The organism is Vibrio sp. DNB22_10_4, from assembly GCF_052879755.1.
This window is the reverse complement of sequence record NZ_JBNNXW010000001.1, coordinates 1,038,088-1,095,758: the sequence shown is the minus strand read 5'-3', so window position 1 is coordinate 1,095,758 and position 57,671 is coordinate 1,038,088. Positions and strand designations below refer to the sequence as shown.

Here is a 57,671-nt window from a genome sequence, read left to right as displayed (position 1 = left end):
ATTGTTTGCTGCTTCACTACAACATTTTCAACCCAATCAGGTAATGGCTGCGATGAATAGCCTTTACCGCAATCTACACTGAGTGATTGCAGAAACAGCTTATTGATATGCGATCTTATGCTTTTACTTGGCTGCTGTTGCCACTCTTCAACTAACGATTGAAACATAGATTCCAGATCATTATTGAGCAAATGCTTATGCGCTTGAGAAATGGTTGAGGTTCCCTCAAACCAATCGGCACCAACAGATGTTGATGCCGACAGTAACGCTATGATTGCAAGTTTACGTGCGTTAACCATTAGCCCTTCATTTTGTAGCCAACACCGCGAAGTGTTTCAATTTCCAATCCTGGAAGTTTTTGACGAAGCTGAAGTACGTGTGTATCAACAGTACGTGTCGTTGGGAAGTGATTGTAACCCCATACGTGATCAAGCAGTTCATCACGAGTAAACACACGACCTAAGTTGCTAGCTAAGAACAACAGCAAATCGAACTCAGTACGGGTCAGCGTAATAAGATCACCTTTGTAATTTACTTCACGAGTAGCTTTGTCGATAACAAGGCTATCTGTCACTACTTTAGAGGCATCTTCAGCATCCGCTTCTGGAGCACGAAGCTGAGCACGAATACGTGCAAAAAGCTCTGCTTCAGCGAATGGTTTTGTGAGGTAGTCGTTTGCACCCGCATCAAGACCGGTTACTTTATCTTTCACGGTCACTAATGCAGTGAGCAAAATAACTGGAACATCTTTGGTTTGCTTCCAACCAGCTAGGTGCTGTACCGAATCACCATCAGGAAGCTGTCTGTCGAGAATTACCAAGTCTGCTTGTTCCCAATACTGTTCGACCTGAGAAATAAGCTCGGCGTGCAGGACGTTGTAACCCGCTAGTTCCAAACTTACCAATAGGCCATCAGCTAGATTCTTGTCGTCTTCAACAAGTAGCAGTGTCTGTTTCACAAGGTATCTCCAATATAAAAGTTGTTGGTGGGCCAACTAGGGACATTTTACCGCCCATTCGGCCAACCATGGATTCTACTATTGTAAGTCCTAGCCCTAATCCGGCCTTACTTACAAATGGCTTACGAAGCTCTCGCCAGTCCTTAGCTGTTAACTGTCCGTTGTCTATCACTTCAATTTTGAGTGAGTTCGATGACGTCACGACATTGACGCTCACAGGTGCAACACCATATTTAATTGCGTTGCGAATCAAGTTATCGATGCAGGTTCCAAGCCAATAGATGTTAATCTTAGCGGCTACATCTTGATTAATAGTCAATTTTACGTCAGCTTCAAACTCTTCTTCTGCTTTATAGCTTAGCCAATCCTGAACAGAAGGCAGCCATTCAGTCGCTAACGGCTTATTATCGGACTGCAAATAGTCTTTACTGGCCTCCGCCAATTGTCGCAGTCGGCGAGTATCTTCACAAAGACGTCGAAACTCATCATATACAGTTTCTGGTAAGTGCTCAAATTCTCGACGAAAACCTTCAACAGTTAAAGATAGACTCGCGATTGGGGTACGTAACTCATGAGTCAATATTTGCAGAACCAACATACGACTTTTCATCTCTTGTCGTTTAGAGTTCCAACGATATATCGACCAACCGATGACCAGCAAGATATTGGCAATGATCAGTACGATCATACTGATTCTTAGTACATCAGAATGATCTTCTACTTCCCAACACAAGTTGCCTCGTTGTACAAAACAAGTATTTGTCTGTGAAGCTAATTTAAAGTTCAATCCAGCTTGCTTGGCATTCTCGCGCCACATTGCCGAGTCAAACAAATAGTAACTATCCCCTCGCCTTAGCCAAAGTTCTGAGTTCTCGACAAACATAGATGAGCCACGAATTAGAGAGATCACCGTTGCTTCATCCATAATTTGCAAGCGCCCTAACAGAGAGCCTGGCGGTGCAAGTTCACGCTCCTTAATGTGCATGTACTTTTGCAGCACGTCTTTTTTATCCGGATACTTGATGATATACCGCGCCGCATAAGTACCTCCCCCGGGGTGAATCAAACCACTTCGAGCAAACCATTTAGTCGAAAGCTGACGTCCGCCACACATAGCCCGAGTGTATACTAAAGGCTCCGTAATCAATGGGCTTAGTGGCAAAGTGCCGCTGCAGTTTTCTGCTAAACGATATAACTGCTGTATTTCTTTCAGAGGATACTTCGTCGTTTGCGGTAACATAGACACCGGCGTAAGTAGCTGCGTCGGGTAATCGGCTTGAATGACTCGAACATCGTATGAAGCGGTCGCTTGTTCATAATCGAAAAACTCTACGAACTTATCGATTCGTTCAGGCAAAGACTCAGCCATTACCGTGTGGGAATAACTCAGAGGCAGTGACAGCAATAAGGTGTAAAGTAAGTTCTTCAAAAGACGCGTCTTGTAGATCGTTTGTTGGCATGGATTTTTACACATTATCGACAAGAAGAAAGCTAAGTGCACGCAATTATTTTGTTAATTCACTGTTTGTTGATGTAAATGTGTACAAAAAAAGCCAGCAATCGCTGGCTTTTGAGAGTTAAGAGCTTGTATTGACTTATATCGTCTTAAAGCGCTTTTGAAATCGCATCGACACTGTCTTTCGCATCGCCAAATAGCATCGACGTGTTTTCTTTGAAGAACAGTGGGTTTTGAACGCCTGCATAACCGGTGTTCATCGAACGTTTAAATACAATAACGTTTTGCGCGTTCCAAACTTCAAGTACTGGCATACCAGCAATTGGGCTGTTTGGATCCTCAAGTGCCGCCGGGTTGACCGTATCGTTCGCACCGATAACAAGAACAGTATCAGTTTCGCCAAAGTCATCATTGAGCTCGTCCATTTCAAGCACGATGTCATAAGGTACTTTTGCTTCTGCTAGTAGTACGTTCATGTGACCTGGTAGACGACCCGCTACTGGGTGAATACCGAAGCGAACTTCAATACCTTGTGCACGAAGCTTTTCAGTAATCTCATGGACTGGGTACTGAGCTTGCGCAACCGCCATGCCGTATCCAGGGGTAATGATGACAGACTTACTGTTTTTCAGCATCTCTGCCACTTCTTCAGCTGTTGTCTCGCGGTGTTCGCCTTGCTCTTCATCACTAGAAATGACGATTTCTTGACCAAAGCCGCCAGCAATAACACTGACGAATGAGCGGTTCATCGCTTTACACATGATGTAAGAAAGAATGGCACCTGATGAGCCTACCAATGCACCCGTTACAATTAGAAGGTCGTTCGACAACATGAAACCTGCCGCTGCCGCCGCCCAACCAGAGTATGAGTTCAGCATTGAAACCACAACTGGCATATCGGCACCACCGATAGACGCAACCAAGTGGTAACCAAACACAAGAGCAATCGCCGTCATCACTAATAACGCGAACATGCTGCCATCAGCTTTCACGAAGTAGATCATTAGCAGTGTTGAAACAACGACAGCTGCGAGATTCCACTTGTGCTTATGAGGGATATTCAGTGGCGACGATGAAATTACACCGCGTAGTTTTCCGAAAGCAACAATAGAACCAGTAAAGGTCACTGCACCGATGAACACACCTAAGAACACTTCTACTAGGTGAATAACGTGGTGAGCGTGAACTTCAGCTGCTGCCAATGTTTCTACATTTGGAATTGCAGGTGGATCGATATAGCTGTTGTAACCAACAAGCACAGCTGCCAAACCCACAAAACTGTGAAGAATCGCAACCAGTTCTGGCATTTCAGTCATTTCTACTTTCTTAGCGTAGAAAATACCAATCGCAGCACCGATCACCATTGCAACAATGATCCATGCAAAGCCTTGCGCATCTGGGCTGAAGATCGTCGCAATCAGTGCGATCGTCATACCCGCGATACCGTAGTAGTTACCGTTGCGAGCTGACTCTTGCTTAGACAGTCCCGCCAAACTCATGATAAAAAATAGTGCAGCTACAATGTAGGCTGCTTGTACTAATCCTGCAGACATTGTGACTCCTTATTTATCTTTACGGAACATTTCAAGCATGCGCTTGGTGACGGTGAAACCACCGAAAATGTTGATACTGGCAATCAATACAGCGATGAACGCCAAGAAAGAGACAACGCCATTGCCTTGACCTATCTGTAGCAGTGCACCAACTACGATAATGCCCGAGATCGCATTTGTAACTGACATCAGCGGTGTATGTAGAGCGTGAGTTACGTTCCATACAACGTAGTAACCGACAACACAAGCCAGTACAAATACCGTAAAGTGAGATAGGAATGCTGCAGGTGCAACGGATGCAATCCAACCAAATACACCTAGTGCCGCCACAAGTCCAGCCAGTTTTTTAACCGGAGAAGTCGGCTCTTCTACTTTTTCAGCTGGTTTTGGTGCTTGCGCTTTTGGCGCTTCAGGTTGTGCTGAAACTTGAATAGGTGGCGCAGGCCATGTGACCTCGCCTTCTTTCACGACAGTAACACCACGAAGAACGACATCTTCAAAGTTGATGTCGATGTTGCCATCTTTTTCTTTGCAGAGCAGTTTTAGAAGGTTAACAAGGTTTGTCGCGTAAAGCTGAGAAGACTGAGTAGGTAGACGACCAACCATGTCGGTGTAACCGATCACTTTTACACCGTTGTCAGTAGTAATCACTTGATCTGCGACTGTGTATTCACAGTTACCGCCGTTGGCTGCAGCGAGGTCAACGATAACGCTACCCGGTTTCATGGCGTCAACCATTTCTTTAGTGACAAGTTTTGGAGCTGGACGGCCAGGAATAAGTGCCGTTGTGATGATGATATCGACGTCTTTAGCTTGCTCCATATAAAGCTCGGCAGCTTTTTTATTGAAGTCATCAGACATCTCTTTGGCGTAACCATCGCCAGAGCCCGTATTTTCTTGGTAGTCAACTTCTAGGAACTCAGCGCCCATTGACTCAACTTGCTCTTTTACTTCTGGTCGAACGTCAAACGAGCGAACAATCGCACCTAAGCTACCTGCAGCACCGATTGCTGCAAGACCCGCCACACCGGCACCGGCTACGAATACTTTAGCAGGTGGTACTTTGCCTGCCGCAGTAATTTGACCTGTGAAGAATCGGCCAAACTCGTGTGCTGCTTCAACAACGGCACGATAACCTGCAATGTTCGCCATAGAACTTAGTGCATCAAGAGCTTGAGCACGAGAAATACGCGGTACCGCATCCATAGCCATAACGTTAATGTTTTTGCTAGAGAGCTTTTCCATTAACTCTGGATTTTGTGCTGGCCAAACAAAACTAATCAGGCTCGCGCCTTCTTTAAGTGATTCAATCTCTTCATCATTTGGCGCATTTACTTTCAGAACTAAGTCTGACTGCCAAACTTCTTGTGATGAGATAATCGTTGCTCCAGCAGCTTCATAAACTGCGTCGTCGAAGCTTGCAAGCACACCCGCTTGCGATTCCACTGAGACATCAAATCCCAGCTTTAAAAGCTGCTCGACCGATTTCGGCGTTGCAGCGACTCGCGTTTCTCCCGCGAGGGTTTCTCTTGGCACACCTATCAACAAAACTGACTCCTTGTGTATCAACTTGTGAATACTTTTCTTACCAAACAGAAGTCAAAGGGGTGCTTGGAGCATTTTGGCACGCCAATTTGCATAGCCATTCCTTAACTATTGGCAGAAGTATTGTTCTTTTTTAACCAACTGGGTTCGTAACATCAAGCTATTTGTAACTAAAAGACATAATTTCATTACATATAACGGAAAGTAATGACTTTTAAACAAACCTATCTAGTAAAAAAACCACACGAAAACCCCAAATTAGAGGTCATACCAGTGCAATATTACCTATACTTGGGAAATTTTCGTGTAAGTAGGTCATATTATGACAATATTTGCTGCAAACAGATGACCAACGTCAATTAAATCAATCAACTGAAACTGGTCTTTCCAGAACAAAAATGCATCAAAAATAGGGGTTAGAAAATCTTCTCACCCATTTGGTCTATGAACATTTGCGCTTTCTTAAGCATGAGTTCATTGGCGTCACCCTCGGTTCCGAGTACATCAGAGCGAATGAATCTGTGTTCTTTGACTTCGTCGTCAAATGTCTTAGTGATTCGACCAGCAATACGATATTGGCCATTTTCTGCAATGGCTTCTTGGTAAATGAGGAACCCTTTGTACTCAACAGGTTCGACTTGCTTTGGCTCTGGCGATTTACCGCCACCAAACAATTTTGAAAACAGTCCCACAGGCTTTCCTTAACGGCAAGTTATCTTATAAAAGCTCATGTTCGCTATTTTCCATTTTAGGGTCAACTTGAATCTCGCAAAGTTGTCGAGCTAATGCCGAATTGAATTGATTATTCCCGTAGCGATTCTATGGTTTCTAATGACATGAAATTTCTAAACATTTAATTGCAAACCGTATTTTTATAAACATTGCGGGAAAGGATCAGGTTTTGGACTTCTAAATGACAAAATACTTGGCAAAACATTAAATTACCGTATGCTAAAGCACTGTATAATAATCTCTATTGAAGTACCTGAGTTCTTATTTAATGGCGACCTCTTTTACCAGTTCAAACCTATTTCGTCTCTTCATGCCCGTGTTGATGATGATTGGTGTATTGGCTGGTGTAAATCACATCATTGACGCTACTCAAGCTAACTCCGGCTTCGTCACCAACCTCCCTTATATCTTGTTTGCTACGGCAATCGCGCTTAGCCACACTTTTAAGCAGTCTCGAATGGCAATGGTGGCCCTATCAATGCTACTTGCTTACTTAGTCGTGCAAGTTCGTCTGCAAAGTCCACTAAGTTCTGGCACTACATTACTCGAGTTGTCATTGTTGAGTTTGTTGCTCCCAGTTTCTTGCTGTCTCGTTTATCTGTTTTCTGACACTGGTGTAATTAGCCGCGGCATGGCGATCTTTGGTGTTACGATTATGAGCTTCGTTGGCTGGACCGCACTAATACTGTCTCATTTTGCTGGCGGTGGATTTCTAGGGTTTGAAAGTGACTTGCTGATGGCGTTTCCTCAAATCTCACGGCTACCATTGGTTTTAGTGCTTTTTACTGTAGCGATAGTCGGGGCGACTGGTATATTTCTGCTTAACTACAACCGCCCTATTGACGCTGCAGTCTTCGCCTCAATATTTATGGCAGGCGGCACGTTCATCTTCTTTCATATCCCTTACATTTCGAGCACGCTATTTTCGTTATCAGGTGTATTGATCATTATTTACGTCATTTCCGCTAGTCATCAAATGGCGTTCAACGATCGATTGACAAACATACCAGGCCGACGCGCACTCGAAATGGACATGAAGCATTTGGGAAGAAAGTTCACCATCGCTATGCTCGATGTTGATCACTTTAAATCATTCAATGATACTTACGGTCACGATACTGGTGATGACGTACTTAAACTGGTCGCATCACGCATGACTGGTGTTGGTGGTAATGCAAAAGTATACCGTTATGGTGGTGAGGAGTTCACTATCTTGTTCAAAGGTAAAACTGCAAAAGATAGTAAACCCTACTTGGATGAACTGCGTGAGCAAATTCAAGACTATCAGATGGTTATTCGAGACGAGACCAAGCGCCCTGCCAATACAAAACAAGGCGTGAAAAAGCGCGGAACTAAAAATGATCAGTCAACGGTGAGTGTCACTGTTAGTATTGGTGCAGCCGACAGCAAGACGACTCGCAAACCTGAAGACGTGCTTAAAAAGGCGGATAAAGCGCTTTACAGCGCTAAAGAGAAAGGCCGAAACCAAGTACAGTGCGCGCGATAACCACATTGTTCTCAATCAAAGACGTTACTCCTGGTTAAAGAACAGTACTATACTGCCCCCTTTCAAGTCACTACCGTAATTGACGCTGAGTCCAATTCCAACATTGTCGACCATCGGAATGTGAAATGGCGGCGTTAGCAACCAACCCACCGTCCCTTCATAGTAATGACTCGAGCCTAATATCCCTATTGTGTCACCGCCGATATCGACTCTTCGTATACTGGTATAAACCGTTTGAATCGAGCGACCCCAGTCAGTCACATCATAAAAGAGCTTCGCCTCATTTGACCAATACCATCCTTCCGGCGTGCCAACATCTCCATCATTTGCTTGTCCCCAACCATAACCAGAAAAGTAGTTAAAGTTAGATCTAAATTTCACCTCACCCCAGTCTTTATCTTTGGTGTAATTGAATCCGACTTTTGGTTGAATCGATGTCGACCAAGCCGTTGTATTCACAAGCTTTCCATCAATAAAAGGCTGAAACAACTTGGAAAATGGGGATTGAAAATCGTAATTACTATTGAGGTATTGAAGATGGATACCGACGCCAGTTTCAAATGTCCAGTTTGGTGTAAAGTTGATTTCTTGCTCATAACCACTAAAGACACCGAGGACATATTTTCTGTGGCTATCTGGCCCATCTATAATTTGATCTTCAATCCTAAGCGCAGAAAAGCGTATGACAGCACGTTGTTGGAACATCTTATCGTCGGAAAGATCGAAAGTAAGAGGCAATGCTGATACAGCAATATTCTTGCGCTTGTCGAGTGCGTCTTGGGAACCAATATTTTCGTTGTCGATATTAAATACGGTATTGGGATCAAAGTCTTTAAACCCGAGCGTCAAAGCTTCACTGTCCGTAAGAATAATTGCGGCAGCAAAGTCCTCTTCGAAGATGTCCCTAAACTCCGGGTCAGCCTGAGCTGAAAAGTGACAAATTATCGCTGCAGCCACAAAGCTTTGAGAGACTTTTAACAAAACAACCTCATAAATGAACCACTAAAAACCTGACTAACTGGCTTATTAATTTACTTACTTGAATCGAGCCTAAGGCTAAGAATAGCAAAAGCATCACCCGATAAAGTAACGCTTTGTCATGACGGTAGCTAAAATTCGTCTTAACCAATCACTTTGAATAAGTGCTTAGTCGTTGTTTTAACAACCATTGATAGGATAAGAGATATTATGAAGTCGTACTAATGATATCGCTCTCTAGCTGCAATACGTAGCGATTACGACCACTTCGTTTCGCTTGATAGAGCAGCTTGTCGGCTCTTTCATACAGCTCATTAATGGATTCAGTCCCTGTTGGGATAGCACTATAAACACCAAGTGACAGCGTCACTCTATCTGCAGTTTGAGAGTACTCGTGTGGAATGTTCAACGATACTATCCCGTCTTTTACTCGTGCTGCATTTCCTTCTGCTTCGGCTATATCACTTCGACTGAGCAATATAACGAACTCCTCCCCACCATAACGCCCTACATACTCACCAGAACGGATGAACATGACGTCTAAAAACTGAGCAATATTAATTAAACACTGGTCGCCTTCGGTATGTCCGTAGTTATCGTTGAACGCTTTGAAATGATCGACATCCATTAGAATCACAGAAAGCGGCATTTGATGTCGGCCGTGCCACTGGATCAGCTCGGTCAATTTTTGATCCATATAACGGCGATTAAACAGTTTGGTTAGGCCATCTTCATTTGCTTGATGCTGAAGCGCTCGGTTCGCTTCTTCCAACTGAGAACTGGCTTGTTTTAACTCACGTCTCATGTGAGCAATACGCTGCATAGCAATCAATTTTGATTGCAACACAATCTTGTTGACGGGTTTTACAAGATAATCGTCACCACCCGCATCGATCGCTTTAGCGATCATTTCCGGCTCATCGTGACTACTTAGGAAAATGATAGGGATCCAATCGGCTTTGTAGCGTTGACGTATCTCTGAGGCGACTTCAAACCCGTCCATTTCAGGCATTGAGATATCTAGGAGCACCAACTCAGGGTCAAACGTCGGATAAAGCGCGAGAGCCTCTCGCCCACTCGCTGCAACCTCAACCTCATGCCCCAGTTGTTTGAGGCGTATCTGCAACTGCATTCTTTCCAACTGAGCGTCATCAACGAGGAGTATTTTCATCGAAGATTCTATGGACATCATAAGCATCCTTGTCTTTGTATTACGCCGATGTATTGTTAATATAAACCACATATTAGGACAATATTCAAACAGTCCCACAAAAATCGCAATAATAACAGCTTGTTTAGGCCGAAAACGTAGTTTTGGCTGGGCATTATCTAATGAGTTGGATTATTATTGTCTTTTAGGAAGGTAATCGCAGGATTATCGATAAACGTTATACAGAGAAAGCTGCATGTCTGACACACAAAATACTGAAACCCCAATCGTAGACCTAGAAACGATATCCGCTGAGCTTAAGCAGGTTATCCTATTTGACGAGGTGCCAGAAGAGCTTTACAACATGGTAGTATCGATTCACGAAGTAACTGAAGAAGCGGTTCGTGAAGCATGGGATTCACTGCCAGCCAGTGCTCAAAACATCCTAGACAACTTTGAACAGTTCCACGCGTTGATCTCGGTCAGCCAAGCTTTCGCTGGTGTAAGCGCTCTTGAAGAGTTTACAACAATGGAACTTCCAGCAGATATGAGCGACGAAGACAAAGAATCTTACAAAGCTGAGCTTCTTGATAAAGTACTGCAAAACTGCATCAAAGACATGGTTAAGCAAATCAAGAAAGCGCGTCGTGACGCGATTCTAAAGCGTGACTTCAAAGAAGTATTCGTGAAGTAATCGCTATAGAAGATCAAAAAGCCACATTGTCATGTGGCTTTTTTTATAGGTGGGGTTCAAGCGCGACGTCTTTTTGCGCGACACTCACACCTTTAATTTGAGCGTACACCGATTGGCCTACGTTCAATTGCAGGTCATCCACTGCCCACTGGGTAACCGTCGCAACAAGTTCACAGCGACCTCCTAAAGACAATACCACTTCAACACTTTGTCTTGGGGTTCCTTTTCCGCCCTGAGCAATGGTTTTGATGGTACAAGGTAAAATATTTCGAATGGACGTATTTATCGCTCGGCTTAGTGCAATTGAAACGTCGTTAGCTCTAACTCGCAATCGCACCGTTTCACCGACGGCCGCTTCCGTTCGCTGCACCCATAAGTAGTGATCGTTCGTTAACGCCACTTTCGTCAGGCCATACGTATCATTTTGAGCGACCACCTCACCTTTAAATAGTGCGCTTTTGTCAGAAAACGATTGCCACGATTGCATGATTTTCGTACCCCATACATGCTCAATCAAACCGGATTCGACAATGCAACCCTCATCAATAATGACCAGGTGCTGTGCCAGTCGCAAAATCTCATTAAGGCTATGTGTCACGTATAGAATCGGGATATCAACACGACTCGACAGTGCTTCTAGAAAAGGCATTAACTCGCGCTTTCTCGGATTATCAAGTGACGCTAATGGTTCATCCATGAGCAATACCTTAGGCTTTCTCAGTAGTGCGCGTCCGATAGCAACTCGCTGTTTCTCCCCTCCAGACAACGAACTTGGATAGCGATTCAAAAGCGGCTCAATAGCAAGCAGCTCTACGATTTCACTAAAATGCCCTGCATCAGCTTTAGTGACCCCGTAACGCAGATTACGCTCTACAGACAAATGAGGGAATAAACGTGCGTCTTGGAATACATAGCCTATTTCTCGCTTTTCTATCGCAAGGTCAATACCCTGGCTGGAATCAAATATCGTTCGACCATTAAAGCGAATATGCCCTGAATCTGGTTGGACTAACCCACTAATAAGGTTTATTAACGTGGTCTTACCCGCGCCAGAGCGCCCAAAGACGGCACTGATACCACTCGAAGGCAATGAAGCTTTTAGATGGAATGCTTGCTCACCAAATTTTTTGGTTACATCGATATCTAACCTTGTCATTGTGTCACTCCTAAGCGGCGTGCCACCCAGCGGTTAAGCGATTCAGAAAAATAGAGTGACGCTAGCGATATCACAATAGAGATGATACACAGTCTCATCGCTGCGTCTTCAGCGCCTGGGGTTTCTAGAAAACTGTACATGGCTAAAGGGATCGTTTGAGTTTCACCGGGAATATTCGATACAAAACTGATCGTTGCGCCAAACTCACCAAGGCTTCGAGCGAACGACAGCATGGTACCGCTAATAATTCCCGGAATAACAAGCGGTAGCGTGATGGTGAAAAACACCTTTCTCGGTGATGCGCCTAGCGTTCTAGCGGCCTGTTCTAGCTTGTGATCGACACTATCCATCGACAAGCGAATGGAACGAACCATCAAGGGCAGCGCAACGATAATGCAGGCTAATACTGCACCTCGCCAGCTAAAACTAAAACTAACTCCAGTTAGCTGATAAATAAACTGGCCTATGACCCCTTGCTTTCCCATGGAAACCAAAAGCAAATAACCCACGACAACCGGCGGCAGAACTAAGGGCAAATGAATCACGCTGTCTAAAACACTTTTACCAATGAAATGCTTTTTGCTTAGTAGCCACGCGAAAAATACGCCAATTGGAATCAACCAGAGAATGGCGACACCGGCCACTTTCACACTGAGTTGTATCGCTTCAACTTCATAGTCAGTCAGCATATTAAAGATTTGCTTCCTTATCTGTGATAAATCCATGTTGTCTTAATATGGTTTGCCCTTGTTCTGAAGCGACAAACTCAGCAAACTGCTTGGTCTGCATGTCATGGTTGAGTGTCACTAAAGGATAGTCGATAGCATCGTGACTCGAAGCCGGAAATTCAGCCAGTTTAGTGACGCCGTCACTAGCCATTAAATCCGAACTGTATACGATACCTAAAGGTGCCTCTTTCCTATCCACGAGTGCCAGAACCTGCCTTACATTGTTCACCGGCGCTAATTGACTACGCACAGTTGACCACAGCTTTAACGATTCCAATGCCTGTTTCGCGTAAATACCCGCTGGTACTGCGTTAACTTGTCCGATTGCTATTCGGTCATCATTAAGGTATCGCTGCCAATCACTTTGGTTTGAAATATCAAATGACCTTACTTCACCCTTTAATTTGCTAGTGATTAGAACCAACTTATTTCTGGCGATATGTTGAATATCATCTGAGCTGATCACCTTTTGGGACACGAGATAATCAACCCAGCGCGCGTTGGCAGAAATGAACACATCCGCTGGCGCCTCTCTTTGAATCTGTCTCGCCAATGAAGATGAGCCCGCGTACACTGCCCTTACTTCAATGCCATACTCATGTTCAAACGTTTGAGCGAGTTCATTGACTGCATTGGTCATAGAGCTTGCAGCAAATACGGTGAGTGGTTTAGCCATTGCAGGTTGAACCATTGCAATCTGTGACAGCGTAACTAAAAGCAGAGTAATTACAGTGCGCATTAAAGGCGTTTCCTCTTCAGAACTCTTTATCTTTTTGCCCTGATAATTCAAGATCAGGCCACAGTTTTACAAGGTCTAGATGCTGTTCAATCGCATCCGCGATTCTATCGATGGCCGACTCTTTCTCATCGTTGATCGCAAACGACTCAATATCCGCTCCGTTCACCCAGCGGCAGACCAACTGAGTCACTTCCGGAGAATCAAAGAAACCATGTACGTAGGTGCCAAACACTTGATTGTCACTGCTGACCGCTCCATCAAGCTGCTTATCATCAAAGCTAACCGGCTGCTTGTCGCCAACAGTTGATCGGCCTGCATGAATTTCATAGCCAGAGAAAGTTGCAGAGCGATTTTCAAGAGTAAGGGTTCCATTAACGTTGGTAAGCTGCTTCTCACTTTCCAATACAGTGTCGAGTTGAAGCAGGTTCAAGCCATCACTACTTCCAGCTGAGCCTTCTATTCCTTTTGGATCTGCAATAGTATGGCCAAGCATTTGATAACCTCCGCAGATCCCCATCACTTTGCCGCCAAAACGCAAATGCTTGTAGATATCTTTATCCCACCCCTGCTCTCGAAGATAAGCAAGATCATCGCGCACAGATTTAGTCCCAGGCAATACAATTAAATCAGCGTTATCTAAACGTTCACCTTTACCTACATATCTAAAATCGATATCAGGATGCAGACGAAGTGCATCAAAGTCGGTGTGATTGCTGATGCGCGTTAATACAGGGACTGCGACACTGAGCTTTGTACTGGACTTAATATCATGTGAGGCATCTATGGCGTCTTCTGCTTCGATATTTAGGCCATGCAAAAAAGGTAATACACCGATAACGGGCTTACCCGTTTTTTCCTCTAGCCAATCTAAACCCGGTTCTAGTAATGATATATCACCACGAAAACGATTGATGACAAAACCCTTCACGCGCTGCTGCTCAGATTCCGATAATAAGGCCAGGGTGCCGTAAAGATGGGCGAAAACACCACCTCGGTCTATGTCTGCGACGATAATAACAGGAATATCTGCTTCTTCTGCGAACCCCATATTGGCGATGTCATTCGCTCTGAGGTTAATCTCTGCTGGGCTACCTGCGCCTTCAATAACCACGGAATCAAAACGGCTACTAAGCTTCTCAAACGAGTCAAGCACATAAGGCATAGCAAAGCGTTTGTAATCATGAAAACCCACTGCGTCCATATTCGCATGGGCTTTGCCTTGGATAATTATTTGCGCGCCAGTATCAGAGTTTGGCTTTATCAACACCGGATTCATATCAACGGTAGCCACTACATTCGCAGCTTGGGCTTGAACCGCCTGAGCGCGTCCAATTTCACCGCCATCTTCAGTAACTGCACTGTTTAATGCCATATTTTGTGGTTTAAATGGGGCAACCATTATCCCTTGGCGTGCTAGAACGCGGCATAACCCTGCCACTAATACACTTTTACCCGCATCGGATGTCGTGCCTTGAACCATAAGTGCTTGTGAAGTGCGGCGCATATCGTGCAAATTTCCTTAATCAATAGTTCGATTAGTTTACCTTTTTTACTCATCACGACCAACGCTTCACATTGAAACTTAACGAATTATTCGACACCCAATTGGCTAAAGCTTCGTCAATTATGCCTACAAGCTCTCGATATCGTTAAAATGGTCTGTATTTTGCAATTAGTTTTTTTATATACTTAGTCAATTCAAAATTCGAGATTATATCGATATCTTTTTATCATGGAGTCCTCATGCTAGGTAAAGCAAGTCGAGCTGCGCTGTTAACATTGGCAGTTGCCGCCCCTACGCTGGTTCAAGCGAACAATTTTAACTATAACTCTTTCGAAGTCCGCTTAGGTGCTAACCCAGGTACAGTAGGAGCTGAGTTTACGACCTTCTTTACGGAAAATACGCATATTATTGCTCGTGCAGACAGTCGCTTTGAAGGTGACTGGGATGTTGCCGGTGGTTTAGGCTTTAACGGCCCTATTGGTCAATTCGCCGATGTTTTCGGTCAACTTTTGGTGCACAATGTGAAAACCAAGGACGACGAAAAATTTGATAGCGAATTTATGTCTGAGTTCAATATCGGTTCACGCGTTTGGCTTCTTCAGAATGTTGAAGGTGTAGGTCAAGTCGGTATGCTAAATCGCCGTGATGATACCGTGTTTATTTGGAGTGTGGGCGCGCGTTTCCACTCTACTGACGCACTATCACTAGGTGCAGACATCAAAGATAGCGGTATTTACGGTCCTCAAGTACAGATGTCCGTAGAGTTTGGCTTCTAAACTCTACGATATTATCTATTCGCCACGCTGCGAAGAATTAAAAAGGGCTTTCCAAATATGGAAAGCCCTTTTGTTTTATTTAGTTGGTTTTGGCTGAACGTATTTACGGCTTACGTCTACAATTGCCACATCTCTAAAGAAACTTCTACCTAATAATACTGGGTATTTTAGGTGGGTTCTATCAGCAAGAGTAAATTCCGTCTTGCTAGTCATGTCACCAATTTTAATCACCGAAACGATGACTGGGCGCTTATCACTCTCTTCTGAGCTTGACTGCTTTACTTTTACCCAACGGTCAACTGGCATCGATACTTCTTTAGATTCCACACCATCGTGCTTCACTTTAAATTTAACCCAATCTTTACCATCACGCTCAAATGGGACAATATCAACGGCGCTAAGCGAAGAGGTTGTCGCACCAGTATCGACACGTGCCTTTGTCGTCACTTTCATATCCATAAGGCGAACATATTCTTGCTCACCTAAGATTAACTTGCCGTCGTCACTCTTAACTGGAGCTGGCTTTGGCTTCTCCGCTGGTTTGGTTTCTTTTACTGGCTCCTCCGGCTTTTCCGGTTTCGCTTCAGTCACCTTCTCTTCCGGTTTTACTTCTGGCTCAACCGGTTCAGCTTTTGGTGCTTCTGGCGTCGCTTCTGCTGCCGGTGGCTCAACCGGTGGCGGAGTTTGTGTCGGTGTTGTCGAACACGCAACCAAGCCACCAGATAACATTAACGGTAATATCGCTTTCCAAGGTTTCATTCATTCACCTTTATTATTTTTAGTAGTTTCTATTGTCGTCTTTATTTTTGACTAACAGCGGCTAATGCATCGGCAACATATGGCAATTGAGACTCAGAAAGTCCAGCGATGTTAATACGGCCATCGTCAACACCATAAATAGCATAGTCCGTGCGCAATCGTTGCATTTGCTCTGCTGTAAATCCTAGCACAGTAAACATGCCTTTGTGAGACATGATGAAGTCAAAATCAGTCGATGAGCCAGTTTGCTTCACTGCTTTACATAAGCCATCACGCAAAGATACAAGTCGTTGTTGCATCTCAGAAAGCTCTGTTGTCCACATAGTAGTTAAATGGTCATCTTTTAGAATCGTTTTAACCAGCGCCGCACCGTGGTCAGGTGGCATGGTGTATGTTGAACGCGCAAGCGTTAGCAGCTTACCTTTAGCATTATTCGCTTCAGCTGCGTTTTTTCCAATGACAATCGCTGCACCTGTACGCTCACGGTACAAGCCAAAGTTTTTGGAACAAGACGTAGTCAACAGCATCTCTTCCACATTTTCTGCCATGTGACGAAGACCCAATGCATCTTGCTCTAGCCCATCACCAAAACCTTGGTAAGCAACATCGACAAAAGGAACAAAACCGTTTTTAACGCTAAGCTCGGTGATGGCTTTCCAGTCGTCTAGCGCAATGTCCGCGCCTGTTGGATTGTGGCAACAACCATGCAGCAATACTACATCGCCCTGACCTGCTTGACTAAGATCGGTCAGCATCGCATCTCGATCCACTTGCTTTGTTGCTACATCGAAGTAACGATAAAACTTAACCTGCAAGCCAGCAGCTTCCATAACAGGCTTATGGTTTACATAGCTTGGGTTTGATAACCACACTGTTGTACCTGGAGCAGCTACATTCATTAGGTCACCCAGCATACGCAAGCCACCACTTGCACCAGGGGTTTGAATGACCGACATACGGTCGTAAATAGGTGTTTCACCAAAAACCACTTTCGCGATGCTTTGGTTGAATTCTTCACATCCGGCAAGGCCAACGTAGGCTTTAGTCTGTTGCTCTGAAGTCACAATGCGCTGAGCTTCGGCAATAGCCTTCATGATTGGAGTTTGACCGTCGCTATTTCTATATACACCAATGCCAAGATCGACTTTGTCGGTACGAGGATCATTTCGGTAAGCTACGGAAAGAGAAAGAATAGGATCGAGCACTGGCTCGGGTAACTGAGAGAACATGAAAGTCACAACCCTTTGAAATTCAAGCAATGGCCTTCACGTTATCATTAGATTAAAAATATTGAAATAGTTTTGTTATTGGTGAGGGCGATTCATTCTGTAAACCTAACTGTAAACCAGATTAACTCCTCTCAATATGTTGCATAAAAGATCATCAGTTCCAATGAAATTAAGTGCTCTGCGGCATTAAAAAAGGAGCCGAAGCTCCTTATTTTTGCATAACCAATGTTATAGATTTGTAAATCGGTGTATAACCTGGTTTGCACTTCCGCGCCATTCTAACTCTGGATCGGCGAGATCTTTCTCGAATTTGCCATCCACCAGCACATCGATAAGATCAACCACTTGCTTTTGTTCTGCACTCAGGTCTGCAAGCACATACCCAGTCCAAAGCCAAATATCCTTTCCTTCACACTCTGCTCGTACACGCTCCACCAGTTTAAGTACAGCGCTCACATTCGCAGGATGAAGTGGATCTCCCCCAGATAACGACAGACCGCGCTTTCTAATTCGACTGTCGTTTAAGTCTGCTATGATTTGGTCTTCAAGCTCTTGGGTAAACAAATGACCAGAATGCAATGACAGAGTCGACTGATTATAACAACCACGGCATTGATGCACACAACCAGAAACAAAGAGAGTACAACGCGTACCAGGTCCATTGACCACGTCGATTGGATGATACTGGTGATAATTCATGGGTTGTAACTCTCTTTACTGACTTCTTTGTTTAACGATTACAGGTGCTTAACGCGGCGTTTAACTTCTTCTTGTTTACCGAAGTTAAAAGGACGAGCATCCGGGCTACCTAGATAGCCACACACACGGCGTGTTACTGACACGCGGGTAGAGTCATGGTTACCACATTTAGGACACGTAAAGCCCTTACTTGTACAGTCAAACTCACCCATGTAGCCACATTCATAACACTCATCAATTGGTGTATTGGTACCGTAATATGGCACTCGGCTGTAACTGTAATCCCACACGTTCTCTAGCGCTTCGATGTTACGCTGCATATTCGGGAACTCGCCATAGCAGATAAAACCACCTGACGAAATTTCTGGATACGGCATCTCGAAATCGATCTTGTCGTACGGGTTTACCTTTTTCTGCACATCTAGGTGGAAGCTGTTGGTGTAGTAACCTTTGTCCGTTACGCCTTCAATCACACCAAATTCTTTAGTATCAATTTGGCAGAAGCGGCTACATAGGTTTTCACTAGGTGTGCCGTATAGGCTAAATGCGTAACCTGTTTCTTCAGCCCACTTGTTCACAACTTCTTTCATATGTTTGATGATATCCAGCGCCATATCGCGCATTTGATTGTCATCGTACATGTGAGTTTCTGTACCAAAAAGTGCAGTCATCGTCTCGTGGATACCAATGTAACCTAAAGAGATAGACGCGCGACCATTTTTGAAGATTGGAGCAATCGAGTCATCCGCTTTCAATCGAACGCCACAAGCGCCTTCCATATATAGAATAGGTGCAACGCGCGCTTTAACTTTTTCTAGACGACTAATGCGTGTTTCTAGTGCCTTGCGAGCCAGTAACAAACGGTCATTCAATAGCTCATAGAACTTATCAACGCTGCCCTTCGCTTTGATTGCGATACGTGGCAAGTTCAAGCTCACAACACCTAGGTTGTTACGACCTTCATGTTGCAGTTCGCCATTCTCTTCGTAAGTATTCAGGAAGCTGCGGCAACCCATCGGAGTTTTGAACGAACCTGTTACTTCAACCACTTTGTCGTAGTTTAAGATGTCTGGATACATTCGCTTAGATGCACACTCCAAAGCCAACTGCTTAACATCGTAGTTTGGATCCTCTGACTTGTGGTTCAATCCATCTTTAATTGCGAATACCAGTTTCGGGAACACCGCTGTTTTTGCGTTTTTACCAAGGCCCGCGATACGGTTCTTAAGGATCGAAGTTTGGATCAACTTCGATTCCCAGCTCGTACCTAGACCAAAGCCAAACGTAACAAAAGGAGTTTGACCATTCGCGGTATGAAGTGTGTTCACTTCGTACTCAAGAGATTGGAATGCGTCATAACACTCTTTCTCAGTGCGTGATTGAGCGAACGCTTCTGGTTGATGAATATCCCAGTCTTTCGCGATTTCAAAATGTTTGTCGTAGCTTGCTTTTACATAAGGCGCGAGTACTTCATCAATGCGGTTGATCGTAGTACCACCATAAATATGGCTCGCTACCTGCGCAATGATTTGTGCCGTTACCGCTGTCGCAGTTGAAATTGATTTCGGTGTATCAATTTCTGCATTACCCATCTTAAAGCCATGCGTCAGCATGCCTTTTAAATCGATAAGCATACAGTTAAACATAGGGAAGAAAGGTGCGTAATCTAGATCGTGATAGTGAATATCACCCTCATCGTGTGCCTGAACCACATCGCGTGGCAAGATGCGAGTTTTCGCATAGTGCTTAGCAACGATGCCTGCCAGCAGGTCACGTTGGGTTGGAATCACTTTACCGTCTTTGTTAGCGTTCTCATTAAGAAGATCGGCATTGCTCTCTTCAATAAGGCCTTCGATCTCTTTAGTCAGAGCGCTTTTCTTTTCGCGTGAAATATCACGGTCATGACGATACTCAATGTAAGAACGTGCTAGCCCTTTGTATGGACCTTGCATCAATTCGTTCTCTACGAGAGTTTGGATTTCCTGAATATCCACATGTTCGCAATCCTGCAGCTTGAGCTCGACCGCTAACGCTACATTTTTAGCATAGATTTCGAGTTCCTTATCTGCATGTTCCGCCGCACTTACCACAGCAGCTTCAATACGATCCTTTGTAAACGGAGCACGAGAGCCATCTCTCTTGATTACGATTGTTTTCACCCTTTCTCCTTACCCCTAGCATACTCACAGACTTATCCACAAACACACTATATAGGGTTGTTACTTTTTCTTCTGACACAATATATTGTGGTGTATTTAACGAGAAGCACCAACTGAAAGTATTGATTTAGATCAATAAAAACTGGGTAGTGAACAAGAAGAATTCGATCTAAATGAACTGGATCTCATACCGTGTAATTTCAAAATACGACACGAATTTTTAGTCAAAAACAGTTGCATTTCCGCCAAGGCTTACGGCACATTGCCTGAAAGAAGTTTTATAAATGGCAAGGACAATGATAAGAACAAACAGTTATAAATACTTAGTTACAACCTTACTTGTTGGAATATCTCTTTTTCCTACATTAAGTATTGCGAAAGACGAATCTCTAACTTTGATGACTTGGAATCTTGAGTGGTTAACTTCAACTCCATCTAAAAAATTTTCAACGAGTTATCGTTCCGAAGACGACTTTTCCGCGCTGAAGACACAGTTCATGGGAGTCAGCCCTGATATTCTCGCCTTTCAAGAAGTGGACAGCGTAGAGGCCATTTCTCGGGTTGTGGGATCCGATTACGAAATCTACCTCTCAGACCGGTCATTACCTAACAATAAGCGGCATCAGTTCTCTGGAATAAATCAATATACAGGCTTTGCCGTTCGTCATGGACATACCGTAAAAGACGTCGCTGACTTTCCCCTAAGTAAAGGAGGACGACTTCGATTTGCCTCTGCTATTGAATTAACGTTAGAAGATAGGGCTACGATTAAGCTTCTTTCTGTTCACCTTAAAGCCGGATGCAGTGGTAAATACACATCTCATCACTCGTGCAAGACACTCAAGCAGCAAGGCAGAGTTCTTAACAGTTGGCTTAAGCAGCTAGAATCTAGTGACGAGTCGTATGTATTACTTGGTGACTTCAACCACAACCTCGCTTATTCGGGCGACTGGCTCTGGACAATACTCACCAAAGATCTCAATACTGTGCCTAGGCTTACAACTAAGTCAACCAAAGCCGAGTGTAAAGTACGTTCTAATCGCACCCCCAACAAGACCCATCAGTTTCGGTCGTTAATCGACCATATTGTCGTCAGTCCCAACTTACGAAGCAGTCCGGCCAGACAAGACGTCATGCCGACCAAAAGTGTTCTCAACTACCAGATGAGCGATCATTGCCCTATTTCATTAACACTGTATAAATAGACAGCCCTTAGTAAAGATGGCTAAGCTTAGAAACACAAGAATTATCTGACTTTGTAATCATTGTTGTCGATGCCTCATCGCTTAAATAGGATTATTCCTTTAGACCAAGCTTTAACAACCATCTTCGTGGTGGGCAAAAACCTGTGAAACCACTTTGAATCAGGTTGAAACCGATGAACACCGTAAACCAGACAAAATAGTGACTGACGTAGATGGTAAGAAATAGCGAAATCAAAATCATTGTTCCTGCGAGAATTCGGATACCATTTTCCACTTTCATAATCAACTCCTTAATAAGTAATATCTAATGTAACATTTAAAAATAAAGCCCCGCACCCAAAGCGGAGCCTTCTAGTGAAGGGAGTGTTTTAGACCGTTGCTGTCACAATCCCACGCTTTAGCGCTACGTAATATAAAATTGGGATAACCAATAGCGTCAATACTGTCGATACGAAGATACCGAATATCAAACTGATCGCGAGTCCATTGAAGATAGAGTCATCTAGGATAAAGACAGCGCCAATCATCGCAGCCAGTGCGGTAAGCATAATTGGTTTGGCACGGACGATAGCCGATTCAATCACTGCCTCGCCCAATTCCATTCCATCTCTTAACTGATGATTAATAAAATCAACCAACAGTATCGAGTTTCGAACGATAATACCGGCGAGCGCTATCATGCCTATCATCGATGTCGCTGTGAACTGAGCTCCCAATAGCGCATGACCCGGCATCACCCCAATGATGGTCAATGGAATCGGCGCCATGATAATGAGTGGCACTAAGTACGATTTGAACTGCGCGACCACTAACAGATATATCAGTATCATGCCAACTGCATAGGCAATACCCATGTCGCGAAATGTCTCGTAAGTAATCGTCCATTCACCATCCCAGAAGATCTCGATTCCTTTAAGCCCCGATGGTTGGTCAACAAAGTACTGCTCGGCATCCAGTCCATTGTCCGCTAGGCTCGATGAAATATCGGCCATACCATAAAGAGGACTATCTAAATCGCCAGTCATATCACCGACAACCATGATCATTGGAACAAGGTTTTTATGAACGATGTAATTATCCATCGCTTGCTCTCGTACCTTAATCAAATCCGCAAGAATATACTGCGTACCCGAAGCAGAGTTTATCTTCATATTCATCACCTGATCCAAACGCACCTTGGCACTCTCTTTAGCTTGGATTTGAATTGGGATCGGATATTTGCTCTGCTCACTATGCAAATAGCTCACCGGCTTACCACCTACCGCCGTCGCGAGTGAATCGACTATCGATGAGTAAGCCACGCCCAAGCGAGAGGCTTTACTGCGATCAATCACTACCTGCCATTTTTGATGTGCTTCTGGTAAGTAGAGATCGACATCAACAATGTCATTCGTCTCACGGAAAATCTCTCTAAGTTTCAACGCGGCTTGTTCACGAACTTCCTGGGTCGGCCCGTAGACCTCTGCCAGAATTGGCGACCAAACTGGTGGGCCAGGTGGCACTTCAACTACCTTAACTTTGCCGCCAAATTTCTGTGCGATCTCTACAAGCTTTGGTCTCACTGCGACAGCGATCTCATGGCTTGAACGATCACGCTCTGACTTATCCACCAAGTTAACTTGGATATCCCCTTTTTCTGGTGCTTGGCGCATGAAGTAGTGACGCACTAAGCCATTAAAGTTAATCGGCGCTGCAGTACCTGCATAGATCTGGTAGTCACTGACTTCTTCGACGTCATTCAAAGCATCACTAAGCTCAAACAACACGCGCTGCGTGCGCTCTAGTGAGTTGCCTTCAGGCATATCCAATATCACTTGGAACTCAGATTTATTGTCAAACGGCAGCATTTTCATGACCACGAGTTGCTGAACCGGCAGCCACATTGACACGGAAATCGCCACCAATACGCCCACACCTAACAACATGCGATTGCGTTTTTGTACTCGACTCACGACAAACGGTGACATCACCTTTTTAAAGAAAACCGATTGTTTACTGCTGACTGCTTCTTCGTGGGCATTGCCCTCTTTAAGCAGAATGCGCGCTAACCAAGGCGTTAACACAAACGCGATAATCAGCGAGATCAACATCCCCATCGAGGCATTGATCGGGATTGGACTCATATACGGCCCCATTAACCCCGATACAAAGGCCATCGGTAACAAAGCTGCGATAACGGTTAATGTTGCCAATATAGTAGGACCACCTACCTCATCAACGGCGCCCGGAATCAGCTCTGCCAGTTTCTGTTTACCTTTCACCATATGACGGTGAATATTTTCTACCACCACAATGGCGTCATCGACCAAAATACCGATAGAGAAAATAAGCGCGAACAGAGAGACACGATTGAGAGTGAAGCCCCAAGCCCATGACGCAAACAGCGTCAGCAACAAAGTGATAATAACTGCGACACCAACAACGACCGCTTCGCGTACGCCCATGGCCACGAGAACCAACAGAACTACCGCGCCCGTAGCAAAAGCAAGTTTACCAATCAGCGTATTGGCTTTATCTGCTGCGGTCTGGCCGTAGTCGCGGGTGACATCTACTTGGATGGTATCCGGAATTAAAGTGCTTTCTAACTGACCTAAGCGTTCATCAACCGCTTTGGCGACATCCACTGCGTTCTCACCGCTTTTCTTCGCAATCGCAATAGTCACGGCTGGTTTAATGTCGCTCTTGTCACTTGTCCAAACAACTTGCGTTGGCGTATCTGTCCCTAAATTTATCTCGGCAATGTCTGCCAAATAAACAGGCTGACCATCATACAAACCAACCACTAACTGTTTCACTTCATCGACGTTAGTAAGGAACTCGCCGATTTGTAGAGGTATGGATTGGTTGTCTTGCGTCAAGCTCAGCATAGGTGATGCAGAATTAGCATCTGGCAACATCTGATTAAGCGAATCAATAGTGACGCCGTAACCTGACATTTTCGCTGGGTCGAGCCTAACATCAACAATCGTTGGCTGACGACCAACCGTGTAGATATCTCGCGTACCTGGAATGCGCTTTAGCTCGGTTTCAAGCCCGTGCGCAACACTGGTGATCTCTTGTAGCGTTGCCGAGTCCGATTTAGGTGATAAGGTCACGTTTACAATAGGCACATCTTCGATACCACGAGGCTTGATAATAGGCTGTCCGACGCCCATGTTCGCTGGCATCCAATCATTGTTGGAATAGAGCTTATTGTATATCTTAACGACGGCTTCGTTTCTTGGAATCCCGACTTCGAATATCGCAACAATCATTGCGCCGCCAGGTTGAGAGAACGAATATATTTTGTCGATGCCGTTGATCTCCGAGATAATTTGCTCAGCCGGATTGGTGACTAAACTCTCGACTTCTCTAGGTGAGGCACCTGGAAACGGAATATAAACATCAGCAAAAGTGACATCAATTTGCGGCTCTTCTTCTTTGGGCGTAACAGCAATCGCCATCAAACCGAGCAACAATGCAACTAAAGCCAATAAAGGCGTCATTGCCGATGACTGGAATGCGGCCGCGATGCGCCCCGAAATCCCCATCTTATCGTTTTCTGTATCGTGACTCATACTGCCCCCTACTTCTCAGCCAAGAAGCTGACTACATCGGTGACGATCTCATCACCCACTTCTAGACCACTAAGTACTTCAAGTTGACCGTTACGCGATTGACCAACACGCACAGGATTCATTGTGACTTTTTCACCTTCCAAACGATAAACAACACTCAACTCGCCACGGCGAATGACGGCTGATTCTGGAATTTCAATCGACGGTCTATCATCATAAGTAAAGGCGACCTTCACCCACTCTCCTGGCAGTAAATTTTGTGGCTGCTCAAGAAGCTCAAGACGAAGGCGGAAAGCACGAGATTTTTCATGAGCGTAATTGAACAGTTTCGCCTCATAAGGCTCAAGGATCTCTCCATTTAGAGTGGTTATAGAAAACTGACTGGCATCCTCTACCTTTTCGCGATAGCGCTGAGGGATTTCTGTTACCACTCGAAGCGGAGACAATGAAAAGCCAGTCATCAATTGGCTACCTGGTGCGACGGTTTCACCAAGTTCGACATGACGTTGAGTGACAACACCGGTATACGGAGCGCGTATGCTGGTGTAGCCCAATGATTCTTTGGCCTGCGCGACAGCCGCTTTCGCTTGCTTGACTTCGGCAACGGAAGAGCGCGCTTCAGCTTCTGCTGCATCTAAACGCTCTCGCGAAATTGCGCCCTTGGGAAACAGATCGCGATAGCGCTTCACTTGAGCCGTTGCTTTGATGTTTTGCGCATTGGCGCTGTTAAGCTGAGCCAACGCCGCATCCAGTGACGCAGATTGTTGCTCTGCGCTGATTTCCAGTAACACATCGCCTTGATTGACGATGTCATTCACATCAGCATTCACCGCCACTATTCTTCCGGATGTTTGTGCCGAGAGCGTACCGCGATTCACGGCTTCTACTGTTGCGTCTAACTCAACAACGGAATCAATGTTGTTTACTTCAATAATGGTGGTGTCATAAGCGCTTGCTGTTGCGCTGAATACTGCGCTAGCAATCACTGCCCACTTTAGAAAGCTGACTTTCATATTTACCTCATTATTATTAATTAGTTAAATCTAATATAAACACATTCATTAGCAATGTCTAATGTTTTTATTTAGATTTTGCTAAATTACAGTACTGATGATGACTTCTTATGTGACTGGTTGAATTATAGGCAATAAAAAAGCCCGGTTTTTCAACCGAGCTTTCAAATTCTAATCTTAATATCAGAAAGTTAACTAGACGCCTAATGAAAGGCTATGACTGTTTGGCCATATTGACTTGCTTGTTCTTACCCAACAATACATCACCAATGAACATTCCTACCAACATGGCAAAAACAAAACCAACAATCCCCAGATTGCCATTAGCGATAGAGGAAATGGCGGGGCCAGGACAAATACCTGCTATGCCCCAACCCAACCCAAATAGCGCTGACCCGCTTAGTAGTTGAACATCAAGTTTTTTGTTCTCAGACAGGCAAAACTGATCAGTACAAACTGGCTCAGCTTTACGACGAATAACAAGCCAATAGCTAGGCGCAAACACCAATAGCGCTCCACCCATAACAAAAGCTAGGTCTGGCGACCATTGTCCGAAAATATCTAGAAATGCCATCACATTGGCAGGATCGCTCATGCCAGAAACAATCATACCCGCGCCAAACAAAAAACCACTAATCAATGCAATCAATCGAAACATGGTCATCTCCTATAATACGTGCAGCATAATGGTAGTGGTTGCCATCGCGACCGCCATGAAAGTCATAGTCGCAGCGATTGAACGTTTAGAGAGACGCCCCATACCACAAATACCATGACCACTGGTACAACCGTTACCAAGCTTAGTGCCAATACCGACAAGCACGCCTGCCACCAGTACTAGCGGGGTAGAAACCACCATAGCCACTGGTGCTATGTTTAGCGCTTTAGCTGAAACAACGCCACCTAAAATCATTCCAAGTACGAACAATATACGCCAGCTTGTATCACCCTTACGGCCTTTATAGATACGACCTACAATACCGCTGATACCCGCAATTTTGCCATTGAACAACAGCAATAACGTGGCCGATACGCCTAAAAGCATGCCGCCGAGCAAAGATGCCCAAGGAAATGTAAACTCCATACTTACCTCTTGAATTTCAAACTTAAAATTGATTTAAGTTGCAAAATTCATCCGAAAAATTTTGCAAGTTAAACCAGCTACAGATAGAAAATTAAGTACGAGGCTTAATGGCAGTAAAGATTATGAAGCTGCTGAATCAGTCCCACCACACGTTCATCTTTAAGCGCATAATAAACGTGTTGCGATTCTTTGCGAGATGTCACCAAATCGGCCTTCTTTAACACCGATAAATGCTGTGAGAATGCAGATTGGCTTAAATTCGAATTGGCTTGTAGTTGCCCAGCTCCCTGTTCACCTTCAACTAATTGGCACAACACAAACAAGCGATCTGGATGAGCGAGCGTCTTGAGTACTTCCGCTACGTCCACTGCGCGTTCTTTCATTTGCAGTAAGTCCACTTTGTTACCTCTGTGTGTTGATATGATGTCGTCATTATCTACACACTCATTTATTTAGTCAATGCTTAATTAGCATTCCCATATTTAGATTAAAATACATTAGACAAAGCTAATTTTAGTCATTATAGTGGCTCTCATTCACGATTAACATGCATTTTGGATAAGCATCCAAGACAAGTAATGAGGTAAGGTATGACTAAGATCGTAATTGTAGGTGGTGTTGCTGGTGGTGCTTCTGCTGCTGCTCGTGCGCGACGTTTAAGCGAAGACGCTGAAATTATCATGTTAGAGCGCGGTCCTTTTGTGTCGTTCGCGAACTGTGGTCTTCCTTACCACATTGGTGGTGATATTAAAGACCGCTCTAAGCTACTTTTGCAAACTCCAGAGAGCTTTCTAGCGCGTTTTAATGTTGATGTGCGCGTGATGAATGAAGTCGTATCAATCAACCGTGCCGACAAGACTGTCACCATTAAAAACCTAATTGATGCCAGCGAATACACTGAGTCTTATGACTTTTTGCTACTAAGCCCAGGTGCTGCGCCATTCATTCCAGCGATCGCCGGTATTGATAACCCTCTAACCTACTCGCTGCGCAATATCCCAGATATGGATCGCATCATTCAAACCATCCAAACCAACAAACCAAAGCACGCAACGGTTGTGGGCGGAGGATTTATCGGTTTAGAAATGATGGAGGCGTTCCACCAGCTTGGTATTGAAACCACTCTTATCGAAATGGCCGATCAAGTTATGACGCCAGTAGACAAAGAAATGGCGGGTTTTGCACACGCAGAGATCAAACAGCGCGGTATTGACCTCCGTTTGGGCGTTGCTCTGGAGTCAGTTGAGTTTATTCCGGAAGAGGACAATACTGGCAAGCTTGCGCTTACCCTCAATAATGGCGACACATTGAGTACTGAGCTGCTCATCATGTCGATCGGCGTTCGCCCAGAAACGAAGCTAGCACAAGAGGCGGGCTTACAGTTAGGTGAACTTGGCGGCATCTACACTGATAGCAGCATGCAAACCAGTGACCCTGCTATCTTTGCTGTAGGCGATGCTATTGAAGATACAGATTTTGTCACGGGCAAATCAGGGTTTGTTCCACTAGCGGGACCTGCCAACCGTCAAGGCCGCATGGCTGCGGACAACATGCTTGGCCGTTCTGAAACCTATCAAGGCACTCAAGGTACGTCGATCGTTAAGATCTTCGATCTCGCAGTAGCTTCAGTAGGTAAGAACGAGAAGGTACTGAAACGTGAAGGTATCGCTTACGAAAAGGTTTACGTGCACACAGCTAGTCACGCCGGCTACTATCCTGGCGCAGAGATTGTATCTCTAAAAATGTTGTTTAGCCCTGAAACCGGCAAAATCTTAGGGGCGCAAGCCGCGGGTAAAGACGGTGCAGATAAGCGTATTGACGTACTGGCAGTCGCGCAGCGCGCAGGCATGACGGTTGAGCAGCTTCAACACCTAGAACTTACCTATGCGCCTCCATACGGAAGTGCTAAAGATGTCATTAACCAGGCTGCGTTTGTGGCGAATAACATCCTTAAAGGTGATGCAACGCCAATCCATTTCAATGAGATTGATAACCTAACGGAAGATCAAATCCTGTTGGACGTTCGCAACCCAGGCGAACTGGAAAACGTTGGGTTTATTGAAGGTGCTATTAACATCCCTGTTGACCAACTGCGTGGACGCATGAATGAGCTACCAAAAGACAAAGAGATCGTGATCTACTGTCAAGTAGGACTTCGTGGCAACGTTGCGTATCGTCAGCTTGTCAACAATGGTTTCAAAGCTCGAAACTTGATTGGTGGCTACCGCACCTACAAGTTTGCGCAAGCTTAATCGTCGGTCCAACATTGCTTAACTAGACGTAAAAAAGGAGCACCTCGGTGCTCCTTTTAAGTTTGTGTCAGTCTCACTCAATTAACCAAACAGCTTCTTCCAAATACTCGGATTGCGCTTGTCATGATATTCAAGACGGAGACTATCGACTTCACGCAAAGATTGCTTTGCGGCTTCTAGATTGCCCTTTTTAAGCTCCGCATCAACATTATCAATTGCTAGCGAAAGCTTTTTGAACCCCTCTAAGTAAAGATCCGCTTTTTCTGGTGGGTAATCGCCTTGTTTAGAATCTGCAATCAATTGATCAAGCTCAGCAATCGGGGTTTGCATCGCTTCCACAGACTGTGCTTCTGCAGCCTGTTTAAACGCGAGTTTCATCGCTTGCATGTTCTTTTTAAGGTCAACACCAGCTGATGCCATTGCTGACGTAGAGATAGCAATGCAGAGGGTCATCAGACTGAGAAGTTGAACTGGTTTAGCGAACGTTTTCGTTTTTATTAGCGCTGTCGTTGTCATTCTATATCCTTTTGAGAGCAAAAGACCCCAGCTTCCTGAGGTCTTAGCCATTGTACTCGAAGTTCCTGCAACAACGGGACAAAAAATTGCATCAAAACATGTAACATTTGCGCTACACCAATTTACTTAAAATTCGCTGAACTCAGCGATAGGCTCTCGACCTCTAAGAGCTAGGAAATCGAGAAATTGGCGCGCAGATGCTGTAATGATTTTCTCAACAGGCATTTCTACTTCTGTGAGCAATTGGCTAGTCAGTTCGAACTCACCAATTGTGTCATAAAAATGAGAGTCACTCCCGGTCGTAATATATCCGCCTGCCGATTTCACCGCTCTGGCAATCTCATAACAGCGGTCAACACTCCCGACTCGGCTATGCCCTTTCAGTGTTGAGTTATTAATTTCAATAGCAACATGATGCTCCGCGGCACACTTGGCAACGGCAGCAAAGTCAAAATCAAAGTTTGGGTTACCTAAATGACCTAAGGCATCGATGTTACCGCTTTTAATCACGTTAATGAGCGCTTCGGTGTGTTCTTCTTTGCTAGCCGGTTGAAACACGGGTTCATGAAAACTGCCAATAATCCAGTCGAGCGCCTTGTATGATGTCGGATTAACGTCAATCTCACCCTGAGTATTCAGAATGTTGGCTTCAATCCCGCGAATGATAGCGACACCAGAAAGAAACCTAGGAATCACTCGTTGGTTTGAGAAAAACCAAAAGTGCGGAGCGCCTGGCATGGACTCTGCGTGATCCGTGGTACATAGAATTTCCAATCCATTGGCCTTTGCTGCCTGAGCATTCTCGGTAATGGTGCTGTATGCATGACCGCTGGCGTAGGTATGCGTGTGCGTATCAACCACAAACTTCATTCTTCTCTCCTCGATAAACCGATACTTTGATTAAGTATCGGTCATTGATATTGCAGTTTTGTTCTAGATCCTTTTAAACTCAACGCTACTATTGACAACAATACGTAACTAGAAGAAATCGATGGAGCCGCGTCCGCTATTAGGATCTTTACTGCCCTTTTGATTCGATTTGCTTGAGTTTGATTTGTTCGACTTATTGGTTTTTTCTGACGATTGACCAGGCTTGTTGGACTTCGTCTTCTTGTTGTTTTGTTTGTCTTTTTGCGGCTTGTTTTGTTTCGATTGCGCAGCTTTTGGCTCAGGTTTTCTCTCTACCTTAACCTCTTCTGGCTCGCTAGCCGGCTGGTCACAAACAACAACGTAGTACTCTTGGTTAAATTCAAAGAAGTCACCATCGTACATTTTGCGGCGCTTGCGCGTTTCCAGTTCACCATTGACAGCAACATAACCTTCAGCAATAAAGTGTTTCGCTTCACCGCCACCACCCACTAAGTTAGCAACTTTAAACAGTTTATATAGTTCAATAGGATGGCTTGAGACTTCGATTCCGATGGCTTCAATTTCGATCTCTTCGCCTTCTTGATCGTCAAATTCTTCGGGCTCGTTTAGGTATTCTTGATTCATTGTCTTTATCGCTTGTGGCTTTTTTTGCATTGTACTGCCTTGGCTATCGACAAGCTATTAAAAAGCCTCACGATAGCGAGGCTTTTTATCTTTTACTGATACGTTACGTTTCTAGAACGCTTTTTACCAAGTTAAGTTCTCACTTGAGGCGTTCACCAGCTTTTTCACTGGATCATTGCCATCATAGGTCCATATCTCTACTAAAAATGCCCCTACGTGTTCTGCAGCATTAAAGTTAAGCTCCGCTTTACCGTTTCGTAGTGCTTGCGACGCTACTTTACTCTCGTAGTTAGGTTCTAACTCGCCCGATGACTTTTCAACAAACTCTGTATAGATCGAAACAAACGCTCTGCCATTTACATCTTTAGTGGCGTCGACTATCAATGAGTACGCTTCTATGGGTTGGTAGTCAAAATCATCAGGAATCGACAAATCTTCCATCGTTCTTTCTGTGACTACTACTGGCGTTGGCGCTGGTACTGGAGCCGGTGCAGGGTCTGGTGCCGTCGCCGGTGGTGTCGATACACTGCCACCTGAGTCGCTACCGCCACCGCCGCCTCCACAGCCTACTAACAGTCCAAGAGAAATTATTGAGGTTACAGTAAGTGCTTTCATGATATTTCTCCTATGGGATGTAGCATTTGTCAGGGGTTGCGAATTGCGATTCAAACCAGTTTTGCGCTTGCTCACCGCTCGATTCCGCGTACGTTGCATACTGTGGATATGCCGCTAATAGATCCGTGGTTTCCGTTGGCCATAACCACTCGTCGTTAACCATAATTGCCCAAGGCAAGTTTTCGGCTGTTTTGAAATAGGTGTTGGTAGAAGCATTACTGACATCTCGTCCAAGACCTGCGAATAAATCAGCGTCGAATTGCTCAGTTGGTTCGTAGTTTGGCAAGTGAACTTCCCATTTTCTTCCTGGCTGGAAGTACCCTGCCCCATGGTAGTAATCTGGAGTTGCAAAGATAAATGGGTCATATGGCATAGACATCATCGAAGAGGTATTAGTACCGTCTTTAATGTTTACATGAAGCGTAAAGTTGAGCTGCACATCTTCTGCGCCACATGACATCAATGTACGGTGGAAGTCACAACCATCGAGTTTGTACACTGTCGTATCTTCACTAATCACGAAAATGGCTTCGTTCGATATCTGTTCTAGACCGCTGGTCTCAGACTGAACGTCATTTTTGATTAAGCGTGTTGTATCAGTATCAATGTCACTTCGGTTAAGTCCTTTAAGACGAATCGCGAATCCATTGTGATATGACGCTCCTACCGCTCCTAGGTAACCGTCGATTTTAGATTTGACGACATTGCCATCACGAAGGATTTCTGTAATTCGGTAACTGACAACCACATCATTCATGTCGTAGTCCGCGGTATAAGGCCAGTTATCCTCAAAAGCAACGGTCACATAATCTGTTGCGTTAGGATAGTAGCGTACTGACAAGCCGTCACCCGTTACGGTTAATGGATGGTCTTCCACCTCACCCGATAGCGCGCCGCCAGCGTATCCTAACCCTTCCTGCTGACTAAAACGGAAACGACTCCAGGTCGTACCAATATAAGCCGCTGCATCGACGGTAAACACTAAGTTGTTGTTTCCCGCTTGTAGCTGCCTATCTGCAAATACCTGCTCTCCCTCATCCGCAAAGTCACCATCTTGGTTCCAATCAAACCATGCTGATAGGTAGCCTGTAGTGGAGGCATTGACCGCGATAATGCTATCGAGACCTGGTTCAATAGCGGTGACAAAACCCACACCATCTTCATCATCCAAACCAGTATCATCATCCGCTAAATTATTTACGCGACCATCTTGCTCTCCATCCGGCTCTGAATCACCAAGCCAAGTTACCCCATCACGTCCATGCCTTGGTCCATTGTCTGCCAATTTGGTTTGGTAGGTCGTTGGTGCATCACCAAAATCAACCTGTGAGTCTTCATCAATGATTGGGGCGTTGGCACAGCGAGCACCATCGTTTTGGTTTGAATTCGGTCCAAAAGCAAACAATTGTGCCGTCACGTTGCCGTTTTCAATATCAGACGCGTTATCTGGCGACAAGTCGATTCGAAAAATGTGGCCATCGGAATTACGTGATACATAGTAGTAGCCATTGACGTCAAAATAGCCAGCTCCAAAAGTCCCGGTCTCTCCAGTATCACCAATGTACGTCTCCTGTCCGGTTTCAACGTTAAAAGAGTAAAGCCCGCCTGAACCGTTATCGATACCATAAAGCTTGCCATCACTTGGATGAAAAGCGAAATCCGTTAGATTGACAACGCCTCGTGTTGTGACTCGCTCGACGCTCAGTACTGCGCTCGGATCACTGTTTAACGGTGTAAGATCCACCTTAAACAATCCTTTGTTCTTACGATATAGGTAGTAAACACTTTCATAAACATCGCCGACAAAAAAGGTATGATCCGTAGGTAGGCCAGAGGTGTTCAGTATTTCAGCCTGAAAATCACCGCCAAGTCGCACCAAACGTTTGTTTGTGGTGTCATAGCCGTAAATGTAGCGTCCATCGAAATCAAAACCGACACCATTAATGTTTGCGTTTAAGCCCGTATCGCTTTGCAACAAACTTGTTTGTCCGGTAAGTAGGTTAACGCCGTAAACTTGAACCGGCGTAGATTGAAAAAGATAGGCTTTACTTGGACAGTTATCAAAAGGTGCTGCTTGGACGCTTGTCGCCAGCAACGTTGCAGCAAGACTGCCTCCGATCCCTGTGAGTGTTTTGACTTTGTTTGCGAGTACCATGAGTTATTCCCTATGCTGATGGCTTAACTCTAGAGATACAAAACACGTGCCAAAACTTAAATTGTTTAATATCAGAAAGTTACACTACAGCTGATACATATTTTTAATATGAGAATCAATTTGAACTGCTCGATGAAGAATGTGGTACTTTCATGGTTTGATTTATCCACCGAAACGCAGACTTTAAAACTGGCACTAGACCACCAAACACAATCATTCCAATACCAAACATCTGCATAGTTGAAAATGAGGTGTCAAAAAGAGCAAATTGGAAAATGGCAGTAAAGATCAAGTTGGTGTAAATAAGTGGCGCGACCTGAGTATTGGTTTCAGCCGATTTGTAGGCTTGGTAGCGACAAACTTGTGTGTTAATGATCATCACAGTAAGTAGCAAAATAACCATCATCGTTTCGACACCTAGCCATTTAAAAGCCACCGTAACCAGTTCTGCCGACATCCCTAGCGACGAGTAATAGAAAATACCAACTGGGGTTAATAACATCCCTGCAAGTAAAAACGTCCAAGCGTTGTTCTCAACGCCCGACAACTCACCTTTGGATGCCCTATGTAGGCTGAGCTGCGATCCTGCATTAAACACACCTGCCATCAACCCTATGATGAGCTCTGTTTTTAAAGTAAAGCCTTCGGTATCCCCGGCAAGAAAGATCACGCCCAAAAAGGTAATAATTAGAGCCGCAATGGTCTGTATCGAAAGTGGAATTCGGAAAAGAAACTTTTCGAACAGTGCTATGAACAGCGGGCCGGTTCCGAACAACACCACACTTTCTAACAAAGACAGTTTCCCTAACGCATAGATAAAGCAAAACTGACAGGCGGCGATACATAAAGCTCGAATCATCAATACACGGTGCATTGATGTCGGCGGAATACGAAGACCACGGACTGTAAGAAAAGCAAACAATCCAATCGCAGGCATCCAAAACCGCAACAGCGTTACTTCAACAGCAGCAAACTGAGTGGCTAAGTATTGAGTCACGAGCCCTGTTACCGCTAAGCTAAGTGTTGAAAATAGCATATACATAATAGCTTTAGTGTTTTGACTGACTCTCACGTTATCCCCTACTGCTGTTTTCTAGTTTATTGGTATTGTAGTGAGGGGCGTCACTGAAAAATAGCGAGTTTTTGTTAACTATGCTGTAAGTAAAACTTACATAAATGGATCGAATGATGAAGCAACATGTCGCGTTAAAATCACTTTATTCGTTTGTCGCTGTCGCTGAATTAGGAAGTATGACGATGGCGGCTGAACGACTTTTTGTTAGTCATTCCGCTGTCAGTCAAGCCATCAAAAGCTTAGAGACCCAGCTAGATACTAAGCTGTTTCACCGACTAGGACGCACCGTATCACTCACTCGTGAGGGAAAAGCGTACTATCGAGAAGTCGCGCCTGCACTAGAAAAAATAGTACGAGCGAGTGAAACCTTGCTAAAGCGCAAGCACGATGAACGTTTAACCATTAACATGGTAAACTCCCTCGCGCTCCATTGGTGGATCCCTCGCGTCGAAAAACTACAGCAAGCAATTCCAAACCTTGATGCCAGAATTTCTAATCTAATAGGGCCGTTCGACTTAGAACGAGAAGGTGTGGATGTCGCGATCGTCCATGGCAAGATTGATGATTGGCAACAGTATTACTGTGAAAAGCTGGGTGATGACGAGTTAGTTATGGTCTGCAGCCCTAGCCTTTTAGAGACGCTACCTTCAGATGATTTAACAACACTTGTCAGCAATAACCCAATCATCTGGGTAACCAATGATCGGCGTAAACACGACTGGGAGGTTTGGAGCCAAGCCCATGCGCTTTCGATTCCAAGCTCGCCACGTTCACTCACGTTCAATGCATCAGTTCAAGCGATCCACGCCGCCATTCGTAGCTTAGGTCTATTAGTGACACATCGACTGTTTATCAAAGATGAAGTGGACAATCAGTTATTGGTAGAGGTGGGGAAAGCGGTCGTCAATCCACACCAAGAATACTACTTCACCTGCCCACCCGAAAAACTTAAGCTAGAGAGTACATTAGCACTGAGAGGATGGCTTAAATCAGAGTTCGCCACCAGCAAGCAATAAGACGTAGCTTTTAAACGCCCTATTGCCGCATCACACTATCGTTATACTTCTTGAGCTAGGTAGTATTGATTTTTCCCTGCTCTCTTGGCCTGATACATGGCTTGATCTGCTGCCGTAACGACTAGCGTCAGTGGTGTCTTAGACTCTTTCTTCCACGACACGACACCGATACTCGCTGACACATGACAATGTTGGCCATCGATAACAATGGGCGTTTTCAAAAGATAGAGCAATCGTTCAAGGTGTATATCTAGTTTACCGTCTTCTTCTAGGCCAATTAAAAACTCATCGCCAGACAAGCGTGAGACTAATGAGTAGGCAGGCGCACCTTCCTTGAGTCTGTTGGCGACAATCCGTAACAACTCATCTCCTGTCGCATGTCCATATTTATCGTTGATTGCTTTGAATCCATCAAGGTCGATAAACAGTACCCATTGGTCACGGTGAGTCATATGCTTATCTTTTAGTATCTGAAGAGCGGCTGTTCGATTACTTAGTCCCGTTAACACATCATGACTCACTTGGTAGTGTAATCGCTGAAGTTCTTGCTCATGCGTGAGATCTCGTAGTGTCACCAAGATCGCTTCTACCCTACCTTTTTGAGACTTGAGTGCCCGTACTTGTACATGACAAGGTATCCGCCTTCCAGTAAGTAGGTCAATATCGATATGGTTTTCAACCCGCTCTTTAATTAACAACCGTTTCATATCTTGACGTGAAAAGCGATCTTTACTCTGCAACTCAATCTCATTAAAGGACTGAATTGATCCGAACCAATTTCCGGCGGCAGAGTTCATCATTGACACCATACCATGGCGATCCAACACCAGCATGGCATCCATATTTTGTTCAAACACCAATTCAATGAGTGATCTGCGCTGCTCACTAACATAGCGATCAGTAAAGTCCTCAAATTGCACTAGTGCATGCGCTTCAGACTCTAATGGATGGCAACTTACCATATATCGGCGATCAGAATGATGCTGATGAAGCTCTACCGACTCAACAACATTCTGATTGGTAATCGCACTCACTATGTTGTCGATACCAACTCTTGGGTTAAATCGACTTTCTAGCAATGTTCTCGCATTCCTGCTCATTTGCATATCCTGGATCTGGTTGTCAGCAAACGGATTGCTATAGATGACATCAAGGCTCGGCGACACCACCAAGATACCCTTTTCCATAACGTCTAATGCGCGAATAATGTATCGGTTTTTGCCTTCTAGCTGCTCCAACGCTTTGCTTAGTTGGAGCTCTCGCTCAACTAGGCTTGCCACCATCACATTGAAACATTGGGTAAGTTTTCCAAGCTCATCATTTTGACATACTGGTAACTCGCGTTGACGTATTCCCTCTTCAATCACCTGTTGCATCGATTGATGCAATGAGTTTAGAGGCATGACAATTAGAGAGTGCATCACTTTCGCGAAACGCCATGCGAACAAGGAGAGAAGCAAAGACATTGAAAATAGAGCAATCCACATTTGGCGTTGCTCTAGCATCAACCTTTCGTGTGATACCCAAACACGTAACTCGCCAAGATTTTCCTCTCCAAGACGTATTGGCTGAGTTTGGCTTTCAATTGCGATATCGTCACAAAGCACAGTCTCAAACTGCCAGCGACAACCAACAGGGAGCCGTAAAATTTTGGCGAGCTCTGCTACCTCTGCATCATCAACGACTGCAGCTAAAATGTCTGGGTCAAACGAAAGGTTCGACAGTTGCTGTTCAGCAGATAAGCTGTCGTCGAACATCATTGCCGCTTGCAATGTGTTCGCAACGCCCTGAGTCAGTATCGTCACCCGTGTATCTAGTGCTTTCTTTTGGTAATGAGTCAAAATCAAGATCGTGCCGACACCGACAATAAACACTAAAAACGTGGAAATAAGCCAAGTAGGCAATATCATTTTGTATCGCAACGGCAGCGAAGCAATCCGAGTTAACATTATTATTTTTCCTCTGCCAGTTCCGAAATCGCTAATAGTTGAGCGCGAAGTCGAACACCCGACTTCTCTACGTTATTCTGGGAGATCAATGGTTTAATTCGATTATTTACTTTAATAAACGCCAACATACCTCCTAGTGACACAAACTGGACTCCAGTACCTATTGTCAAGGCGTGCGGGTAGCGCTTTGCTAGCTCAACAACGTGTGCACGATCTTGCCCATCAACATACAAAATATGGCAAATCGCAGTCTGGGACTTATCACTTTGCGACAGGTCGATGAAACGAGCAGATGATGATTTACTTGCGATAATTTCTGACAAGTAATCACCTATCGAAGATTCTCGAGTAATGCAGTATTGCGTGACTTTGTCTGACGCTTCCCTTGGCCAATCCGCAAGCATAGGAAAGCGGTATAGATACACAGCTTTAAGCTGGTCGTCGCTCACCGCGGCCCATGCACGGCTTGGCGCCCAACTCAGCCATACCACAGTAATCACTAGAAGGCGCCAACTAAACCTGCCTTTCATCATCGATGCTCACTTTGAGGATCCCAGTAGCGCCATTCAACCTGCAACCAATATTGGGTATCGTTTTGGAAAGGACCATAGGCTTGAGGATATTCATAGTTTTCATAAGCACCCAGGTTTTCAACCGTGGCGGTGAAGCGAGGCCATTGACGAGAATGTTGCCAGCTAAGCGCTAGATCAAGATTCACTACATGCGGCCAACCATTTTGTTCAACCGTTCCGACATTGCTCGGCACGTCAGTGGCCGACACGTATTGCAAAGCACTACTCACCCACCACTGAGGGGAGATATCCCAAATAGCTTGAGCGTTGATAAAATGATTGGGCTGATTTTCTAATGCCTTTGCTACTGCAGAGTTCTCCTCACAGATGTTTCCACTGCAGTAGCCGAGGATCTTTTTGTAGCTATAGTTTGCATTAAGCTGGAGATTTGAAATAGGTTGCCATTTTGCTGACACCTCACCACCATAGGTTCGCGTCCAGAGCGGATCGACGTATTCTGATGTGTACTGCTCGAAGACAGTTCCCACGCTACCTTCAGATGCGCCACCAGGGATTACCCACTGCTGTGCACCAGTACCTGCGTATGCGCGAATATTCTCGTGAATGCTATAAAAGCCATTCATGTTCAACTGCAGCTTTTCACCATGCCAAAAGCGGTATCCCGCTTCTATGGTGTCGACCGTTTCTACTTTAAGCTGGTTATTGCCTTTGTAGAGGTAGCTATAGTAGTAATCGTAACGATTGCCGTCACTGAAGAGTGCGTTTTCAACATAACCGTTTTGACGGAATGTGGTTGAACGCTCCAAACGTGACGGCGTCACCACAGCAGAACCCCAACCTGCCCAAAGTGTCTGAGTATCAGCCAGTCTATAATTCAAGCGGACTTGAGGCTGGGCATAGGTATCATCCGTTATATTGTGGTATTGCCAACGATTCCCCAGCATTAGCGTGACAGCATCCGTCACTGGAATGGTCCAGTTAGCATAAATACCATAGCTCTGATTTAGATAACTCGGTTTGTCTGCAGAACGCAGATATGGGGCAGTAACTTGATCATATCTAGAGTACTGATGGAAACGTTCTTGAATCAAACGAACGTTCCCACCAATCATCAACTGTGTGCCCCACAGATCATCGAACAAATAGCGGCTGTCCAAATCAAATCGCACAAAATGGGCGTTTCTATCTGGACCATCGTTGTCGCTGTACGTTAACCAAAGGTCGCTTTCTATGCGGTCATTGTTGGCTCTCTCATATATATGCGAGCCCCCTGCAAACCACTCCTGTGCGATCATTTTTTGTTCGTAATATTCATGTGCTGGGCGCTGTGGGAAAAACAAATGAGGATTGTAGTTAGCCCATAAATAGTCTTCCTCAGATCGAATACCACCAGCTTGTACATTGAGCGTATGATTTAAGAACTGATAATCAAGACGAGCACCAAATCGACCAGTCACGACGTTATAATGCTGCTGGGATTGCACCTTGTCTTCGGTGCTCGCCCATGGTTTATGCTCCAAGTATTCAGCATAGCCACTAACATGCGATGAATCACCGATTTGACCGCCGTGATGCAGTTTTACCTCTTTGTAACCATAATTACCAAGGCTGGCAGATACTTTTCCTTTGGGAGCGTTTTCAGCATCCAGAGTGATAATATTGATAACACCATTGACCGCATTGCCGCCCCAGATGGTTCCTACTGGGCCAAGAAGCACTTCAATTTGAGCAATATTGTCCATACTGACAGGAATAAGATCCCAATCGACACCTGAGAACATGGCATTGAGCACGCTTCTGCCATCGACCATGACCAGCAAACTATTAGTTAGCGCTTGATTCGAGCTTCGGGCAGAAATGCCCCAGTCATAGTTGGAGAATTTAGCGACATGCAAACCTGGAGCTAAGGCAAGTGCATCGGCAACCGAACGCGCACCCGAACGATTTATCTCTTTAGCGGTTATGACATAAACTGCAGCAGGCGTATCGGCTAGGCTTTGTGTGCTTCGAGTACTGGACATCACTTTGGTTTCTGCGAGGGACGCTAATGGCATATCCAGTAGTGACATAAGATCTTCATCTGCCCACGCTGAAGAAGCAATCAAACTACATAAAAACAAATGGTTATGGAAAAACGAACGCATTTACCAACTCTACAAACTACGACACTGGTCACCATAAGATACGAAACGTCTTATGGTGATATGGATTCCAGCCATTATATCGACGCTAACTCATTGGTTTTTAGTTAATTTATTTTGTCGCCACGACAAATTACGCTTATTTAAAGGGGAAATATGACTCCAAGATGCAGGAAAATTCCTGTCCAGAGAGACGATTAAATGCTTGATAGGCTTTACTATCTGCCTCAAGCTCCTACAATGTGCACAAATTTCAAAGTTAAAGGTTTTCATACATGTCTATCCAATGGTTTCCAGGCCACATGCACAAGGCTCGCAAAGAGATCGAAGAAGTCATCCCACAAGTAGATGTCATTATCGAAGTTCTTGATGCTCGTATCCCATTTAGTAGTGAAAACCCTATGATCTCTGAGCTACGCGGTGACAAACCGGTAGTGAAAGTCCTCAATAAACGTGATCTTGCTGACCCAGAAAAAACAGAATTGTGGATTGCTCACCTTGAAAAAGAGCAAGGTGTTAAAGCGATGGCTATCACCACATCTAACCCGCAAGAGGTCAATAAAATCCTCGAGTTATGTCGTAAACTCGCCCCTCATCGCGAAGAGATCGGCAAAAATATTCGCACCATGATCATGGGCATCCCGAATGTTGGAAAGTCGACGATTATCAATACATTAGCTGGTCGTACCATTGCAGTCACCGGTAACCAACCAGCAGTTACTCGCCGCCAACAGAGAATTAACCTACAAAACGGCATTGTTTTGTCTGACACTCCTGGGATCTTATGGCCAAAAGTAGAAAACCCACACAGCGGTTTTCGTTTGGCAGCCACGGGCGCTGTAAAAGACACAGCGATCGAATATGATGAAGTTGCGTTTCACACCGTTGAATACCTTGCAGAGGTTTATCCAGAGCGTCTAAAAGAGCGCTACCAAATCGACGAGGAGCTTCCAGAGTCTGATCTTGAAATCATGGAGCTTATTGGCCGCAAACGCGGCGCACTGCAATCTGGCGGCCGAGTGAACCTACACAAAGCCTCTGAGATTCTGCTTCATGAACTTCGTAACGGCACGTTGGGTCAACTAACGCTTGAACTACCTGAGATGATCACCAAAGAGCTGGTGGAAGTGGAACTTGAAGCGGCACGTAAAGCTGAAGAGAAAGCGAAGAAAAAAGAAGAACGCCGTAAGCGTTACTTGAAAAACAAGCGCTAAAGCTTAACTCCAACGCAACTCAATTGAAACCTAATGCCAAAGCTACAGAGTAAGAAGCTTTGGCATTTTTACGTCAATTATGAAGATTGTCAGTCTCAAAGTTTTTCGGCGCTTTGCGAAGTTTTTCCATACTGTAAAAGCCTAAAGCGGCCAAAACCGCACAAAACACAACCACACCCCAGGTGGAATTATAGCCATAATTATCAATCAGATAGCCAACGACGACAAAACTAGGCATCACCAAAATACTCCTAAGTGAAATCAACACACCCTGTATTCTCCCTCGATGACTGCTTGGGGAGTTATTCGCTAAGTAAACCCCCTCTTTTGTTAGTAGCAGCACTTCGCCAGCGGCAAGAAAGAACCAAGCAAAGAAATGGACTGGTATAGTGGGTAGTGCCAGAATGAGACCGTAGCCCGTCGCAAACAATAAACCTGCGTAAGCCATAGCAATCATTTCCGTTTTGTTCGTTGTAAGCTTCATAAGTAGCGGAGTAATAACAACGACAACAATACAAGCGTAGGTCATCAATTTACCGAAAATCACAGCGCCTTGTTGTTCGAACAAGAGACTTAGATAAAGTGGACTTGCCATCGTCATTTGGTGCAATACGAACCAAAGAACGCCACAAAGTAAAGTAAACACAACGAGTCTAGGTCGCTCATACAGCACTCCCCACACAGACCCTTCGACGTCACGCTCTAGATCACTACAATCTTCGCGTTTATGCTGCTCGTCACTAACAAACGCGCCGATAATGATAACACCGGCCAAAGCTGCCAAACCATTACCCCAAAATACCCATTCCGTATGTGACCAAAACAAATAGCCAGCAATGACAGGTCCAACTGCAGAACCCAAGTTGTAAGCCAAATAACTAAGCGACATAACGGCATCACGATTCTTTGGAGTCGATAAATCCGCTACTAGCGCGTTGCTCGCAGGAGATGCGATCCCCATACAGAAATAGGCACTAAAGAGGACTACTGGCACTGCAGTCGGATGCTCTGAAAAAAAGCCGCAGAGGATAAGAAGCAGCGAACCAAACAACTCTCCAACAACAATTACGCGTTTATGACCAAACGAGTCAGAAAGCTTTCCTCCGACAAAACCGCCAACAAAGTAAGTAGCGGTCACAAACATGGCTAGGAGACCAGCATGGGTTGCAGAGTAACCCAGTTTTTCTGTTAGCAGTAATACAAGGAAAGGGATAATAAAGTTGCCCATCCCCAATATCACCCTTGCAACAGCAAGAGCATAAACACTCGATGGCAAATCTCTATATATTGAAAATGAAGAAAATAGTTTTATAGTCAAAGTCCTTTTCAAGTGCTTAGCATTCCATAAATCAATCACATGCATATAAAGCGACATCATATTGCATGATAGCCAGCACCGTTTCAATGACATTCAGAATTCATAACCCAACTCACATCTTCGAGGCTAACCCATAGCCGACCTTTCAGCTCATAATTCACAATAGCCATCCTCACCATTAACACTAAGTTTCTGTTAAGATAACGCTTCTTATCACTTACACTGTGTCAATTGTGAGCATTCTTGGTCAACTTCGCCTTCTATGGGCCAACAAAACATTTAATTACAGCGTTCTGATGCTGTTTGCGCTGCTCGGTGTGGTCATTCCCGCCTGGTATTTAGAGCAGCAAACTTGGGTTACTCCACTAATTCTTGGTGTCATCGCGGCTGCGCTAGCAGAAAGTGACGACAGCTTCACTGGCAGATTGAAAGCGCTCATCATCACGATGATCTGTTTTGCCATTGCTTCATTTTCAATCGAACTATTATTTAATACACCCTTGTTTTTTGCTGCGGGTCTGTTTGTTTCGACCTTAGGTTTTGTACTTTTGGGGGCAATCGGTCCGAGATATACCAGTATTGCTTTTGGCTCTTTATTAGTGGCTATCTACACCATGTTAGGGGCAAGTGAAAGTAGTGATCTATGGACACAACCTACACTGCTTTTGGGCGGTGCTTCTTGGTATTACCTTATTTCGTTGGTTTGGAACAGTTTATGGCCGCTACAGCCAGTGCAGCAAAGTCTCTCTAATGTATTCAACGAACTGAGTTTGTATTTAGACGCGAAACGAAATCTATTTCATCCAACGCGAAACCTCATCCCCCAGCCACATCGCCTGAAAGAAGCCAGCCTTAACGCCTGTACTGTATACGCGCTCAATGAGTGTAAAACAACGCTGCTTAACCGCTCGAAACGTGGACATGTTGACGGGCCAAGCGATCGTTTTTTACAAGTTTACTTTATCGCTCAAGATATCCATGAGCGAGTGAGCTCCAGTCACTACCGTTATCAAGAGCTCGCTAGCTCCTTTTCACACTCAGATGTGCTGTTTCGCTTTAAGCATTTGCTTGAAATGCAATCCATCGCCTGTAAGAACATCGCGTATGCTCTCAAACTTGGTAACGAGTACTCTCACAGTAATGATTCACTCAACGCACTGGTTGAACTTCAAGACTCTATCGAATACTTAGAAACACAAAATCGTCCGGAGTGGAAACCATTATTAGTACAGATTCACTACCTATTTAATAATCTAGCTACCGTTGAGAAGCTGCTCAGCAATGTCAGCAATCCTGACATCGTCAATCAAGATGACAATGTGCTAGACGATACAAACGCTCACACACCACTAGCTATGTGGCGCAAAATAAAATCCAGCTTCACATTAGATTCTTTGTTGCTTCGCCATGCAATCCGCTTGTCTTGCGCATTGACTTTGGGTTACGGGATCATTCAATTTTTCGAACTCGAACGAGGTTACTGGATCCTGCTAACCACATTGTTTGTCTGTCAGCCAAACTACAGCGCCACACGCCAAAAGCTCACCGCCCGAATTGCTGGTACGGTCGTTGGCCTACTGGTTGGGGTACCTTTGCTTACCCTTTTTCCATCCACAGAGAGCCAACTCGTACTCTTGGTCATTTCTGGTGTCATGTTCTTCGCGTTTCGACTCAATAATTACGGTTACGCAACGGGTTTTATCACTGTCCTAGTTCTGCTTTGCTTTCATCAACTTGGTGAAGGCTACGCGGTAGTACTTCCACGTTTACTGGATACGCTCATTGGCTGTGCACTGGCTGTTTGTGCTGTGTATTTCATTCTTCCGGATTGGGAGTCGAAACGTTTATCGAAAATCATGGTCTCGGCACTAAAAACCAACCGCCTGTATTTGCTGCAAATCATTGGGCAATATCGCGTGGGCAAGAAAGATGATCTAAGCTACAGAATCGCGAGGCGCGACGCCCATAATGCGGATGCGAACCTATCCAAAGCCATCTCTAACATGCTTGCTGAGCCGGATCGTTATCAATTAGATACAGATGAGTGTTTTCGCTTTTTGACGCTTAACCATGCCCTGCTGAGTTACATTTCAGCATTGGGCGCGCATCGCCAGAGACTTGATGATGAATCGATTCATTTATTGGTACTCGAGGCACACCGAAGTATTAATCAACATATTGAAGTAATAGAAGAGAATTTATCAGGCACTGGGAATGACGCAACCCACACAACTGTCGATCAATTTGATATTCATAGACGACTTTCAGAATGGCGAGATGAAGACGATCGTTCTGCAAGAATGGTATTGCAACAGCTTCACTTGATCTATCGAATGCTACCTGAATTACAAACGTTGTCGACACACCTGAAACCCGAAGCACTATCACAAACAACACCAGAAAGTTAACCTGGTAGTAAACGTCATGTTAATGCAGTCTTTGCATTGACATGACGCAGTTAACCAAGCTATTGACGCCCTCTTACATTTCTCGGACAAAATTCACAGAATCAATTTATAGAATACTCACTATAGCGACTCATCATCGATGATCGAAAGGAACTCAGCCGCTTGTGTACAAGAGACAACCACGATCAACCAAACTGCGTCATTACGGGTGTTACTATGCCAACACAGCAATTTGAACAACTCAAAGAACAGCTAAAAAAGCTAACACCACAACAACTCAAAGCACTGCAAGGTGAAATCAGCTCACAGCTACAGCCCAACTCTGATAACTTACTAAGCGATGAAGAGCTAACTGCCCTGTCACAACTATTTCGCTAAACCCTGCCCCAGCGGTTTCGCGAAACATAGCGCGATTAAGCACATTGCCCCACAACTATGTCCTACGCTAACAGTTGTCGGTTCAAAATGCGTACGTCTGTAATATGATGTCACAGAACTTTGCCACCATACCTTGTATCTCTTGTCTATGTGGGTAGAATCCCCGTTCAAACTGACTGACAAACATCGACATGCCAAAAGTAAATCTTCACAAGCGTGACTACCTAAACAATTTAGGTGACGAGCTCGCAATGTCTGAGTTCGAACAAAGACTCACGCCCAAGTTTGACTCGCCTGCTAACAGGGTGAATCGCAGTCCTTACCTCACGCAACGCAACGTCGACTATCGTTGGAAAACCCTAGACAATCCTAATGCACGAGGCGAGCTTTTTGATGCTCATACTGAATCGCAAATGCAAGCCTATGAAAAAAATATCGAGTTTTTTATCGGCACGCTAAAAATGCCAGTAGGTACCGCCGGTCCCTTACGGGTCAATGGCCTTTTTGCACAAGGCGATTACCAAGTCCCACTAGCGACAACAGAAGCAGCCCTCGTGGCCTCGTACAATCGCGGTGCTAACCTGATTACTGCCTGCGGTGGTGCCAGTGCGATGCTATTAAACGAAGGTGTGACCCGAACGCCTGGTTTCGCATTCAAATCGCTAATTGAAGCCGGTCAGTTTGTCGCATGGTTGGTAACTCAGTTCGATCACTTTAAAGCGTTGGCGGAATCAACCACTTCTCACGGTAAGCTCAGTGATGTTAGCGTTAATATCGAGGGCAATCATGTCTACTTGGTGTTCGAATATTTAACCGGTGATGCTTCTGGTCAAAACATGGTGACCATCGCAACTAATGTGGTGTTTGACTACATCTTAACCAACACACCAATCGAACCAGATTATGCATTCTTGGACGGCAACTTATCCGGCGACAAAAAAGCAAACTCGCAAACTTTACGTAGTGTTCGTGGTAAAAAAGTAACCGCTGAAGTAACAATCTCAGCAGAGCTGATTGAGAAGTATCTGCATACTACACCCAAAAAGATGGCTCAATTCGGCCAAATGACCACCGTCGGCGGCGCACTTAGTGGCACGATTGGCATCAATGCACATTATGCCAATGCTCTGGCAGCCCTCTATATTGCCTGCGGTCAGGATGCGGCCTGCGTAGCAGAATCTGCAATTGGGATGACCCGTATGGAAGTCACTGAAAAAGGTGAGCTCTACGCAAGTGTAACCCTGCCTAATTTGATGGTAGGCACTGTCGGCGGTGGTACTGGACTTCCGAGCCAGAAAGCGTGCTTAGATCTACTTGGTCTGCACGGCTCTGGACAATCCCAAGCATTGGCCGAAGTAGCTGCAACGCTTTGTTTAGCTGGAGAGCTTTCTATTGTTGGTGCTTTTTGCGCTGGCCACTTCTCGCGTGCTCATCACAAATTAGCGAGATAACGTATTCTCAAGCAGTAAACCGAATAAAGGATGCCGAGGCATCCTTTTTACTTTGTTTTTTCTCTTGTTAAGAAGAGAGTTGCTAAGCAGTTATTCACTAAGCAGCTAAATAATGAAACTGCTTAAAGTGGCGCAACGCATCGTTAAGAGACTTCTCTTTAATCGGCTTAACGATAACAAAGTCGGCGCCCGCGGCGAAAAATGCCTGACGTGTCGAAGTTTGATTGTCCGCAGTACAGGCGTAAATCGGCAATGTTTTATTGTATTCTTGGCGTATTTGCTTGGTGATCTCAATTCCCGACACACTCGGTAACTGGTTGTCCATTAGCACTAAATCAAAGTCCGCACTATCGATATAGTTAAGTGCCTCTTGGCCATCTTTCGCCCAGACAACATGCATCCCATACTTTTCACAGAAAGCTTTAGCGATAAACGCATTGGTATGATTGTCTTCCACCAGTAACACCGATATTTCACGATCAAATAAATTGAAATCGATTTCCGTTTCCTCTACGGCAAGCGCAGACGCACCCTCAATGATTTCGACAGGTAATGTTAGCTTAAACTGCGTTCCGACCCCGACTTCACTGGTCAAAGTGATATCACCATCAAGTATGGTTACTAGATTTCTGACGATAGCTAAGCCTAATCCACTGCCTCCATATTCCCGTGTTGTCGTAGACTCTGATTGAACAAACGGATCAAAGATCTGTTCAAGTTGATCTTGTCGAATACCAATACCGGTATCTTCAACATCAATAAGCAGCTGAGCAGTCTCGTCTGAATGATGACGAGTCATACTGAAGGAGACTTTTACCTGGCCGAGATGCGTAAATTTAATCGCATTACTCAACAGATTAAAAAGAATTTGATTTAGGCGAACCTGATCGGTGAACAACACGGTCTCAATTGGCAACTGATTATCGATCTTCAATGTAATTGACTTTTCATCACATAAAGGTCGGTAAATGCCATCAAGAGCGGTCACAATTTCTTTAAAGCTAAAGCTGTGTTTCTCAAGCTTAAAACTGCCATTTTCAATTTTAGAGAAATCAAGAATATCGTTTAACACGGCAAGCAGATGTTCACCACTGTTACACAGTACGTCGATTTGCTCTTGATAACGCGTCTGTTTGGCTTCTTTTTTCAACAGCTGTGAAATACCTAAAATCCCATTAAGCGGCGTGCGTATTTCGTGGCTCATTTTAGCAAGAAACTCGGTACGAGCCACTGCGGCACGCTCGGCCTCTTCTCTTGCCTTCTCACTTTGCTTTTCTGCTTCCACCAACTTGGTGATATCCAATCCTTGCGATAGAACCAACTTCTTATCTTTACGAGTTTGGATAGACGACAAGTTCCAACGATATACCATGTCACTAATCGGAACATCGATACCGGTAATGGTCACGCCATGATTCGCCTTGTCGACTTGAACCTTCATTTCATCGACAAATTGGCGAAACGGCAGCGCATCACTACTGTCTGCGTTGCGCTCTAAACCAAGTGCTTTTCGAGCTGATGGGTTGATCTGCAATATGGTGGAATTTTCAGTCCAAACGATGATTGGAGACAAGGAGAAGTTAAACAGGTCTTGGAACAGCTTTTCTTGCTCAGAAAGACGTTCAAACGTGTTACTCAACGTCTTACCGATATGATTGAACTCATGAATAGTCGAGCCAGAGAAATGTTCAAACTTTTGTGTATTGCCCGCTATTCGAGTGTAAACCATCAGCTTCGCCAACTCCTTGGTGACTCGGCCATTTAACCAGCGTCTCGTTATCACGGAAGTGATGGTGATCACCACAAAAGAGAGGAAAATCCAAAACAGGTAGCTATTTCGAAGAGCGAGAATACCCGGATTACGTTGAATAGAGTAAACCGTCAGCTTAGATAGCTGACTACCAATCGATAGTGGCGTTTCGGTAACGAGTATTTTATTGAGATCAACCTTACCGCTTTTAATGACAGATACAACGGATGCTTGTGTGTAGCTATCATCAGACGAAATAGAAGAGGCAATCACTGCATCTCCATACTTTAGAATGACATCATCACTGTTACTACCGCGCAATAGACTCGTTAATAGCCCCGCGTTATCATCAAGTATGACCCCGACAAAAAGCTGTCCGAGCACTTCACCAGAAGAACGATCGACAATCGGTGTCCTGCGCAACAATATATGCCTTTCTCCAAGCTGCGATCCGGTCGCTACCGTATTCCAATTGTTGGTTTTTCCGGCTGCCACATTTAGTGTTGCTAGGCTGCTTTGCTCCAGTCCATAAAACAGTGCATTACCGTCATCCCATACAATGTCATCACTGCGAGTAATAAAACGAAAGTCTGGGGCGTGCGAAGGCTGAAGGTTATCCTCTCGTAAAAAAAAGTAGTCGAGCAGCCTAGCATCGAAAGTTTCAAAAAAACTCTCTACAGCATCACTTTTTGCGTTGCTGTCTTGCAGAATTTGTAACGAGGCTAAGCGGTAGTTGAAAAAGTTAACAACCAATGCACTAGTTTGCCTAGCGCTCTTTTGAACTTCTTCTCGAACGATGTCACGACTTAACTGCCAGCTTTGCATCAGCATTGCGAACGTGAACACCCCCACTACCGTAATCACAGTTCGTGTGATCAGTGTGGCGAGAGTTTTACGATTATTAAAATCCGTTAATGGCATACAAACTTCACACGCGACTATCGATCAGAATAACGAAATGCTCGAGATTTAAGCTCTTCAATTCGTTGAGCATTGTCTTCACTGGTGACTAACTCGAAACTGCCCGAATAGACTTGTGGTACCGGTTTTTGTTCGAGATCCCACTTGATTGCTTCTGCCATAGCCACTCCAGTATCATCATTCATTCGCATAACAGTGACATCCAAGTCCCCACGCTGAATGGCATCCAACTCAGCAGAGCCGCCACCCCAACCATTGACGATGACATCGGTTTTTCCGAGCTCACGCAGTGCATCTGTTGCGCCCAAAGCGACATCTGTTGCACAAGCGTAGATAAAGTCTACATCAGGATGCTGCTGCATCGCATTGAGTGTCGCTTCTCGACCACTCTCTCGATTCGCTTTGGTGTAATAAGATGTCGCTAAGTTAAAGCTTTTTTGAGCATCCATTTGTTCAATGAAAGTACCGCCACGAGCATCACTCACATACCCTTCAGAGAAATACAACACTGAGTAATTTGTCTGTTCACCACCGAAGCGTTGTTTGAAATAGTCGGCAAGCAACAAGCTTCCTTTGACGTGATCAAAGCCAACATACATAAATGGTGGGTTGTCAGCCCAGCTTTTTACTGGCGTAGTGATATTTTGTAGGATTAGCTTTGTATCGGTTGAATGCAAAACATGCTCAATGAACTTGCGGTGTCTCGTTGTATCTAAGGTAAAGATCAGATAACCCGAATTATTTTTGACCGCTTCCATCAGCGATGCACTTTGCTGTCGGTAGTCTTCGTTAGGACGAGTGAAAACTTGATTAAGCTCATAGGCAACACCTAACTCTTCTAATCTAAACTCAAACGCTTCTATGTTCCTTACCCAATAGTCAGATACCTGCTGCCCTGGATAAACAACAGAGATAGTCACTGGCTCTCTTTGCTTTACCGACAAGGGCACTGCACTTTCAAGGACTGTTTGCTGCAATTGTTCAGCGAGCTGCTTTTGTTCCGGGTACGTTTTCAGGAACTGTTGATAATTCCAATAATCAGACAGGATAGTATTTGCAGAGATTGTGAAAGAAGGCGCTGCAAGCAATATTATGGTGAAAAACGTATGTAATTTGCGCATCTGTTCTGTACATTTTTGTGTTTAAGAACAAGTGTATACAATGAGGTGCAATTCAGCCAGTTTTCAAAATCAAACGCTGGCTTTAATGATGAATTTTTCTTCGTTGGCAACGAGCTGCTCTTTCTGTTTCTTATTTAACTTCTTTATCGCAATTTCCGTTTTAAGCGCCTCACTTTTGCTTTGCTGTGTTTGGCTCCATACCAATTTTAGTGGACCTCGACTACGCAGTGCTTTTGCGCCTTTACCTGCTTCGTGCTGCTTGAATCGACGTTCTAGGTCATTGGTTATGCCACAATAGAGTTTATCTTCAGCCGTGCGAATTAAGTATACGAACCACTCAGCTGGGGTATCAATTTCAGACATAGACAAGTGATTTCATTACCAAAGCTATCCGATGACAAAAAGGCGGCCTAAGCCGCCTCACCGTTCACAATAAAGAATTTACCAATGCTTTTAGCTCGCCAAGCTCTTGCTTCAAAGCTTCGACTTCCGCTTCCAACGCCTCAATGCGCGCTTGACCAGCAGACGCTACTACACCAGTAACGCTGCCTGACGCTGCTTCCTGAGTAAGTTGTTCGATATCCACCTCACCGCTAAACAAGTGCATATAACGCGATTCACGCTTACCTGCTTCACGTGGTAGTTTCACAACCAAGGCACCATTTTCACGAGATGCCATAGCTTCAAGAGTCGCTTCAACTTCTTTCACATCGGTGAATGAACAAAGTCGATTGGTTCTAGTCCGAATTTCACCAGGAGTCTGTGCACCACGAAGCAACATACAACATACAATGCCTTTCTCCTGTTCATTGAGCTTTAGATCACCAAACTCAGTATTGCAAAAGCGGTGTTGGAACTTAGACACGCGGCTGTTGAAGCTACTTTCATCACTCAGTAATCGACGGTTAATCAATGCAGTAGCTGCATCTTGTACGTCGGCATCGCTCAGGCTCATCACAGGATCGCGATTGCTTTTTTGGTTACACGCTGTCGTCAAACTATTCAACGTAAGTGGATATTGATCCGGGGTAGTGATTTCTTTTTCGATAAGGCAGCCAATGACGCGCGCCTCAACTGGGGACAGTTCGATGTTCATTATTGTATTCCTTTATAGTCCGCTACAGTGTCACAAAGCAAGCTCAATGCTCCGACAGAAACGGTACTTTTATGAATTTACCATCTTGGTCGATCATGACGACTTTACTTCGATTGAGTTCGACTTCAACTACCTCTAGCTTACTACGCTCACAGATGTACGCCCCTTTAAGCCTTTGTTTTGGTGATGGCTTATCGGTTGAGATGACAGTGTTGTTGTCGGATTCTAATGAAGTTTGAGATAACAGTGACATGAATTACTTTGCGTTAAAAACCTTGTTGTTTGAAATCATAGCGCTATTTCTTACTGTAACTCAATTGTTTCTTCTACTGAGTGGCGACAAACTAAGCAATAGCCAATGAGTATTGATCTAAGGTCTGTTATAGATGGGTTTGTTGTGTTTTAATCAAGACAGATACCCACACGAATTAGGAAAGGAAACATGAGTAGCGTATTTGAAATCGTTGCGCAAGCACGTCGCAAGAACAAACTAAAGCGTGAACTGCTAGACAACGAGAAGAAGGTTCGTGACAACCGTAAGCGTGTCGACCTACTAGAAAACCTGATGGACTACATCAAGCCAGAAATGACGCACGATGAAATCGTCACTATCATCAAAAACATGAAAGCAGACTACGAAGACCGTGTTGATGACCATATCATCAAGAGCGCTGAGATTTCAAAAGCTCGTCGTGACATCAGCCGTCGTATCCGTGAGCTGACTGAAGAAGACAAGCAAATGGTTCAAGGTAAGAAATAATTTCTTGTTCCGAGCACTAAAGAGCCTGTTCGCAGGCTCTTTTTGATCGCCCACAACATCTATTGACAGTTTCAACAATTTTCCCTCTCAACTATCGACTCTCCCGCACTAAAACGTTTGCGTAATCGCTAACCTTCTCCGTATCCAAATTTGACGGTTTCATCACAGAATTTAGACTGCTATAGTGTCTGCAAATCACGGTAACACCATTCGAGGCAAGGAGCTTCCTCGACATTCTCATGATGAGAAGAATAGGTACCAGCACCCCTGGCAATATTTGAGGAGGAAATTATGGACTTCAGTATGGTTGAATTACTTGGTTACGCAGCATCGATCATGGTCGCAATCTCACTAACAATGAAAGACATTGTTAAACTACGTGTACTTAACTTTGTAGGTTGTGCCCTATTTACCGCTTACGGTTTGGCAATCGACTCTATGCCAGTCGTCCTTACTAATGGTTTCATTGCATGCGTAAACGTCTACTTCTTGCTGCAAATGCAAAAAAAAAGTGGGACGAGCGCTGAATCTAACGCTTAGTCGACAGAATGCAAATAATGCCCCTTTTAAGAAGCCTCGACTGTGTCGAGGCTTTTTTTATCAATCCAAACACTAGCCAAAGAAACGGCTGAACCAAGTGATTTCACCGAACGCAATGAGGTCATAAATGGTGAAAAATACCGCTGAAATGACGGCAAGTTTTAGAAGGCGAATCAAAATGAACATTGTTTTTCTCTATGTAGCTGTTTAGCACTCAGTGTATCTTCACCCCTAATAGATTGAAACCATCAATACCTCTTGTTATCCGCTAAACTCATGATATTGGTTCATACTATGGGTTAGGTTCTCATTCTTTCTAGGAGGCAGTGATGGAATATGTGGATGGTTTTGTAGCGGCGGTTCCAAAAGAAAACAAAGCGTTATATAGAGAGCATGTCCTGAAGATCGCCTCCGTTTTCAAGCAACACGGCGCGCTGTCTGTCATTGAATGTTGGGAAGATGATGTTACTGAAGGACAACTTACCTCTTTTCCTCAAGCAGTGATGAAACAAGACAATGAATGTGTCGTCTTCTCTTGGATTTCGTGGCCGTCAAAGGAAGTGCGAGATGCTGGAATGAAGGCAGTGTTTGATGATCCTATGATCCAACAAGAGATGGCCGCCATGCCCTTTGATACGAAGCGTTTAATTTATGGTGGATTCTCAGTCTTGGTCAACGAGTAGCCTATATACATTACTATCCTATCGCGATTACTTTCCAGTAGCTATCGTCGACTAAACGGCTAAGTAACCCGGTGTGATTAGTGCTAGACGGCAGTAGCCAACACGCTGCATCCTCAGCCGATAAGATCAATGGCATGCGATGATGAAACGTCTTATAGCTATCTGTTGGTTCAGTCGTTAATGTCACAACTTGGCCTGCATCAGGATAGCCCACAGCAGCCATGTATAAGGGTCGATCATGTTCGGATTGAAAAAGATACTTAGATTTGGTTCCGTTTGGCTTAGTTTTCCACTCATACCAACCCGAGCAAGGAACAATAGCTCGATGAGTAGAGTATGCATGTGAGAAAGTAGGTTTTGTTTGAACGGTTTCTGCTTGGGCATTAATGATAAGTTTATTGCTCCAAGTCGGTTTAATTCCCCAAGCCAACGGCAGTTGAAATAGCTGTTTGTCGTATCCTGCAACCACGCATTCAAGGGATTCAGACGGGAATGCCTCTTCCCTGGGTTGTGCAGAAAACACAATACCCAGCTGCTCTGAAACATAGTGGCTAAAAGGATCATCGATAATGTTAAGTCGGCCGCACATTCGTTAAATAAACTCCTCGTTCGGCTATATTATAACGTATTGCGTGTGTTTATCCTTGACGCTACAACCATTCCCCAATAGCTTTAGAACGGAACGCCTTTGCTTGCGCGTCTGGATAGGCCGAGAGGATGTTGTACTCGGCCATACCCCCAGACTTCTCGCTTCAAAGCATACCACTGGGTATCAAGTAAACCAGAAGTGACCATGCACCAATCCATCCAATGACAACAAATGTATCAAACCAATCTTTGTTCCACATACTCCCTCCAATGAAATGTGGTGGTCACCCATTTGTAACAGACGACCTTTACGTAGATTGGTTCAAATAAAGCAAAAACTGTTCCTTATTTATGGAAGCAAGCCCGCGTTTTTCTGGGAAGAGAGGCGCACGCTATCCGGCTGTTCCGATAACATCTTGATAAAACAGTCAGCCATCGACCATGTGGTGACAATTCCACTATCAAGCATATTTTTTATCGCATCATAGCCTTCTTTGCCTTTCATGGTATAAGCGCTTGATGTTCCGGTATAAACGCGATTTTCATCCAATGCCTCTCCCGCAACCATTACATTAAAGACGCGTTCTCCTTTTGGTAAAGTTGCGTCATATTGAAACTCAAGTTGCGAAGTGTAGGGATAACTACCAGAGCCCGTGCCCTGTACACCGTTGCTATATGCATTATCGAGCGCGCCTTCCAGTATTTTTGGAATGTCGATACCTTTAATTCGATACAAACCAATCGGCACAGCGAACGGCAACAATTTTCCTGCGACATCGGCAACCGACACCGCACCAACACCTAGTGAATTGCGAACGCCTCCCGCGTTGTGCATAGCAAAATCTACCTTATGCCCCAGACTCTGCATCGTGTACAAAAATGAATGAGCGACTAAGGGAGCAAGTTGGCTTGGACCAAGTTCATCTGGCAGTCGAACATGACGTAACTCGGAATCTACATGGGCTATCGTCTGATTTTGTAATGCTCTTACTTGAGGCTGGTATTTTTCAGCCAGTATTGCTTTTACCTCAGGATCTTTTCTTACCACAACCACATGGTCATGAGCGTGGATCTGTTGCTTGATTTGCTCAATATCGCTTGCAGAATGCTCGCCATGAACATCCATAAATACGCGACGTCCAACCAACAGCTCATTTCGCCCTTCAAAACCCTTAACTTGACCGTTCGCTGCAAAGTCGATTCGACAATGTCCAAGTGTCATCGAGTGATGCCCTGCTTGAACAACGTAAGTCCCTTTGATTCGAACACCATAATTTTCTTGAGACTTGATTCCTAGCGAAGAAAAGTCACCCTGTAACACATGACTATGCCCACCAATGATGAGTCCGATGCCACTGACTTTTTCAGCAAGCGCTAGATCGGCTTCGTACCCCATATGACTCAACAGAATGACTTTATTGATACCTCGGTCGTGAATCGCATCTAACGTTGCTTTTGCGGTAGCGACACAAGGCTCAAATGTGGTGTCGCAATCTGGGTTTGCGATATCTGCCATCTTATCGAGCGACAAGCCAAAGATTGCGACTCGCTCGTCACCGACCTGCTTTTCAATCCATTTCGCGGATTGTGTATGTTGGTCAAAATCCATCAGTTTCGGATGAGATTTGAGCGGGTACTTTTTACGTAGTTCAGCGGAGACGTTCCAATTGCCAGCGAGAAGAGGAAAATCTATCTCACGCACAAATTTGCCAACCGGCTCGTTTCCCATGTCAAGTTCGTGATTACCAAGCGCCATTGCATCAATACCAAGCGCATTCAACATGACAGCGTTAGCCTCACCTTTAAATAGCGAGAAATACAAAGTGCCTTGAAAACAGTCTCCAGCATGTAAAAACAAAAAGTCATCACTGGTGTGAGAGTTCTTTAACTGCTTAACGCGAGCTGCGATACGTGCAAATCCACCAGCGCTAACATATGGCTGACATTGATACCTATTGTGGGCAATGCTTAACGCAAGTGACGTGGGGTCAAAGTAAGAGTGTGTATCATTGATGTGCGCTACTGTGAGCGAAAGAGGCTTATTGTTTTTTGTCATCGCATCTTCTCTTTTATCGTACTAGTGATGGTAGCGCGCTTTATGTGACATTCCAATGAATTTTATGAAATCACATACCGACATAACAGGTCTCTTTATGATGTTAGTCACACTAATATTCAAGTTTGTTAGAGAAAGAAAAACCGCTAACCGGCTGAAATTACTTAGTCATTTATGAGTTTGATTACAGTTGCTTTGTAAAAAGCGACTTATAATTGAAGTAAATTGTATGAATTGGTTGGGAGAAATGGATGAAGCTAGAACGTATTGATGTTTCCGGCTTTCGCGGAATCAAACGCCTCTCCATTGCGCTGGATGATCTCACTACGCTCATTGGAGAGAACACCTGGGGCAAGTCTTCTTTGCTCGACGCGTTGAATGTGGCGCTTCCTGCCGACGGACGAATTTATCCATTCGAAATGAAAGACTTTCACGTTGATCACGCTGCGGCACATCCTCA

54 protein-coding genes (2 of these 54 only partly in view) are annotated in these 57,671 nt (G+C 44.6%); 14 read left to right on the top strand and 40 right to left on the bottom strand.

Annotated features, from left to right (window positions below; all coding sequences use genetic code 11):
* The 6 genes from ACVA6Q_RS04755 to ACVA6Q_RS04730 all read right to left on the bottom strand — a co-directional run.
* Positions 1–299, bottom strand: the start of a protein-coding gene (locus ACVA6Q_RS04755; protein ID WP_353499315.1) for a DUF2861 family protein. 580 nt of this gene lie to the left of the window's left edge; the window shows 299 of its 879 coding nt (coding positions 1–299); its start codon is at positions 297–299; the stop codon falls past the left edge of the window.
* Positions 299–958 (bottom strand): response regulator transcription factor VxrB, encoded by a 660-nt coding sequence (gene vxrB, locus ACVA6Q_RS04750; protein ID WP_353499316.1) that lies wholly within the window; start codon positions 956–958, stop codon positions 299–301. Before vxrB ends, ACVA6Q_RS04755 begins: the two co-directional genes overlap by 1 nt.
* A complete protein-coding gene (vxrA, locus tag ACVA6Q_RS04745) occupies positions 933–2,327 on the bottom strand; it encodes a sensor histidine kinase VxrA (RefSeq protein ID WP_353500199.1) in 1,395 nt (464 codons plus the stop codon). The genes vxrB and vxrA overlap by 26 nt, the downstream gene beginning before the upstream one ends.
* A 236-nt stretch (positions 2,328–2,563) precedes the next feature.
* Positions 2,564–3,967 (bottom strand): Re/Si-specific NAD(P)(+) transhydrogenase subunit beta, encoded by a 1,404-nt coding sequence (pntB, locus tag ACVA6Q_RS04740; protein ID WP_353499317.1) that lies wholly within the window; start codon positions 3,965–3,967, stop codon positions 2,564–2,566.
* Between the two features lie 9 nt (positions 3,968–3,976).
* Positions 3,977–5,515, bottom strand: coding sequence for a Re/Si-specific NAD(P)(+) transhydrogenase subunit alpha (locus tag ACVA6Q_RS04735; RefSeq protein ID WP_446646696.1), 1,539 nt, complete (start codon positions 5,513–5,515; stop codon positions 3,977–3,979).
* Between the two features lie 413 nt (positions 5,516–5,928).
* Complete coding sequence (locus ACVA6Q_RS04730) at positions 5,929–6,204, bottom strand: HlyU family transcriptional regulator (RefSeq protein ID WP_353499319.1); 276 nt, start codon at positions 6,202–6,204, stop codon at positions 5,929–5,931.
* Positions 6,205–6,512: 308 nt separating this feature from the next.
* Between ACVA6Q_RS04730 and ACVA6Q_RS04725 the strand changes: the two genes are divergently transcribed.
* Positions 6,513–7,751: a GGDEF domain-containing protein gene (locus ACVA6Q_RS04725; RefSeq protein WP_353499320.1), complete on the top strand. Its 1,239-nt coding sequence runs from the start codon at positions 6,513–6,515 to the stop codon at positions 7,749–7,751.
* 24 nt (positions 7,752–7,775) lie between these two features.
* Here ACVA6Q_RS04725 and ACVA6Q_RS04720 read toward each other — a convergent pair whose 3' ends face one another.
* Both ACVA6Q_RS04720 and ACVA6Q_RS04715 read right to left on the bottom strand, forming a co-directional pair.
* Complete coding sequence (locus tag ACVA6Q_RS04720) at positions 7,776–8,732, bottom strand: Solitary outer membrane autotransporter beta-barrel domain (RefSeq protein WP_353499321.1); 957 nt, start codon at positions 8,730–8,732, stop codon at positions 7,776–7,778.
* A gap of 205 nt (positions 8,733–8,937) precedes the next feature.
* Entirely contained in the window at positions 8,938–9,921 is a 984-nt protein-coding gene (locus ACVA6Q_RS04715) for a GGDEF domain-containing protein (RefSeq protein WP_446646695.1), read from the bottom strand.
* 214 nt (positions 9,922–10,135) lie between these two features.
* On the opposite strand from ACVA6Q_RS04715, the gene ACVA6Q_RS04710 reads away from it, so the two are divergent.
* Positions 10,136–10,573, top strand: coding sequence for a DUF3069 domain-containing protein (locus ACVA6Q_RS04710; protein ID WP_353499323.1), 438 nt, complete (start codon positions 10,136–10,138; stop codon positions 10,571–10,573).
* A 43-nt stretch (positions 10,574–10,616) separates the two neighbouring features.
* Here ACVA6Q_RS04710 and modC read toward each other — a convergent pair whose 3' ends face one another.
* From modC to ACVA6Q_RS04690, 4 genes are read right to left on the bottom strand one after another with little or no spacing between them, the layout of a single operon-like run.
* The gene (gene modC, locus ACVA6Q_RS04705) at positions 10,617–11,729 is read right to left on the bottom strand and encodes a molybdenum ABC transporter ATP-binding protein ModC (RefSeq protein WP_446646694.1); all 1,113 of its coding nucleotides are present in this window, start codon (positions 11,727–11,729) and stop codon (positions 10,617–10,619) included.
* Positions 11,726–12,418, bottom strand: a complete 693-nt coding sequence (gene modB / locus ACVA6Q_RS04700; RefSeq protein WP_446646693.1) for a molybdate ABC transporter permease subunit — start codon at positions 12,416–12,418, stop codon at positions 11,726–11,728. Before modB ends, modC begins: the two co-directional genes overlap by 4 nt.
* A gap of 1 nt (position 12,419) precedes the next feature.
* A complete protein-coding gene (modA, locus tag ACVA6Q_RS04695) occupies positions 12,420–13,196 on the bottom strand; it encodes a molybdate ABC transporter substrate-binding protein (protein ID WP_446646692.1) in 777 nt (258 codons plus the stop codon).
* A 16-nt stretch (positions 13,197–13,212) separates the two neighbouring features.
* A complete protein-coding gene (locus ACVA6Q_RS04690) occupies positions 13,213–14,700 on the bottom strand; it encodes a cobyric acid synthase (RefSeq protein ID WP_446646691.1) in 1,488 nt (495 codons plus the stop codon).
* Between the two features lie 239 nt (positions 14,701–14,939).
* Here ACVA6Q_RS04690 and ACVA6Q_RS04685 point away from each other — a divergent pair, with 239 nt between their 5' ends.
* Positions 14,940–15,476, top strand: coding sequence for a hypothetical protein (locus tag ACVA6Q_RS04685; protein WP_353499328.1), 537 nt, complete (start codon positions 14,940–14,942; stop codon positions 15,474–15,476).
* Between the two features lie 75 nt (positions 15,477–15,551).
* Here the strand turns inward: ACVA6Q_RS04685 and ACVA6Q_RS04680 are convergent, their stop codons facing one another.
* The 4 genes from ACVA6Q_RS04680 to nrdD all read right to left on the bottom strand — a co-directional run bounded on the left by ACVA6Q_RS04680 (position 15,552) and on the right by nrdD (position 20,322).
* Positions 15,552–16,235, bottom strand: a complete 684-nt coding sequence (locus ACVA6Q_RS04680) for a putative ATP-dependent zinc protease (RefSeq protein ID WP_446646690.1) — start codon at positions 16,233–16,235, stop codon at positions 15,552–15,554.
* Positions 16,236–16,276: 41 nt separating this feature from the next.
* A complete protein-coding gene (locus ACVA6Q_RS04675) occupies positions 16,277–17,464 on the bottom strand; it encodes an amino acid aminotransferase (protein ID WP_446646689.1) in 1,188 nt (395 codons plus the stop codon).
* A 228-nt stretch (positions 17,465–17,692) separates the two neighbouring features.
* On the bottom strand, positions 17,693–18,163 hold the full coding sequence (gene nrdG, locus ACVA6Q_RS04670; protein WP_446646688.1) for an anaerobic ribonucleoside-triphosphate reductase-activating protein: 471 nt from the start codon (positions 18,161–18,163) through the stop codon (positions 17,693–17,695).
* Positions 18,164–18,201: 38 nt separating this feature from the next.
* Positions 18,202–20,322, bottom strand: coding sequence for an anaerobic ribonucleoside-triphosphate reductase (nrdD, locus tag ACVA6Q_RS04665; RefSeq protein WP_353499331.1), 2,121 nt, complete (start codon positions 20,320–20,322; stop codon positions 18,202–18,204).
* Between the two features lie 398 nt (positions 20,323–20,720).
* Here nrdD and ACVA6Q_RS04660 point away from each other — a divergent pair, with 398 nt between their 5' ends.
* On the top strand, positions 20,721–21,527 hold the full coding sequence (locus ACVA6Q_RS04660; RefSeq protein WP_446646687.1) for an endonuclease/exonuclease/phosphatase family protein: 807 nt from the start codon (positions 20,721–20,723) through the stop codon (positions 21,525–21,527).
* 91 nt (positions 21,528–21,618) lie between these two features.
* Here ACVA6Q_RS04660 and ACVA6Q_RS04655 read toward each other — a convergent pair whose 3' ends face one another.
* The 6 genes from ACVA6Q_RS04655 to ACVA6Q_RS04630 all read right to left on the bottom strand — a co-directional run bounded on the left by ACVA6Q_RS04655 (position 21,619) and on the right by ACVA6Q_RS04630 (position 27,564).
* Positions 21,619–21,807: a YgaP family membrane protein gene (locus ACVA6Q_RS04655; RefSeq protein WP_353499333.1), complete on the bottom strand. Its 189-nt coding sequence runs from the start codon at positions 21,805–21,807 to the stop codon at positions 21,619–21,621.
* Between the two features lie 88 nt (positions 21,808–21,895).
* Positions 21,896–25,084 carry an efflux RND transporter permease subunit gene (locus tag ACVA6Q_RS04650; protein ID WP_446646686.1) on the bottom strand — a complete coding sequence of 1,063 codons (3,189 nt, stop codon included), beginning with the start codon at positions 25,082–25,084 and terminating at the stop codon, positions 21,896–21,898.
* An 8-nt stretch (positions 25,085–25,092) separates the two neighbouring features.
* The gene (locus ACVA6Q_RS04645) at positions 25,093–26,097 is read right to left on the bottom strand and encodes an efflux RND transporter periplasmic adaptor subunit (RefSeq protein WP_353499335.1); all 1,005 of its coding nucleotides are present in this window, start codon (positions 26,095–26,097) and stop codon (positions 25,093–25,095) included.
* A 214-nt stretch (positions 26,098–26,311) separates the two neighbouring features.
* The gene (locus ACVA6Q_RS04640; protein WP_353499336.1) at positions 26,312–26,755 is read right to left on the bottom strand and encodes a YeeE/YedE family protein; all 444 of its coding nucleotides are present in this window, start codon (positions 26,753–26,755) and stop codon (positions 26,312–26,314) included.
* Between the two features lie 9 nt (positions 26,756–26,764).
* Positions 26,765–27,181 carry a YeeE/YedE family protein gene (locus ACVA6Q_RS04635; RefSeq protein ID WP_446646685.1) on the bottom strand — a complete coding sequence of 139 codons (417 nt, stop codon included), beginning with the start codon at positions 27,179–27,181 and terminating at the stop codon, positions 26,765–26,767.
* A gap of 104 nt (positions 27,182–27,285) precedes the next feature.
* Positions 27,286–27,564 (bottom strand): ArsR/SmtB family transcription factor, encoded by a 279-nt coding sequence (locus ACVA6Q_RS04630; RefSeq protein ID WP_353500200.1) that lies wholly within the window; start codon positions 27,562–27,564, stop codon positions 27,286–27,288.
* A gap of 207 nt (positions 27,565–27,771) precedes the next feature.
* Between ACVA6Q_RS04630 and ACVA6Q_RS04625 the strand changes: the two genes are divergently transcribed.
* The gene (locus ACVA6Q_RS04625; protein WP_446646684.1) at positions 27,772–29,433 is read left to right on the top strand and encodes an FAD-dependent oxidoreductase; all 1,662 of its coding nucleotides are present in this window, start codon (positions 27,772–27,774) and stop codon (positions 29,431–29,433) included.
* A gap of 81 nt (positions 29,434–29,514) precedes the next feature.
* Here ACVA6Q_RS04625 and ACVA6Q_RS04620 read toward each other — a convergent pair whose 3' ends face one another.
* From ACVA6Q_RS04620 to ACVA6Q_RS04595, 6 genes are all read right to left on the bottom strand, one after another.
* The gene (locus ACVA6Q_RS04620; RefSeq protein WP_446647183.1) at positions 29,515–29,886 is read right to left on the bottom strand and encodes a cytochrome b562; all 372 of its coding nucleotides are present in this window, start codon (positions 29,884–29,886) and stop codon (positions 29,515–29,517) included.
* 189 nt (positions 29,887–30,075) lie between these two features.
* Positions 30,076–30,819: a phosphatase gene (locus tag ACVA6Q_RS04615; protein WP_353499339.1), complete on the bottom strand. Its 744-nt coding sequence runs from the start codon at positions 30,817–30,819 to the stop codon at positions 30,076–30,078.
* Positions 30,820–30,927: 108 nt separating this feature from the next.
* Positions 30,928–31,443 carry an RNA-binding S4 domain-containing protein gene (locus ACVA6Q_RS04610; protein ID WP_353500202.1) on the bottom strand — a complete coding sequence of 172 codons (516 nt, stop codon included), beginning with the start codon at positions 31,441–31,443 and terminating at the stop codon, positions 30,928–30,930.
* 123 nt (positions 31,444–31,566) lie between these two features.
* Entirely contained in the window at positions 31,567–32,058 is a 492-nt protein-coding gene (locus ACVA6Q_RS04605) for a hypothetical protein (protein WP_446646683.1), read from the bottom strand.
* 10 nt (positions 32,059–32,068) lie between these two features.
* The gene (locus ACVA6Q_RS04600; protein ID WP_446646682.1) at positions 32,069–34,213 is read right to left on the bottom strand and encodes an LruC domain-containing protein; all 2,145 of its coding nucleotides are present in this window, start codon (positions 34,211–34,213) and stop codon (positions 32,069–32,071) included.
* Between the two features lie 115 nt (positions 34,214–34,328).
* Positions 34,329–35,285: a DMT family transporter gene (locus ACVA6Q_RS04595; RefSeq protein WP_446646681.1), complete on the bottom strand. Its 957-nt coding sequence runs from the start codon at positions 35,283–35,285 to the stop codon at positions 34,329–34,331.
* A 116-nt stretch (positions 35,286–35,401) separates the two neighbouring features.
* On the opposite strand from ACVA6Q_RS04595, the gene ACVA6Q_RS04590 reads away from it, so the two are divergent.
* A complete protein-coding gene (locus ACVA6Q_RS04590; RefSeq protein WP_446647182.1) occupies positions 35,402–36,304 on the top strand; it encodes a LysR family transcriptional regulator in 903 nt (300 codons plus the stop codon).
* Positions 36,305–36,345: 41 nt separating this feature from the next.
* On the opposite strand, the gene ACVA6Q_RS04585 is transcribed toward ACVA6Q_RS04590, so the two are convergent.
* Genes ACVA6Q_RS04585 through ACVA6Q_RS04575 form a run of 3 tightly spaced genes read right to left on the bottom strand, consistent with a single transcriptional unit; the run spans position 36,346 to position 40,930 of the window.
* Positions 36,346–38,253: a diguanylate cyclase domain-containing protein gene (locus ACVA6Q_RS04585; protein WP_446646680.1), complete on the bottom strand. Its 1,908-nt coding sequence runs from the start codon at positions 38,251–38,253 to the stop codon at positions 36,346–36,348.
* Positions 38,254–38,255: 2 nt separating this feature from the next.
* Positions 38,256–38,786: a YfiR family protein gene (locus tag ACVA6Q_RS04580; protein ID WP_446646679.1), complete on the bottom strand. Its 531-nt coding sequence runs from the start codon at positions 38,784–38,786 to the stop codon at positions 38,256–38,258.
* On the bottom strand, positions 38,783–40,930 hold the full coding sequence (locus tag ACVA6Q_RS04575) for a TonB-dependent receptor plug domain-containing protein (protein WP_446646678.1): 2,148 nt from the start codon (positions 40,928–40,930) through the stop codon (positions 38,783–38,785). The genes ACVA6Q_RS04580 and ACVA6Q_RS04575 overlap by 4 nt, the downstream gene beginning before the upstream one ends.
* Positions 40,931–41,202: 272 nt before the next feature.
* Here ACVA6Q_RS04575 and ylqF point away from each other — a divergent pair, with 272 nt between their 5' ends.
* Positions 41,203–42,141, top strand: a complete 939-nt coding sequence (ylqF, locus tag ACVA6Q_RS04570) for a ribosome biogenesis GTPase YlqF (RefSeq protein ID WP_353499345.1) — start codon at positions 41,203–41,205, stop codon at positions 42,139–42,141.
* 73 nt (positions 42,142–42,214) lie between these two features.
* Here ylqF and ACVA6Q_RS04565 read toward each other — a convergent pair whose 3' ends face one another.
* On the bottom strand, positions 42,215–43,369 hold the full coding sequence (locus ACVA6Q_RS04565; protein WP_446646677.1) for an MFS transporter: 1,155 nt from the start codon (positions 43,367–43,369) through the stop codon (positions 42,215–42,217).
* 323 nt (positions 43,370–43,692) lie between these two features.
* On the opposite strand from ACVA6Q_RS04565, the gene yccS reads away from it, so the two are divergent.
* From yccS to ACVA6Q_RS04550, 3 genes are all read left to right on the top strand, one after another.
* Positions 43,693–45,867, top strand: a complete 2,175-nt coding sequence (gene yccS, locus ACVA6Q_RS04560; RefSeq protein ID WP_446646676.1) for a YccS family putative transporter — start codon at positions 43,693–43,695, stop codon at positions 45,865–45,867.
* A gap of 216 nt (positions 45,868–46,083) precedes the next feature.
* A complete protein-coding gene (locus ACVA6Q_RS04555) occupies positions 46,084–46,245 on the top strand; it encodes a hypothetical protein (RefSeq protein WP_446646675.1) in 162 nt (53 codons plus the stop codon).
* A 191-nt stretch (positions 46,246–46,436) separates the two neighbouring features.
* On the top strand, positions 46,437–47,696 hold the full coding sequence (locus tag ACVA6Q_RS04550) for a hydroxymethylglutaryl-CoA reductase (protein WP_429760740.1): 1,260 nt from the start codon (positions 46,437–46,439) through the stop codon (positions 47,694–47,696).
* A gap of 97 nt (positions 47,697–47,793) precedes the next feature.
* On the opposite strand, the gene luxQ is transcribed toward ACVA6Q_RS04550, so the two are convergent.
* The 5 genes from luxQ to ACVA6Q_RS04525 all read right to left on the bottom strand — a co-directional run bounded on the left by luxQ (position 47,794) and on the right by ACVA6Q_RS04525 (position 52,837).
* A complete protein-coding gene (luxQ, locus tag ACVA6Q_RS04545) occupies positions 47,794–50,367 on the bottom strand; it encodes a quorum-sensing autoinducer 2 sensor kinase/phosphatase LuxQ (protein WP_446646674.1) in 2,574 nt (857 codons plus the stop codon).
* A 17-nt stretch (positions 50,368–50,384) separates the two neighbouring features.
* Positions 50,385–51,488, bottom strand: a complete 1,104-nt coding sequence (locus ACVA6Q_RS04540) for an autoinducer 2-binding periplasmic protein LuxP (protein WP_446646673.1) — start codon at positions 51,486–51,488, stop codon at positions 50,385–50,387.
* Between the two features lie 69 nt (positions 51,489–51,557).
* A complete protein-coding gene (locus ACVA6Q_RS04535; RefSeq protein ID WP_446647181.1) occupies positions 51,558–51,851 on the bottom strand; it encodes a GIY-YIG nuclease family protein in 294 nt (97 codons plus the stop codon).
* Between the two features lie 64 nt (positions 51,852–51,915).
* Positions 51,916–52,584, bottom strand: coding sequence for a YceH family protein (locus ACVA6Q_RS04530; RefSeq protein WP_353499351.1), 669 nt, complete (start codon positions 52,582–52,584; stop codon positions 51,916–51,918).
* A gap of 43 nt (positions 52,585–52,627) precedes the next feature.
* On the bottom strand, positions 52,628–52,837 hold the full coding sequence (locus ACVA6Q_RS04525; RefSeq protein ID WP_446646672.1) for a hypothetical protein: 210 nt from the start codon (positions 52,835–52,837) through the stop codon (positions 52,628–52,630).
* 189 nt (positions 52,838–53,026) lie between these two features.
* Here ACVA6Q_RS04525 and ACVA6Q_RS04520 point away from each other — a divergent pair, with 189 nt between their 5' ends.
* From ACVA6Q_RS04520 to ACVA6Q_RS04510, 3 genes are all read left to right on the top strand, one after another.
* Positions 53,027–53,344 carry a DUF496 family protein gene (locus ACVA6Q_RS04520; protein WP_006072802.1) on the top strand — a complete coding sequence of 106 codons (318 nt, stop codon included), beginning with the start codon at positions 53,027–53,029 and terminating at the stop codon, positions 53,342–53,344.
* A 291-nt stretch (positions 53,345–53,635) separates the two neighbouring features.
* On the top strand, positions 53,636–53,884 hold the full coding sequence (locus ACVA6Q_RS04515; protein ID WP_353499353.1) for a YgjV family protein: 249 nt from the start codon (positions 53,636–53,638) through the stop codon (positions 53,882–53,884).
* Between the two features lie 329 nt (positions 53,885–54,213).
* The gene (locus ACVA6Q_RS04510; protein ID WP_418642949.1) at positions 54,214–54,567 is read left to right on the top strand and encodes a DUF1428 domain-containing protein; all 354 of its coding nucleotides are present in this window, start codon (positions 54,214–54,216) and stop codon (positions 54,565–54,567) included.
* A 13-nt stretch (positions 54,568–54,580) separates the two neighbouring features.
* Here the strand turns inward: ACVA6Q_RS04510 and ACVA6Q_RS04505 are convergent, their stop codons facing one another.
* The 3 genes from ACVA6Q_RS04505 to ACVA6Q_RS04495 all read right to left on the bottom strand — a co-directional run bounded on the left by ACVA6Q_RS04505 (position 54,581) and on the right by ACVA6Q_RS04495 (position 57,211).
* On the bottom strand, positions 54,581–55,156 hold the full coding sequence (locus tag ACVA6Q_RS04505) for an SOS response-associated peptidase (RefSeq protein ID WP_446646671.1): 576 nt from the start codon (positions 55,154–55,156) through the stop codon (positions 54,581–54,583).
* A gap of 83 nt (positions 55,157–55,239) precedes the next feature.
* Entirely contained in the window at positions 55,240–55,362 is a 123-nt protein-coding gene (locus ACVA6Q_RS04500) for a hypothetical protein (RefSeq protein ID WP_446646670.1), read from the bottom strand.
* A gap of 142 nt (positions 55,363–55,504) precedes the next feature.
* Positions 55,505–57,211 (bottom strand): bifunctional metallophosphatase/5'-nucleotidase, encoded by a 1,707-nt coding sequence (locus ACVA6Q_RS04495; RefSeq protein ID WP_446646669.1) that lies wholly within the window; start codon positions 57,209–57,211, stop codon positions 55,505–55,507.
* Between the two features lie 251 nt (positions 57,212–57,462).
* Between ACVA6Q_RS04495 and ACVA6Q_RS04490 the strand changes: the two genes are divergently transcribed.
* A protein-coding gene (locus ACVA6Q_RS04490) for an ATP-dependent endonuclease (protein WP_353499358.1) crosses the window boundary here: on the top strand, positions 57,463–57,671 show its 5' end (the start). The gene runs 1,471 nt beyond the window's last position; 209 of the gene's 1,680 nt are visible here — the first part of the coding sequence; the start codon lies at positions 57,463–57,465; the stop codon falls past the right edge of the window.

Coding starts and splice junctions, on each gene's coding strand:
- ACVA6Q_RS04725 (WP_353499320.1), top strand. CDS start 6,513: ATGGCGACCTCTTTTACCAGTTCAAACCTATTTCGTCTCTTCATGCCC.
- ACVA6Q_RS04625 (WP_446646684.1), top strand. CDS start 27,772: ATGACTAAGATCGTAATTGTAGGTGGTGTTGCTGGTGGTGCTTCTGCT.
- ACVA6Q_RS04585 (WP_446646680.1), bottom strand. CDS start 38,253: ATGTTAACTCGGATTGCTTCGCTGCCGTTGCGATACAAAATGATATTG.
- ACVA6Q_RS04630 (WP_353500200.1), bottom strand. CDS start 27,564: ATGAAAGAACGCGCAGTGGACGTAGCGGAAGTACTCAAGACGCTCGCT.
- nrdG (WP_446646688.1), bottom strand. CDS start 18,163: ATGAATTATCACCAGTATCATCCAATCGACGTGGTCAATGGACCTGGT.
- ACVA6Q_RS04690 (WP_446646691.1), bottom strand. CDS start 14,700: ATGCGCCGCACTTCACAAGCACTTATGGTTCAAGGCACGACATCCGAT.
- ACVA6Q_RS04710 (WP_353499323.1), top strand. CDS start 10,136: ATGTCTGACACACAAAATACTGAAACCCCAATCGTAGACCTAGAAACG.
- ylqF (WP_353499345.1), top strand. CDS start 41,203: ATGTCTATCCAATGGTTTCCAGGCCACATGCACAAGGCTCGCAAAGAG.
- ACVA6Q_RS04535 (WP_446647181.1), bottom strand. CDS start 51,851: ATGTCTGAAATTGATACCCCAGCTGAGTGGTTCGTATACTTAATTCGC.
- pntB (WP_353499317.1), bottom strand. CDS start 3,967: ATGTCTGCAGGATTAGTACAAGCAGCCTACATTGTAGCTGCACTATTT.
- ACVA6Q_RS04635 (WP_446646685.1), bottom strand. CDS start 27,181: ATGGAGTTTACATTTCCTTGGGCATCTTTGCTCGGCGGCATGCTTTTA.
- ACVA6Q_RS04620 (WP_446647183.1), bottom strand. CDS start 29,886: ATGACCCTCTGCATTGCTATCTCTACGTCAGCAATGGCATCAGCTGGT.
- modB (WP_446646693.1), bottom strand. CDS start 12,418: ATGCTGACTGACTATGAAGTTGAAGCGATACAACTCAGTGTGAAAGTG.
- ACVA6Q_RS04580 (WP_446646679.1), bottom strand. CDS start 38,786: ATGATGAAAGGCAGGTTTAGTTGGCGCCTTCTAGTGATTACTGTGGTA.
- ACVA6Q_RS04675 (WP_446646689.1), bottom strand. CDS start 17,464: ATGTTCTCTCAGTTACCCGAGCCAGTGCTCGATCCTATTCTTTCTCTT.
- ACVA6Q_RS04590 (WP_446647182.1), top strand. CDS start 35,402: ATGAAGCAACATGTCGCGTTAAAATCACTTTATTCGTTTGTCGCTGTC.
- ACVA6Q_RS04510 (WP_418642949.1), top strand. CDS start 54,214: ATGGAATATGTGGATGGTTTTGTAGCGGCGGTTCCAAAAGAAAACAAA.
- ACVA6Q_RS04715 (WP_446646695.1), bottom strand. CDS start 9,921: ATGATGTCCATAGAATCTTCGATGAAAATACTCCTCGTTGATGACGCT.
- ACVA6Q_RS04550 (WP_429760740.1), top strand. CDS start 46,437: ATGCCAAAAGTAAATCTTCACAAGCGTGACTACCTAAACAATTTAGGT.
- ACVA6Q_RS04660 (WP_446646687.1), top strand. CDS start 20,721: ATGACTTGGAATCTTGAGTGGTTAACTTCAACTCCATCTAAAAAATTT.
- ACVA6Q_RS04495 (WP_446646669.1), bottom strand. CDS start 57,211: ATGACAAAAAACAATAAGCCTCTTTCGCTCACAGTAGCGCACATCAAT.
- ACVA6Q_RS04615 (WP_353499339.1), bottom strand. CDS start 30,819: ATGAAGTTTGTGGTTGATACGCACACGCATACCTACGCCAGCGGTCAT.
- vxrA (WP_353500199.1), bottom strand. CDS start 2,327: ATGGCTGAGTCTTTGCCTGAACGAATCGATAAGTTCGTAGAGTTTTTC.
- ACVA6Q_RS04555 (WP_446646675.1), top strand. CDS start 46,084: ATGCCAACACAGCAATTTGAACAACTCAAAGAACAGCTAAAAAAGCTA.
- ACVA6Q_RS04575 (WP_446646678.1), bottom strand. CDS start 40,930: ATGCGTTCGTTTTTCCATAACCATTTGTTTTTATGTAGTTTGATTGCT.
- ACVA6Q_RS04600 (WP_446646682.1), bottom strand. CDS start 34,213: ATGGTACTCGCAAACAAAGTCAAAACACTCACAGGGATCGGAGGCAGT.
- ACVA6Q_RS04650 (WP_446646686.1), bottom strand. CDS start 25,084: ATGAGTCACGATACAGAAAACGATAAGATGGGGATTTCGGGGCGCATC.
- ACVA6Q_RS04525 (WP_446646672.1), bottom strand. CDS start 52,837: ATGTCACTGTTATCTCAAACTTCATTAGAATCCGACAACAACACTGTC.
- ACVA6Q_RS04520 (WP_006072802.1), top strand. CDS start 53,027: ATGAGTAGCGTATTTGAAATCGTTGCGCAAGCACGTCGCAAGAACAAA.
- ACVA6Q_RS04540 (WP_446646673.1), bottom strand. CDS start 51,488: ATGCGCAAATTACATACGTTTTTCACCATAATATTGCTTGCAGCGCCT.
- modC (WP_446646694.1), bottom strand. CDS start 11,729: ATGACAAGGTTAGATATCGATGTAACCAAAAAATTTGGTGAGCAAGCA.
- ACVA6Q_RS04565 (WP_446646677.1), bottom strand. CDS start 43,369: ATGGGCAACTTTATTATCCCTTTCCTTGTATTACTGCTAACAGAAAAA.
- ACVA6Q_RS04610 (WP_353500202.1), bottom strand. CDS start 31,443: ATGAATCAAGAATACCTAAACGAGCCCGAAGAATTTGACGATCAAGAA.
- ACVA6Q_RS04685 (WP_353499328.1), top strand. CDS start 14,940: ATGCTAGGTAAAGCAAGTCGAGCTGCGCTGTTAACATTGGCAGTTGCC.
- ACVA6Q_RS04530 (WP_353499351.1), bottom strand. CDS start 52,584: ATGAACATCGAACTGTCCCCAGTTGAGGCGCGCGTCATTGGCTGCCTT.
- ACVA6Q_RS04680 (WP_446646690.1), bottom strand. CDS start 16,235: ATGAAACCTTGGAAAGCGATATTACCGTTAATGTTATCTGGTGGCTTG.
- ACVA6Q_RS04515 (WP_353499353.1), top strand. CDS start 53,636: ATGGACTTCAGTATGGTTGAATTACTTGGTTACGCAGCATCGATCATG.
- modA (WP_446646692.1), bottom strand. CDS start 13,196: ATGCGCACTGTAATTACTCTGCTTTTAGTTACGCTGTCACAGATTGCA.
- ACVA6Q_RS04645 (WP_353499335.1), bottom strand. CDS start 26,097: ATGAAAGTCAGCTTTCTAAAGTGGGCAGTGATTGCTAGCGCAGTATTC.
- ACVA6Q_RS04505 (WP_446646671.1), bottom strand. CDS start 55,156: ATGTGCGGCCGACTTAACATTATCGATGATCCTTTTAGCCACTATGTT.
- ACVA6Q_RS04500 (WP_446646670.1), bottom strand. CDS start 55,362: ATGGTCACTTCTGGTTTACTTGATACCCAGTGGTATGCTTTGAAGCGA.
- ACVA6Q_RS04640 (WP_353499336.1), bottom strand. CDS start 26,755: ATGTTTCGATTGATTGCATTGATTAGTGGTTTTTTGTTTGGCGCGGGT.
- ACVA6Q_RS04655 (WP_353499333.1), bottom strand. CDS start 21,807: ATGAAAGTGGAAAATGGTATCCGAATTCTCGCAGGAACAATGATTTTG.
- luxQ (WP_446646674.1), bottom strand. CDS start 50,367: ATGCCATTAACGGATTTTAATAATCGTAAAACTCTCGCCACACTGATC.
- ACVA6Q_RS04605 (WP_446646683.1), bottom strand. CDS start 32,058: ATGAAAGCACTTACTGTAACCTCAATAATTTCTCTTGGACTGTTAGTA.